The 57,510-nt window shown below is 44.3% G+C and carries 44 protein-coding genes; 21 read left to right on the top strand and 23 right to left on the bottom strand.

The window, feature by feature from the left end:
• Positions 1 to 790 precede the first annotated feature (790 nt).
• The 4 genes from QUB77_RS26550 to QUB77_RS26535 form a co-directional block, all read right to left on the bottom strand.
• Positions 791 to 3,265 carry a phosphoketolase family protein gene (locus QUB77_RS26550; protein ID WP_333178941.1) on the bottom strand — a complete coding sequence of 825 codons (2,475 nt, stop codon included), beginning with the start codon at positions 3,263 to 3,265 and terminating at the stop codon, positions 791 to 793.
• A gap of 466 nt (positions 3,266 to 3,731) precedes the next feature.
• Positions 3,732 to 4,166 (bottom strand): hypothetical protein, encoded by a 435-nt coding sequence (locus QUB77_RS26545; protein ID WP_333178943.1) that lies wholly within the window; start codon positions 4,164 to 4,166, stop codon positions 3,732 to 3,734.
• 7 nt (positions 4,167 to 4,173) lie between these two features.
• Positions 4,174 to 5,463, bottom strand: coding sequence for an AAA family ATPase (locus QUB77_RS26540; RefSeq protein WP_333178946.1), 1,290 nt, complete (start codon positions 5,461 to 5,463; stop codon positions 4,174 to 4,176).
• A 536-nt stretch (positions 5,464 to 5,999) separates the two neighbouring features.
• Positions 6,000 to 6,242 (bottom strand): hypothetical protein, encoded by a 243-nt coding sequence (locus tag QUB77_RS26535; protein ID WP_333041742.1) that lies wholly within the window; start codon positions 6,240 to 6,242, stop codon positions 6,000 to 6,002.
• Positions 6,243 to 6,671: 429 nt separating this feature from the next.
• Between QUB77_RS26535 and QUB77_RS26530 the strand changes: the two genes are divergently transcribed.
• On the top strand, positions 6,672 to 6,905 hold the full coding sequence (locus tag QUB77_RS26530) for a hypothetical protein (protein ID WP_333178949.1): 234 nt from the start codon (positions 6,672 to 6,674) through the stop codon (positions 6,903 to 6,905).
• 186 nt (positions 6,906 to 7,091) lie between these two features.
• Here the strand turns inward: QUB77_RS26530 and QUB77_RS26525 are convergent, their stop codons facing one another.
• The 3 genes from QUB77_RS26525 to QUB77_RS26515 form a co-directional block, all read right to left on the bottom strand.
• Positions 7,092 to 7,295: a hypothetical protein gene (locus QUB77_RS26525; protein ID WP_333178952.1), complete on the bottom strand. Its 204-nt coding sequence runs from the start codon at positions 7,293 to 7,295 to the stop codon at positions 7,092 to 7,094.
• A gap of 54 nt (positions 7,296 to 7,349) precedes the next feature.
• Entirely contained in the window at positions 7,350 to 7,760 is a 411-nt protein-coding gene (locus tag QUB77_RS26520; RefSeq protein WP_333178955.1) for a hypothetical protein, read from the bottom strand.
• Between the two features lie 331 nt (positions 7,761 to 8,091).
• Positions 8,092 to 8,409, bottom strand: coding sequence for a hypothetical protein (locus QUB77_RS26515; RefSeq protein WP_333178957.1), 318 nt, complete (start codon positions 8,407 to 8,409; stop codon positions 8,092 to 8,094).
• Between the two features lie 166 nt (positions 8,410 to 8,575).
• Here QUB77_RS26515 and QUB77_RS26510 point away from each other — a divergent pair, with 166 nt between their 5' ends.
• The 3 genes from QUB77_RS26510 to QUB77_RS26500 all read left to right on the top strand — a co-directional run bounded on the left by QUB77_RS26510 (position 8,576) and on the right by QUB77_RS26500 (position 9,709).
• Positions 8,576 to 8,935: a helix-turn-helix transcriptional regulator gene (locus QUB77_RS26510; RefSeq protein WP_333178958.1), complete on the top strand. Its 360-nt coding sequence runs from the start codon at positions 8,576 to 8,578 to the stop codon at positions 8,933 to 8,935.
• A 62-nt stretch (positions 8,936 to 8,997) separates the two neighbouring features.
• A complete protein-coding gene (locus QUB77_RS26505; RefSeq protein ID WP_333178960.1) occupies positions 8,998 to 9,357 on the top strand; it encodes a DUF433 domain-containing protein in 360 nt (119 codons plus the stop codon).
• A 4-nt stretch (positions 9,358 to 9,361) separates the two neighbouring features.
• Positions 9,362 to 9,709 carry a DUF5615 family PIN-like protein gene (locus QUB77_RS26500; RefSeq protein ID WP_333178963.1) on the top strand — a complete coding sequence of 116 codons (348 nt, stop codon included), beginning with the start codon at positions 9,362 to 9,364 and terminating at the stop codon, positions 9,707 to 9,709.
• Between the two features lie 171 nt (positions 9,710 to 9,880).
• Here the strand turns inward: QUB77_RS26500 and topA are convergent, their stop codons facing one another.
• On the bottom strand, positions 9,881 to 12,607 hold the full coding sequence (gene topA / locus QUB77_RS26495; protein ID WP_333178966.1) for a type I DNA topoisomerase: 2,727 nt from the start codon (positions 12,605 to 12,607) through the stop codon (positions 9,881 to 9,883).
• A gap of 483 nt (positions 12,608 to 13,090) precedes the next feature.
• Between topA and QUB77_RS26490 the strand changes: the two genes are divergently transcribed.
• From QUB77_RS26490 to QUB77_RS26475, 4 genes are all read left to right on the top strand, one after another.
• Positions 13,091 to 13,762 (top strand): VOC family protein, encoded by a 672-nt coding sequence (locus QUB77_RS26490; RefSeq protein WP_333178969.1) that lies wholly within the window; start codon positions 13,091 to 13,093, stop codon positions 13,760 to 13,762.
• Between the two features lie 170 nt (positions 13,763 to 13,932).
• Positions 13,933 to 20,742 carry an AAA family ATPase gene (locus QUB77_RS26485; RefSeq protein ID WP_333178972.1) on the top strand — a complete coding sequence of 2,270 codons (6,810 nt, stop codon included), beginning with the start codon at positions 13,933 to 13,935 and terminating at the stop codon, positions 20,740 to 20,742.
• The gene (locus QUB77_RS26480; RefSeq protein WP_333178974.1) at positions 20,739 to 22,115 is read left to right on the top strand and encodes a response regulator; all 1,377 of its coding nucleotides are present in this window, start codon (positions 20,739 to 20,741) and stop codon (positions 22,113 to 22,115) included. Before QUB77_RS26485 ends, QUB77_RS26480 begins: the two co-directional genes overlap by 4 nt.
• Positions 22,116 to 22,383: 268 nt before the next feature.
• Positions 22,384 to 23,397 carry a poly(ethylene terephthalate) hydrolase family protein gene (locus QUB77_RS26475; RefSeq protein WP_333178977.1) on the top strand — a complete coding sequence of 338 codons (1,014 nt, stop codon included), beginning with the start codon at positions 22,384 to 22,386 and terminating at the stop codon, positions 23,395 to 23,397.
• A 167-nt stretch (positions 23,398 to 23,564) separates the two neighbouring features.
• Here QUB77_RS26475 and QUB77_RS26470 read toward each other — a convergent pair whose 3' ends face one another.
• The 3 genes from QUB77_RS26470 to QUB77_RS26460 all read right to left on the bottom strand — a co-directional run bounded on the left by QUB77_RS26470 (position 23,565) and on the right by QUB77_RS26460 (position 26,906).
• Entirely contained in the window at positions 23,565 to 23,702 is a 138-nt protein-coding gene (locus QUB77_RS26470; RefSeq protein WP_333179049.1) for a helix-turn-helix domain-containing protein, read from the bottom strand.
• Between the two features lie 117 nt (positions 23,703 to 23,819).
• Positions 23,820 to 25,916, bottom strand: a complete 2,097-nt coding sequence (locus tag QUB77_RS26465) for a SpoIIE family protein phosphatase (RefSeq protein ID WP_333178979.1) — start codon at positions 25,914 to 25,916, stop codon at positions 23,820 to 23,822.
• Between the two features lie 9 nt (positions 25,917 to 25,925).
• Positions 25,926 to 26,906 (bottom strand): ABC transporter substrate-binding protein, encoded by a 981-nt coding sequence (locus QUB77_RS26460; RefSeq protein ID WP_333178982.1) that lies wholly within the window; start codon positions 26,904 to 26,906, stop codon positions 25,926 to 25,928.
• A gap of 479 nt (positions 26,907 to 27,385) precedes the next feature.
• On the opposite strand from QUB77_RS26460, the gene QUB77_RS26455 reads away from it, so the two are divergent.
• The 4 genes from QUB77_RS26455 to QUB77_RS26440 all read left to right on the top strand — a co-directional run bounded on the left by QUB77_RS26455 (position 27,386) and on the right by QUB77_RS26440 (position 31,875).
• Positions 27,386 to 28,957 carry an NAD(P)H-quinone oxidoreductase subunit N gene (locus QUB77_RS26455; RefSeq protein WP_333179051.1) on the top strand — a complete coding sequence of 524 codons (1,572 nt, stop codon included), beginning with the start codon at positions 27,386 to 27,388 and terminating at the stop codon, positions 28,955 to 28,957.
• A gap of 153 nt (positions 28,958 to 29,110) precedes the next feature.
• Complete coding sequence (locus QUB77_RS26450) at positions 29,111 to 29,707, top strand: Uma2 family endonuclease (RefSeq protein ID WP_333178985.1); 597 nt, start codon at positions 29,111 to 29,113, stop codon at positions 29,705 to 29,707.
• 139 nt (positions 29,708 to 29,846) lie between these two features.
• Positions 29,847 to 31,457 carry a cyclic peptide export ABC transporter gene (locus QUB77_RS26445; RefSeq protein ID WP_333178987.1) on the top strand — a complete coding sequence of 537 codons (1,611 nt, stop codon included), beginning with the start codon at positions 29,847 to 29,849 and terminating at the stop codon, positions 31,455 to 31,457.
• Positions 31,447 to 31,875 carry a GNAT family N-acetyltransferase gene (locus tag QUB77_RS26440; protein ID WP_333178989.1) on the top strand — a complete coding sequence of 143 codons (429 nt, stop codon included), beginning with the start codon at positions 31,447 to 31,449 and terminating at the stop codon, positions 31,873 to 31,875. The genes QUB77_RS26445 and QUB77_RS26440 overlap by 11 nt, the downstream gene beginning before the upstream one ends.
• Before the next feature lie 2 nt (positions 31,876 to 31,877).
• Here the strand turns inward: QUB77_RS26440 and QUB77_RS26435 are convergent, their stop codons facing one another.
• Positions 31,878 to 32,237 (bottom strand): Spx/MgsR family RNA polymerase-binding regulatory protein, encoded by a 360-nt coding sequence (locus tag QUB77_RS26435; protein ID WP_333178991.1) that lies wholly within the window; start codon positions 32,235 to 32,237, stop codon positions 31,878 to 31,880.
• A 29-nt stretch (positions 32,238 to 32,266) separates the two neighbouring features.
• Entirely contained in the window at positions 32,267 to 32,710 is a 444-nt protein-coding gene (locus QUB77_RS26430; RefSeq protein ID WP_333178993.1) for a DUF4332 domain-containing protein, read from the bottom strand.
• Positions 32,711 to 33,104: 394 nt separating this feature from the next.
• On the opposite strand from QUB77_RS26430, the gene QUB77_RS26425 reads away from it, so the two are divergent.
• The 5 genes from QUB77_RS26425 (at position 33,105) to QUB77_RS26405 (ending at position 40,349) form a co-directional block, all read left to right on the top strand.
• Positions 33,105 to 34,493 (top strand): aminopeptidase P family protein, encoded by a 1,389-nt coding sequence (locus QUB77_RS26425; protein WP_333178995.1) that lies wholly within the window; start codon positions 33,105 to 33,107, stop codon positions 34,491 to 34,493.
• Positions 34,494 to 34,677: 184 nt separating this feature from the next.
• Complete coding sequence (locus QUB77_RS26420) at positions 34,678 to 36,234, top strand: adenylate/guanylate cyclase domain-containing protein (RefSeq protein WP_333178997.1); 1,557 nt, start codon at positions 34,678 to 34,680, stop codon at positions 36,232 to 36,234.
• A gap of 216 nt (positions 36,235 to 36,450) precedes the next feature.
• Positions 36,451 to 37,434, top strand: coding sequence for a GntR family transcriptional regulator (locus QUB77_RS26415; RefSeq protein WP_333179000.1), 984 nt, complete (start codon positions 36,451 to 36,453; stop codon positions 37,432 to 37,434).
• Positions 37,435 to 37,625: 191 nt separating this feature from the next.
• Entirely contained in the window at positions 37,626 to 38,300 is a 675-nt protein-coding gene (locus QUB77_RS26410) for a nitroreductase family protein (RefSeq protein WP_333179003.1), read from the top strand.
• Between the two features lie 159 nt (positions 38,301 to 38,459).
• Entirely contained in the window at positions 38,460 to 40,349 is a 1,890-nt protein-coding gene (locus tag QUB77_RS26405; RefSeq protein ID WP_333179005.1) for a hypothetical protein, read from the top strand.
• 59 nt (positions 40,350 to 40,408) lie between these two features.
• On the opposite strand, the gene QUB77_RS26400 is transcribed toward QUB77_RS26405, so the two are convergent.
• On the bottom strand, positions 40,409 to 41,047 hold the full coding sequence (locus QUB77_RS26400; RefSeq protein WP_333179007.1) for a Uma2 family endonuclease: 639 nt from the start codon (positions 41,045 to 41,047) through the stop codon (positions 40,409 to 40,411).
• A gap of 278 nt (positions 41,048 to 41,325) precedes the next feature.
• Complete coding sequence (locus tag QUB77_RS26395; protein WP_333179010.1) at positions 41,326 to 42,105, bottom strand: ABC transporter permease; 780 nt, start codon at positions 42,103 to 42,105, stop codon at positions 41,326 to 41,328.
• Between the two features lie 127 nt (positions 42,106 to 42,232).
• Here QUB77_RS26395 and QUB77_RS26390 point away from each other — a divergent pair, with 127 nt between their 5' ends.
• The 4 genes from QUB77_RS26390 (at position 42,233) to QUB77_RS26375 (ending at position 47,134) form a co-directional block, all read left to right on the top strand.
• Positions 42,233 to 43,390 carry a DegT/DnrJ/EryC1/StrS family aminotransferase gene (locus QUB77_RS26390; protein WP_333179013.1) on the top strand — a complete coding sequence of 386 codons (1,158 nt, stop codon included), beginning with the start codon at positions 42,233 to 42,235 and terminating at the stop codon, positions 43,388 to 43,390.
• Positions 43,391 to 43,798: 408 nt separating this feature from the next.
• Positions 43,799 to 45,475 (top strand): AarF/ABC1/UbiB kinase family protein, encoded by a 1,677-nt coding sequence (locus QUB77_RS26385; protein ID WP_333179016.1) that lies wholly within the window; start codon positions 43,799 to 43,801, stop codon positions 45,473 to 45,475.
• A gap of 150 nt (positions 45,476 to 45,625) precedes the next feature.
• Positions 45,626 to 46,000 (top strand): hypothetical protein, encoded by a 375-nt coding sequence (locus QUB77_RS26380; protein ID WP_333041041.1) that lies wholly within the window; start codon positions 45,626 to 45,628, stop codon positions 45,998 to 46,000.
• A gap of 183 nt (positions 46,001 to 46,183) precedes the next feature.
• Positions 46,184 to 47,134, top strand: coding sequence for an NAD-dependent epimerase/dehydratase family protein (locus QUB77_RS26375; RefSeq protein ID WP_333179019.1), 951 nt, complete (start codon positions 46,184 to 46,186; stop codon positions 47,132 to 47,134).
• Positions 47,135 to 47,148: 14 nt separating this feature from the next.
• On the opposite strand, the gene QUB77_RS26370 is transcribed toward QUB77_RS26375, so the two are convergent.
• From QUB77_RS26370 to QUB77_RS26335, 8 genes are all read right to left on the bottom strand, one after another.
• Complete coding sequence (locus QUB77_RS26370; RefSeq protein WP_333179022.1) at positions 47,149 to 48,171, bottom strand: Npun_R2821/Npun_R2822 family protein; 1,023 nt, start codon at positions 48,169 to 48,171, stop codon at positions 47,149 to 47,151.
• Between the two features lie 226 nt (positions 48,172 to 48,397).
• Positions 48,398 to 49,270, bottom strand: a complete 873-nt coding sequence (locus tag QUB77_RS26365; protein WP_333179026.1) for an Npun_R2821/Npun_R2822 family protein — start codon at positions 49,268 to 49,270, stop codon at positions 48,398 to 48,400.
• Positions 49,267 to 50,241 carry an Npun_R2821/Npun_R2822 family protein gene (locus QUB77_RS26360; protein ID WP_333179029.1) on the bottom strand — a complete coding sequence of 325 codons (975 nt, stop codon included), beginning with the start codon at positions 50,239 to 50,241 and terminating at the stop codon, positions 49,267 to 49,269. The genes QUB77_RS26365 and QUB77_RS26360 overlap by 4 nt, the downstream gene beginning before the upstream one ends.
• A gap of 135 nt (positions 50,242 to 50,376) precedes the next feature.
• Positions 50,377 to 51,480, bottom strand: a complete 1,104-nt coding sequence (locus tag QUB77_RS26355) for a formylglycine-generating enzyme family protein (protein ID WP_333179032.1) — start codon at positions 51,478 to 51,480, stop codon at positions 50,377 to 50,379.
• Positions 51,481 to 51,491: 11 nt separating this feature from the next.
• Positions 51,492 to 52,442, bottom strand: coding sequence for a glycosyltransferase family 10 domain-containing protein (locus QUB77_RS26350; protein WP_333179034.1), 951 nt, complete (start codon positions 52,440 to 52,442; stop codon positions 51,492 to 51,494).
• Between the two features lie 118 nt (positions 52,443 to 52,560).
• Entirely contained in the window at positions 52,561 to 53,760 is a 1,200-nt protein-coding gene (locus QUB77_RS26345) for a glycosyltransferase family 4 protein (RefSeq protein ID WP_333179036.1), read from the bottom strand.
• A gap of 80 nt (positions 53,761 to 53,840) precedes the next feature.
• Complete coding sequence (locus QUB77_RS26340; RefSeq protein WP_333179038.1) at positions 53,841 to 55,844, bottom strand: ABC transporter ATP-binding protein; 2,004 nt, start codon at positions 55,842 to 55,844, stop codon at positions 53,841 to 53,843.
• 92 nt (positions 55,845 to 55,936) lie between these two features.
• Positions 55,937 to 57,088 carry a glycosyltransferase family 4 protein gene (locus QUB77_RS26335; RefSeq protein WP_333179041.1) on the bottom strand — a complete coding sequence of 384 codons (1,152 nt, stop codon included), beginning with the start codon at positions 57,086 to 57,088 and terminating at the stop codon, positions 55,937 to 55,939.
• Positions 57,089 to 57,510: the final 422 nt, after the last annotated feature.

Here is a 57,510-nt window from a genome sequence, read left to right as displayed (position 1 = left end):
TCAGCTCCGAGTTAACCATTTTTCTTCATTTTACATCATCTTGCATTTGTCTCACATTTATTTGAAATGACTATAATTCCATATCTTGTAGGGGCGGGTTCACCAGTATTCTCAAATTCAAAGCCAACAAATTCATAAACCCGCCCCGCCCATATCAACAGTAATCGACCGGACACGATATAACAGGGCAAGAACACCAATCTCAATCAATTAATTTAGGTAAAAATAATAGTTGAACGGGTTTAAAAAACCAGCACTGGGAAGCAGACCAAAAGAAAGTTTGAACGTTTCTGTGCTGAAGGGTCAGATTACAGGTAAGCTGTTAACTCCCGTAAGGAGATCGAGATGGAAAAGCCCTGCTAAGATGACTTGTTGACTGCGAGTGATGAGTGTACGTCCTTTGCAACAAAAAAGTGCCAGCACGAGAATTGTGCCAAATGGTAGCAAAAGGCTGAGCAAAAAAGAGTGAGTAATTCTTATTTCTTGATAATTAACGGTTAACCGCAAAGGCGGATGCAATAACAATTAGCCAGCCCAACCAATACCTCTTGTTATGTGATGTTGGCTGCTTTTCGACAGAATACGCCCACATAGCAGTTAGACTGTGACCCAGGAAAAAGACATTCTTATTCTCTATAAACGTTATGCCAGTTTAACGCCAGCATCCGATCGCGCATCCCCCTCACTTCACTGCGTCGCCCCACTAAGATGACCATTACGGCAGATTTATTCTAATACAAATGGAATCCCGTCGGGACACGGCATTGCCGTGTCCCTACCCAGAATATCGCTAGCCCGGTGCACCCGATCGCACGGTTTGATCGGGTGTCGCCGTCGGATCTTTCGTTTCCTGCGGCGCTTCCGGCGAAACCGGGCCCGCATACGGCCACTTCCAGTCGCGGACTTCCGGCATATCATCGCCGTGTTCGTTGATATAGTGCCTGTGTTCGATCAGCTTGTCACGGATAGCTTGTTTGCCGTAAGCTGCGACAGAACTCAGTTTTGGAACGCGATCGAGTACATCTCCAACCAAATGGAATCGATCGAGGTCATTAATCACCACCATATCAAACGGCGTCGTAGTCGTCCCCTCTTCCTTGTAACCCCGAACGTGAATATTCGGGTGATTTGTCCGGCGATAAGTCAAGCGGTGAATCAGCCAAGGATAGCCGTGAAAAGCAAAAATCACCGGCTTATCTTTCGTGAACAAAGTATCAAAATCCTTGTCAGACAAACCGTGGGGATGTTCGCTAGCAGGTTGCAGCGTCATCAAATCCACCACATTCACCACCCGCACTTTTAAATCAGGATAATCTCGGCGCAGAATATCAACAGCAGCCAAAGTTTCCAGCGTCGGAACATCACCCGCGCAAGCCATCACCACATCCGGTTCGCCACCTTTATCGTTGCTGGCCCACTCCCAAATGCCGATGCCGGCAGTACAGTGTTTAATCGCAGAATCCATATCCAAATACTGCAATGCCGGCTGCTTCCCTGCAATAATCACGTTGACATAGTGGCGGCTGCGGAGACAGTGATCCGTTACTGACAGCAAAGTGTTCGCATCCGGCGGCAAATAAATCCGCACCACTTCCGCTTTCTTGTTAATTACGTGGTCGATAAAACCCGGATCTTGGTGAGAAAAACCGTTGTGGTCTTGCCGCCAAACGTGAGAAGTTAGCAGGTAGTTGAGAGAGGCGATCGGTCGGCGCCAAGGAATATCGTTAGTAGTTTTCAACCACTTGGCGTGTTGGTTGAACATCGAATCGATGATGTGAATAAACGCCTCGTAACAAGAGAAAAAGCCGTGGCGTCCCGTCAGCAAATAGCCTTCCAGCCATCCCTGACATAGATGTTCGCTGAGGACTTCCATCACCCGGCCGTCTGGGGAGATGTGGTCGTCTTCGGGCAAAATTTCTCCCGCCCACACCCGGTTCGTCACTTCAAACACCGGATCGAGGCGGTTTGAGGCCGTCTCGTCGGGCCCGACAATGCGGAAATTGGCGTTTTCCTGATTCAGTTTCATCACGTCTCGCAGGAAGCGGCCGGCAACGCGGGTTGCTTCTGCCATTACAGTGCCCGGTTTTTGCACGTCAACGGCGTAGTCCTCAAATTTCGGCATTTTCAAGTCTCGCAGCAGCAGGCCGCCGTTAGCGTGGGGATTTGCCCCCATGCGTCGAGATCCCTTGGGTGCGAGTTCCGCCAATTCGGGAATTAACTTGCCGTTTTCGTCGAAGAGTTCTTCCGGCTTATAGCTTTTCATCCAATCTTCCAGGAGTTGGACGTGTCCCGGCTTAGAAGCCATTTCCGAAAGTGGGACTTGGTGCGATCGCCAATAATCCTCAGTTTTCTTACCGTCAACTTCCTTCGGGCCCGTCCAGCCTTTGGGAGTTTTCATCACAATCATCGGCCACTGGGGACGACCGGAATAGCCCTCTGTGCGGGCTTTTTCCTGAATCGCCTTAATTTCGCCGATCGCAGTATCGAGAGTTGCAGCCATCAACTGGTGCATGGTTTCCGGGTCTGAACCTTCCACCCAATAAGGTTTGTAGCCGTAACCGACCATCAAACTTTCCAATTCCTCTTGCGGAATGCGGGCCAACAGCGTTGGATTGGCAATTTTGTAGCCGTTCAAGTGCAAAATTGGCAACACGGCCCCGTCCCGAACCGGGTTGAGAAACTTGTTAGAATGCCAGCTAGCAGCCAGCGGGCCGCTTTCGGCTTCCCCGTCGCCGACAACGGCCGCCACAATCAAATCGGGATTGTCGAAGGCCGCCCCGTAAGCGTGGACGAGGGCGTAGCCGAGTTCGCCGCCTTCGTGAATCGAACCGGGGGTTTCCGGGGCGACGTGGCTGGGGATACCGCCGGGAAAGGAGAACTGTTTGAACAGCCGTTTGATACCCTCTTCATCTTGGGAAATGTTCGAGTAATATTCGCTGTAAGTGCCTTCGAGATAGGTGTTGGCGACCAAGCCCGGCCCGCCGTGTCCGGGGCCTGCGATGTAGATGGTGTTGAGGTCTTGGGCTTTGATGATGCGGTTGAGGTGAACGTAGATGAAGTTGAGGCCTGGAGTGGTGCCCCAATGTCCGAGGAGTCTCGGTTTGACGTGTTCGATTTTGAGGGGTTCTTTGAGTAGGGGGTTGTCGAGGAGATAGATTTGTCCGACGGATAGGTAGTTTGCCGCCCGCCAGTAGGCGTTCATTTTGTGTAGTTCTGAGTCGGAAAGCGGCTTTAATTGCGGGATCTCGGTTGTTCCTAGCATCATCAGCGATTGACTCCTAAGTTGTGCTTGTTTTGTAAAGTGCGATCGATAAGTGCGATCGATATTAATTTTTTATCTGTGACATTTTGTCTTTAAACTCCATGTCTTCCACACCAACTATTGAATTCTAGCTCGTTTATGTCTCCATAAAAGTTTAAATCAATGTTAATTTATGGCTAAACATCGCACAATTTCGAGGGAATAAAGGTGGAAAGTTTCGGGGATCAAGGAATTAAGCAATATAAAATAGGATTTCCACAAAACTTTTCGTAGAGTGTGCACTGTGCACCTGATGCGTATGTGCTGCGTGTGGGGGGATGTGTTGTGCAAGTCCCCAAAAAGATACTTCTCAAGGTAGAAGTGATAATGATTTATATGTGAATTAAATTTTATTTATGCATGCGAATTGTCCGCTGACTCCTTTTCTGCTAAAGTTTTGTATGTTCGTCATATCAAAATTCTCGTTAGTTTAGCTTATGGACGTACTTAAATCATACTCATCTTGAATATTCTTGATTCGGAAACTAGCATTAAATTTTTTCTTAAACTGACTTTGTAGCTGTTGTATACTTGTTGTTTGTTTTGGCACACGTGTAGACACGACAAAACATAGCTTCTTAATCTTTTGGGGATTTGCCGAAAGTAAATTAATAGTTGATTCTATTTGTTTAACCGCCTGTGCAATATCGCTTCCTTTCAACTCTACATATATTTCTACTGCATCAGAAGGAATGAGTGCGTAGTCGCAACGCAAAGTCTCATTGTCACTAATAACGCAGCCATCAACCTTAATTTTTAATATTTCGTCTTTATTCGGGTTGAGGAACGTTATTTTACTTTTGTTCTCCTGCAAGACAATCTTGGTGTCGGATCTACGTTCCTCACACTCGGAAAGACTTTTCATATACGATTTAAACTAAGTTGAGAAGTTGATCGAATTCAATAGCTAGTTCATCAGAAACAGAATCAATGACTCGCGCATCAATCAACCCAGTATCAGGACACACAATACTATTGCATTTTCCCTCGCTCAAAACATAGGCTGAGAGATCGTCAACATCTAATGATTTGTATCTAGATACAATCTTTTCTAGTTGATGTTGTATATCTTCACTGGACTCTTGATAAAGAAGCCCAGCCTGGAGTAGATTATTAAGTGCTGTCAGGACATAAGGACTATGGGTAGTTATAAAGAATTGAAGTTGCTTTTTGCGAGTATTAAAGACAGTAGCGATCAACTCGACAATATTACGCTGTGCGCTTGGAAATAAATGCGCTTCCGGCTCCTCAATATACACTGTATGACCGACTGGAGGGGAAGCTAGTAAAGGTAGTGCAGCTAGCATAATTGTCAGAGGCAATGTTTCCTGTTGACCGGAAGATGAGTTCGCAATACTAATACGTCTTCCATCTGCCACCTCCAGAAAATCTTTGCCTTTTTCCTGTATATGCTTACCACATAAAGACTGCTCTATTAGCCTGTTTATTTCCTCTAGTATATCTTTTGTATATTTAGGTTCAAGGTAAATATTATATTTTATACGCAATTTTTTTATCGTTTCGTAGGTTGAGCCAAACGATCTTAGAAATGGATCTAAGGTATTATTGCTTGAAAGAAAAGAAAAAATATTGCTCTGAAGATTAGCGAAAAATGAGCGGCCAGCAGGAATAAAAAGCTGATTGAAGGCTGCCTCTCGACCAATGGAGCTGCCTAAACTTTCTACTAAGTGATCTTTTAAAAATTTATGGCCAAACAATGAACTATTAATAATATTATTACTCAAAGTTATTTCAGAGCTTTCCTCTCTTGCTTTTTTGAGTAAATTGCGTAGGTCTGCCAATTGTTTCTTGAAAAAATCTGAATAGCTGAGGGAAACTCTACCTTTGGTATCCTGTTTTCTACTAACTTCTATAAAAACATTGGAAATTTCATACCTGATGAAAAAATCTTGTTTTCCCCAACAATCTGGAGGAAAATATTCCTCAAACGTCTTGGAATAGTTTGAATCTAGATTGCGTTTTGTCTGCTCATTATTTACAACCGATAAAATTTCCCATACGAAGTTCTTAAAATAAAAAAGGAGTTTAGCGCAAACACTTTTACCGCTGGCTTGAGGACCAATAAGTATATTTATTCGTTTGATTTCAATCTCCAAATTCTTGATGCCAGCAAAGTTTCTAACTATTAATTTTTCAGCCATAATTGAAATCAAGTATGCTAAGGGCTTGTGTCATCTTAACATACCAATTTAATTTTTATGGTTAAAGTTGTCTCTTTTGTGTTAATAAACCGAATTAGTCGCCCTAGGAAAAACCTCAAACAACTCTCATTAAATATCAAGATGGATTTATACCAGTTGTACCAACATACTTTTGAATTACCGCAGTTTTTTCGTGAAAGTCGATCGCCCATATCGCCTTTGTGGTCGCTGAGGAGATTTTAGACCCACGTGCGGTTATGGATAGGGGAAGGAATTACCGAAACCCTAAAATAATACCATTTTTACAAAGTTTGGGTAGAAAATAAGTGTTGGGTTTGTTTACATCGCCTCTCGATCGCACAGGTGCGGATCTGTGAAATTGTCGATATGCTGCGTTAGGGGTTGTTCATGGCGGCGCACCCTACGACTACTTAGCCGATGCCAAAAACTAAACTCAAGCAATCTCAATCCGAAAATCACTGCATCGGTTTGATTGCTGGCTAGATGCCATCGCCGATATTTCCCGCTAAAAAAACTTAGGAGGCGACTAAAACAGGACTCTCTGAAATCCGGCAAACATTGGACACAGTTGGCTGGTGGGCAACGACTCGCACTTCGTGAGGATAGCGGGGACGCGGGTCATTTTCTAACCAGATGGGCGGTACCATCATCACTTCATAGTAAGCGATCGTATGCAAAACCCCTGGCTGGGACTTCAACTCCACTGTTAAGCCCGCTCTGTACTCAAATGCTTCTTCCCAGTCTAGGTTTCCATTCATATCCATATTCATATCCATAGCGATCGCGTCTCTTAATCTTGTTTCTTTTGTCCATTGTAGAGCGCTACATAAAACATTGGGTACTTTCTGTTGCTTAGGATACAATTTGTAACCTTATATATACGTTTCCTGACAATTAAACAGAGAAGAGCAATTGTCAATAAGTAAATAGGATGATTTTGCTGGCGGGTGACAAGTAAGCCTAAAAGCTAGGCTTGAGAAGAGTTTGAGTTGAGATGTCTCAAAAACAATAGGGGCGATCGAACCCCGCAGACGCTGATGAGACAAAGGAAGAGAAGAGAATTTTAAGGACTGAAGTCATTACTACAAACCTATTTTTGCCATGTGGTGCAGTGTTTTATAAATAAAGAAACCCAGTTTTTTTGATAAACCGGGTTTCGGGATGAGTGAAAACTCAACTAATTTCAGTTGGTTTTCTTCTTAGTTGCTGTCGCCGTTTTTTTAGCAGTTGTTTTCTTCGTCACAGTCTTCTCAGTTGCAGTTTCCGGTTTTACCGCAGCAGTTTTAGTTGGCTTCTTCGACTTGCTGCTAGTTTTTCCCCCGCTGCTGCTGCTGGCGGGGTTATACGGGCAGTTTGTCGATCGCACATATCGCCTTTGTTGCGGCCCCGGAGATTTTAGACCAGCGCGAGGTCAGGGATAGGGTGGGTAGTGCGATCGATCGCGCAAATGATATCAAACTGACTAATTTAACTAAAATGAATACCCTCGTCAGTGCAAATTATGTAAAAAAGAGCGATCGCCCTTTCATCGAGATACTGAAAAAAGTGCGATCGCTCTTTTGTCGGGGATTGAAAAAAAGGCGATCGCTTTTTTATCCCTTCATTATCTACCAACGGCCTTCTGACTGTTGTTGGAACATACTTTTTGCAAGATCCAGTATATCCTGGTAGCTCATGTAGTCTTCTAAGCGTTCATGTAGATCTCTTCGCTCATCTTTAGTTAGGTTGAGTTTTTTAACCACTTGCTCTACTTTATCTTTTGCTGACGCACGATTCTCTGTGCGATCGTCTTTCATTGGCTTGTTTGACATTTTATCTCTCCATTTCTTAACAAAACTCAGAACAAATTACTGCACCATCCGAGCCTATAACTCCTCTTCGTCTTTAGACCCGCCAGAGCCAAACAACTGATCGGCTTCAAGGTTGGACTTGAAGTTTTTACAACGCTGTTTTATTAAATCTTCAAACGCTCCAAGCCTTCCCAGTTCTTTACCGCTACCAACTTTAACTGTAATCCCATTGAGTAAATCTTCCATTGTTATTTCTAACCGACCACAAAGACTAAAAGCCTCTCTTGTTTCAGGGTGATCTGAATTTATCATACTTCCGAAAATTCTGGCTCTCATAATGCCTTGTTTGCGGGCAATCGTTTCCTCTTCAGGTGTCAAAGTTATCTTGATATATGTTTCGTAGTAAGCTCCTCCCAAAGGTCCTTTTTTCTCTGTACGGTCAGCGGAAAACTTCATAATTAACTCCTGTAGAATAATATATTTCATGTTGTTAAACCAAAAATATTTGATAATAACAACTGTTTTCTACCTTTTCTGGCATAGAGTGAGATAAAACTGGACTTATCTCACACTGTACTCAATCAACAAAAATCGTTTAGATATAGTACCCCTTGCCCTTACACTTTTGGCAAACTGCCTCTCTAACAGCTTTTTCAGGCTTTATTTTTCCTGTGCCGCCACACGAAGGGCATTTTTTTCCATCTTTTGCTTCAAAAGCATTGGGGTCTCTTATATCAGGGGGTTTCTCATTTGCCATGATGTAGCTCCTGTAATTGTCGGCTGACTAATTGATAGAAAATAAAGCAGGTATCGAATCCTAATGATTCGTTTTACCGTGTCGTCCGCTATACTCGATACAAGTAGTACAAGCCATAGCTGTTTGAGAAGAATTATCCCAAACCCAACCGACAGGTCTACCGTTAGAAACTTCCGGTTCAGAAACATGATGAAAAGATACTTGTAGATTATCCTCTACGGCTACCATCCCTGAAGGAAGCGGGGCAAAGTCACCTGTTTCTGGATCGTGCATATGTGGCATGAACACACCTAAACCATATTCAGATAACTTCTTCAACATCTCTTGCACTTCGGGTGTAGCAATTGCCTGTTGAGCTTTTTCAACTATTTCGTTCATTTCACTTCTTCTCCACAAGGTTTCTGGTTTGTCCGCAAGTCTTCCGGCTCGCTAGAACTCATCGGAATCTTTAATTACACGATTATCGTATAACAATTGATTTATCGTATAGATGTTTCTTAAGGAAAAATATAGGATTTCATTGTTCTTTACATGATTTCCTGATATGGCGTTCTCCCTTGGCAAGCGCCTCAAGGCTACCCGCGAAGCACTCGGACTAACCCAAGAGCAAGTTATTGAGCAGTTAGAGCTGCGCTACGGGATAAGCCTGAGCCAACAAGCCATATCGTGTATCGAAAACGGCAAGCGCAAAGTAGACGCCGAGAGGGAGCTACCCGCCTTCGCTGCCGTGTACGGCAAACCTATCGATTATTTCTACGAAACTCTGGAATTGCCCGCCGCATCCCCAGCCGCACCCACACCCAAGCGCCGCTCAGCAGTCACCGTTGACATGGAAGCCCTTACTCACCGCGATAAGCTAGAACTAGCAGCAGAATTAATTCACAACGTTTTGCAAGAAACCTAACTAATAGGGATATCGCCCTACAATATTCAATACATACATAATTCATAAATCAAATAAGCTCTATGACAATCCCAGAATTAGAAGCGCAACTTCTTGCCTTAACGCCAGCAGAGAAAGCAGAGGCAATTCGCATCTTAACCCAGAGTCTCAAAAACAGCGGACGCTCTATTACAAAAACTCCCGGCGTGATGGGTGGCGATGCTTGTATTGACAATACTCGCATTCCCGTTTGGTTGCTCGCAAGCTATCGCAATGACGGCGCTACCGATGCTTTTATCCTAGATTGCTATCCCCATCTGAGTGCCGCTGATTTAGTAAATGTTTGGGCTTATGCTGAAGCTTACCCTGACGAAATTGAGGAAGCAATTAGACTGCAAGACGAGGCAGACGAGATTTTAGATACACCTGAAAATATCCAATAAACCTATGGCGCGTATCTATGCAGACGAACACTTTCCCCGGCAAGTCGTGCAAAATTTACGCTCTTTGGGGCATGATGTCTTGACTGTTCAACAAGCAGGAAACGCTGGACTGCCTGATGAGAATGTATTAGCATTTGCGATCGTTGAAAATCGGGCTGTTTTGACTGTCAATCGGCGCGATTTCTTTCAACTCCACAAGCTGCAACCTGACCACTGCGGTATTATTGCTTGCACGCGAGATGACGATATTGCTAGACTGACGGCTAATATTAATGATGCGATATCTATTGCTGAAACTCTGACGGGAAAAGTGATTCGAGTTTATCGATCGGGGCCGCCGTCTATATCTTAATTGAATTCAAGAAACTTTATGCCCTACTACACTCCAGCCGAATTTTAAGGACTGAAGTCCTTACTACAAAACTAAATTTGTGCAGTATTTTACCAACAAAAAAACCGGGCGGGCACGGGGCACCGCCCCTACACCGTCCGGGTTTCTCTATGGGTGAAAACTAAACTAAATTCAAGTTGTCTTCTTCTTAGTCGCAGTCGCAGTCCCAGCCTTCTTAGTCGTGGTTTTCTTCGCCGCAGTTGTCGTCTTCTTAGCAGTAGTTTTCTTCGCCACAGTTTTCTCAGTCGCAGTCTCCGACTTCGCCGCCGCAGTCTTAGTAGACTTCTTCGACTTGCTGCTAGATTTACCGCCTCCCGCTGCTTCCTTCGTTGCTAACAATTCCAGTGCTCTTTGTAAGGTGAAATTCTCCACAGATTCATCCTTGGACAAAGAAGCATTGATATCGCCGTGTTTCACGTAGGGGCCGTAGCGACCATCGTAAACATTGATCGGTTCTCCCGACTCTGGATGCGCGCCCAATTCCTTCAAAGGTGTCGCTGTTTTGCTGCGGCCGCGGGCGGCTTTCGGCTGCGATAATAACTCTAAAGCCCGATCGATCCCTATAGTCAAAACATCATCCGGCGGCTTGATCGATCGATAATCTTTCCCCACCTTACCCTGGTCATGCACCACATAAGGCCCGTACATCCCCAAATTAGCTTGCACCTTCGCCCCCGTCTCCGGGTGAGTGCCCAACAACCGGGGTAAAGTCAACAAACTCACAGCCATATCCAGCGTCACGCTATCCTTATCCGTCCCCTTCGGTAAAGAAGCCCGCTTCGGTTTCTTGTTCGTTTCCGAAACTTCCCCTAACTGAACGTATGGCCCGTAACTGCCAATCAGCACATAAATCGGTTCCCCAGTTTCCGGGTGAAGACCCAATTTTTCCGGGCCTTCGGTTTTTTGTTTTAACAGAAACTCCACTTGTTCCGGGTCTAAATCTGCCGGCGTCAAGTCTTGGGGAATCGATGCTTTTACCAAGCCTTCTTCGCTTTCAGATTCCAGGTAGGCGCCGAATTTGCCGATGCAAACTTTGGCTGGCAAATTCTCCAATACCACAGTTCGGGCCACTTTCGCATCAATGTGACTTTCCTGTTCCTTAACTTGGGTTGCGAGCCCGGTTTCCCCTGTATAAAACTTTTGCAAATACGGCAGCCATTTCGCCTCGCCGGTGGCAATTTCATCGAGGGTTTGTTCCATCCGGGAAGTAAAACCGGTGTCTACTAAATCGGGAAAATGTGTTTCCAATAAAGTAGTGACAGCGAAAGCGGTGAATGTCGGAATTAGGGCGTTAGCTATTAATTTCGCATATCCCCGATCGACAATTGTACCGATAATACTCGCATAGGTACTCGGACGGCCCACACCTTCGCTTTCCAGCATTTTGACCAGAGAAGCTTCCGTGTAGCGGGCGGGAGGTTGAGTTTCGTGCCCAACTGCCTCTAAATCCTTACAATTAGGTTTATCCCCCACCTTCAGCGCCGGCAAAATCACCTCTTGGTCTTCCAACGCCGCATTCGGATCGTCGGAACCTTCCACGTAGGCGCGCAAAAAGCCCGGAAAATCAATGCGTTTGCCGCTGGAACGGAAACCGGCATCTTCTACCTGAGTTAATACAGTGACGTGAGTTTGGCGGGAATCGGCCATTTGAGAAGCGACAGTCCGCTTCCAAATCAAATCGTACAGGCGGAAATCAATCCCATCCAATCCGGTTTGCTGCGGAGTCCGAAAAGTGCTGCCGGCAGGACGGATAGCTTCGTGGGCTTCCTGCGCGCCTTTGCTTTTCGTCGTATATTTGCGCGGTTGGGGGCTGAGGTATTCGCTGCCGTAAAGTTCTTGCACGCAACTGCGGGCCGCTTCTATTGCCTGTTCGGACAAATGCACCGAATCCGTCCGCATATAGGTGATAAAACCGCGTTCGTAGAGACCTTGGGCAATTCGCATAGTTTCCCGCGCACCCAGCCGCAGCTTGCGGTTAGCTTCCTGCTGCAAAGTCGAGGTCGTAAACGGCGGCGACGGTTTGCGGGTGACTGGCCGTTCTTCGATATTGCCGACAGTCCAGGGTTTGTTTTGAATGCGTGAAAGTAAAGCCCGCGCCTGTTCTTCATTCAGCAAAAGTACGCGGCGGCCGGAGATAATTTGCCCGGTATTTTCATCAAAATCGCTGCCGTTTGCAACTTTTACATTGCCGACAGTCACGAGTTTGGCATCAAAGGAAATCTTGCCCTTTTCCAAAAAAGCTTTTAAATCCCAGTAACTACCTTGGCGGAAAGCGCGGCGTTCCCGTTCCCGGCGCACCAAAAGCCTGACTGCGACTGACTGCACTCTACCTGCTGACAAACCCCAAGCGATTTTTTTCCACAGTAACGGGGAGAGTGTGTAACCGACGAGTCTGTCGAGAATTCGGCGAGTTTCTTGCGCTTGTACTACTCGATTGTCGATATCGCGGCAGTGAGTCAAAGCGTCGCGGATAGCTTCGCGGGTGATTTCGTGAAACACCATCCGCTTGATGGGCACTTTGGGTTTGAGGATTTGCAGCAAATGCCAGGAAATGCTTTCGCCTTCCCGGTCTTCGTCAGTGGCTAGTATAAGTTCTGTGGCGTCTTTGAGGGCGTCTTTTAGTTCTTTAACAATTTTCTTTTTATCTTTCGGGATGACGTAGAGGGGTTCAAAGTCTGCCTCCACGTTTACGCCCAGTTGCGCCCATTTTTCTCCTTTAACCGCTTCTGGTATTTCTTCGGCGGAGGATGGTAGGTCGCGGACATGGCCCATCGATGCCTCTACACGGTAGGTGGAGGGCAGGAAGTTGCGGATGGTGCGGGCTTTGGTCGGAGATTCGACGATGACTAAGGTTGACATGGCATCTTTTAAATGTGGATGGCAGCGCAGCTAGAGGGTCTAAGTTAGAGAGTTTAGGTCAGATGTCAAGGCTTCTTTCAACTTTGGGCGATTATTTTCAAACTACCTTAATTTTTAAGTTATTGCCGATCGGGTGGCAGGTGACAAGCTGATGGGATTTTACTGCTTTCGGGGCAGAGGCTGCGAATCGCCTCTCTACAAGATGCACTCCTTGGATGACCTGACTTTAGCAGAATTGTCGCTAACTGGATGTTGAGACTGCTGGATGCGGGCGGATGGTTCCTCAATCTGGTTGTAACTTGAAGGTTGGGGCGATCGATTTTAGATTTTAGATTTTAGATTTTAGATTGGGAAAGATTTACTGAGTATAGGTTTTGGACTTTGGTACAGTACGCTGTGCAGCATCAGCGTGGCGATCGGAAAAAAAGCAATCACAGAGGATTAAAATTACTTGAGCGATCGATCGATTCTCTGAACAATGCTATGACATTTGAATTTGACCATCTTTTCATCCTTACTGATATTGGTGGTTCGGAAGCTAATCGTTTATCATCCTTCGGTTTAGTTGAGGGTGGATCTCGCATTCATCACGGACAAGGTACAGCCAATCGCTGTTTCTTTTTCCATAACGCAATGTTGGAATTGTTATGGGTTCACGAGCCAGAAGAGGCGAAGTCTGAGCCAATTCATCAGACTCGTCTTTGGGAGCGATCGACAAATCGGAATAATGGTGCGTGTCCATTTGGCATCTGTTTGCGTCCAGCCAAAGGTTCTGAGGACACAGTTGCATTTTCAAGTTGGGCATATCGTCCACCTTATTTATCTGAAACGATGAGTATAAGGGTGGCAACAAATAGTGATGTTTTGACTGAGCCCATGCTTTTCCAAATTTCCTTTGGTCAACGTCCAGATCAATACTCTACCCCGAAGTCACAGCCTTTGGATCATGGTGTTGGTTTCCGGGAAATTACTCGTGTAGAATTAGTCAGTCCTGCTGCTAATAATCCGTCACCTGAACTTCAAGCAGTGCTTGAGACAAATCAATTAAAGTTGCGGATAGGAACCGAGTATTTTGTCGAGCTTGGTTTTGATGGAGAAGTGCAGGGACAACAGGTAGATTTCCGACCGGGATTGCCGCTTATTATCAGTTGGTAATCAAAACCTGTAAAACAATTAATAATATGGCTTCAGTATCCAACGAACTGCGAGCGTTCGTACAGAACGCCCACTGACAAGTGCAGGAACATTAGAGGCCATTGAGAATTTACCAAGTTTGCTGAGTAAACTAGAGATATAGTAACCCCGAATTTATTGAGGACTGGACAATGGAGACAATCACTGACGTACCGGGGTATCGCATAACAGAACAACTCTATGCAGGATCTCGCACTCTAGTCTATCGAGGTATTCGGGAGTGCGATCGCACTCCAGTCGTCATCAAACTGCTGCGAAACGAATACCCCAGCTTCAGCGAACTGGTGCAATTCCGCAACCAATACACCATTGCCCAAAATCTCAACCTCCCCAGTATTGTTAAACCCCTAGATTTAGTACCTTACAAAAGCGCCTATGCTTTGATAATGGAGGACTTTGGAGGAGTCTCTCTGTCTACTTATATCCAGACCGCAACTGATAAAAACCAACCAGCTCAATCTAGATCTTTAGAAAACTTTCTCGACCTAGGCAGGAAACTAGCAGATATTCTTCACTCTTTGTACGAAAATAAAGTTATTCATAAAGATATCACACCGGCTAATATCCTAATCAACCCCGATAGCAAACAAATTAAGCTCATTGACTTTAGTATCTCTTCCCTGCTGCCGAAACAAACCCAAGAAATCCAGAATCCAAACATTATCGAAGGAACATTAGCTTATCTCTCCCCAGAACAGACAGGAAGAATGAATCGAGGCATTGACTATCGGAGTGACTTTTATTCCCTGGGTGTGACCTTCTATGAATTGTTGACAACACAGTTACCTTTCGAGTCAGAAGACCCAATGGAGTTAGTACATTGTCATCTCGCCAAACAGCCGATTCCGGTACATCAAATCAAGCCAGAAATTCCCATAGTTTTATCCCAAATTGTTAGTAAACTGATGGCAAAGAATGCGGAAAATCGCTATCAAAGTGCATTAGGACTGAAACACGATTTAGAAATTTGTCTGGCTCAATTACAAAACACTGGTAACATTGAAACGTTTGCATTAGGGACGCGGGATATTACAGACCATTTCCTCATCCCCGAAAAACTTTACGGGAGAGAAACAGAAGTTGAAACCTTATTAGCAGCCTTTGAGCGAGTCAGCAGGGGCAGCACCGAAATGATGCTAGTATCCGGTTACTCTGGCATTGGAAAATCCGCCTTAGTACAAGAAGTTTATAAACCAATTACTAAAGCCAGAGGTTATTTTATTGCCGGAAAATTCGACCAATTTCAACGAAATATCCCTTACGCGGCCGTTGTCAAAGCCTTTCAATCATTAGTCAAGCAACTCTTAACAGAAAGCGAAAATCAACTCAATACCTGGAAACAAAAAATATTAGCGGCAGTTGGCGCTAATAGTCAAATCATTGTAGATGTCATTCCTGAAGTAGAATTAATCATTGGCAAACAGCATACGGTACAAGAATTAGGCGCTAGAGAAGCACAAAACCGCTTTAATTTAGTATTTCAAAAATTCATCCGCGTGTTTTGTTCAGTTGACTATCCCTTAGTCATCTTTCTCGACGATTTACAATGGGCTGATGCCGCTACATTGAAATTGCTACAAGTAATGATAGCAGATGAACAAACGAACTATCTGTTTCTAATTGGTGCTTATCGAGACAACGAAGTTAACCCATCTCATCCTTTAATGATGACTTTGGATGAGCTGCAAAATCAAGGTGCAAGAATCGAGCGAATTACTTTAGCTCCATTACACCTTCACCAAATAAGTAACTTAATTACTGACACCGTGCGTAAAGACCAAAAATCAGCGCTCCCCCTAGCCGAGTTAGTGCTCAGTAAAACTCAAGGTAATCCTTTTTTTGTCAATCAGTTTCTCAAAACTCTCTATCAAGAAAATCTGCTGCGATTCAATTTTCAAGAAAGAAACTGGGATTGGGATATTTCCGAAATTGAATCAGTAGGTATTACTGATAACGTCATTGAATTGATGCTGGGCAAAATGAAAAAATTGCCAGAATCCACTCAGAAAGTTTTGCGTTTGGCTGCTTGCGTGGGTAATAGTTTTGACTTAAACACTCTTTCAATTATTAATGAGAAATCGTGGCTAGCCACGTTTCAAGAACTATTGCCAGCCATCCAAGAGGGATTAATCTTAACTACTTCTGAGTTAGGTGCTACCGAATCAGAAATAATTAACTCAGACTTGGTAATTACTACTTATAAATTTTTGCACGACCGCGTGCAGCAGTCAGGTTACGCTTTGATTGACTCAAAACTGCAAACAGCAATTCACCTACAAATTGGTCGCCTGTTACTGGCAAATATTTCTCCTGAGCGACGAGCAGAAAGAATTTTTGAAATTGCCGATCATTTGAATTCGGGTCGGCATTTAATCATTGATGCTCACGAGCAAATTGAACTAGCTATTTTAAATTTAACAGCCGCTCGCAAAGCCAAAGATGCAACGGCTTATGCTGCTGCCAGAGATTACTTAAAATTCGGTCGAGAAATTTTACCGGGCGATATTTGGCAAGACTCCTACGAACTAGCTTTTACGTTTCATAAAGAGTTGGCAGAAGCCGAATATTTAAACGGCAATTTTGAAGAATCAGAAGCTTTAATAGAACTGGCATTTGCCCGGGCAAAATCTGATCTAGAAAAGGCAGAAATTTACAACATTTTGATCGTCCAGTACACTCTGCTGAGTAAATATGAAGCAGCAGTTCAATCTGGATTAAAAGCCCTTCACTTGCTAGGCATAGACTTGGCCGAATATAATTTAAGCGAGGCGGTTAATGCGGAAATGGCGGCAGCTCAAGCTAACTTGGCAAACCAAGAAATTGCTTCATTAATTAATGCAGACAAGATGAAAGACCCGGCTCAACTAATGGCCATGCAATTATTGGGCAACATGGGGCCGCTAACGTTCTTTTCATCTCAAGAACTGTGGAAGTTGACTGTGATCAAAGCGATTAACCTTTCTCTCAAGTACGGTTTTGTTGCGGGAGGGTCTTATTGCTATTCATGTTATGGAATTATCCTGAATTCAATTGTAGGGGATTACCAATCGGCTTATGAGTTTGGCAGACTCGCTCTTACTCTGAGCGAAAATTCAAATAACTTGTCTCAAAACTGCCAAGATAGTGTGATATTTGCTAATTACTTAAACTGTTGGGTGAGACCGCTCAAAAGTACGGCTGAAATTAATAACGAATGTTATAAAGTTGGCTTGCAATCGGGCAATTTGCAATGGACGGGTTATAACCGGATGTTTCAAACCATTACCTATTTCTTCCAAGGTATGAATTTAAATAATCTCTTGGAAGATATTGCCAAGTCGCTCCATTTTTGCGAGCAAACTAAAAATTTATGGGCAATTGATATAATTCTTGCTAATAAGTCAGCAATTTTAAATTTGATGGGGGAAGATGATGAAATTAGCGAGAAACAGCATTTAGAAAATTTTCATGACCGTAAAAGTATGGCAGCGCTGTGCGAGTTTTATGTTTTAAAAGCGCAGACTTTCTATCTTTACGAACAGTATAGTGAGGCGCTAGAAGCATCGGAACGCGCGGCAGAGCTGCTAGATTATTTGATGGGTCATATTTCTAGTGCTCACCATCATTTTTACCGTTGTCTGATTTTAACCGCTCTGTATTCAGAGGTTTCTGAATCGGAGCGAAAAGATTACTGGCAGCAATTAGAAGCTAATCAAAAACAAATCAAAATTTGGGCGGATAACTGCTCGGAAAGTTTTGCACATAAATTCTGGCTAGTGGCGGCAGAAATGGCGAGAATTTCAGGTCGAGATTTAGAGGCGATGGATTTGTACGATCGCGCTTATTCTCAGGCTAGAGAGGGTAATTTTATTCAGAATGAAGCGCTGGCGGCGGAACTTGCTGCTAAGTTCTGGTTGGGGAAAGATAAAGAAGAATTTGCCCAAATCTATTTGACTAAAGCTCACTATGGCTACCAATACTGGGGTGCTAAACGTAAAGTTGAGAGTCTGGAGGAAAAATATCCCCAATTAATAGCGAAAACTTCAGGGAAGACAACTACTCAAACAAAAGTTAACCGCACAACGACTGCGACTACTAGCAACAATTTGGGTGAGACGCTAGATTTAGCTACGGTGATGAAAGCTTCTCAAGCGATTTCGGGTGAAATAGTTTTGAGTAGGTTGCTGGAAAGATTGATGAAAATTGCGATCGAGAATGCGGGGGCGCAAAAAGGTTTTTTGATTTTAGAAAAAGCGGGACACTGGGCGCTAGAGGCGGAAGGTTCGGTGAACGAGGATGAAGTTAGCGTGCTGCAATCGCTTCCTCTCAATCCAACAACAGCTTCTGGGGGAACCCCTTTGCTTGCAAGTGCGATCGCCAATTATGTGATTCGCACTCAGGAAAATGTGGTGTTAAGTAATGCTGCAATAGAAGGACAATTTACTCGCGATCCTTATATTGCTGCCACTCAACCGAAATCTATTCTTTGCACTCCTTTGCTGCACCAAGGTAAGCTGACTGGTCTTCTTTATTTGGAAAATAATCTGACTGAAGGGGCTTTTACTACCGATCGCCTAGAATTGTTAAAACTTTTATCTTCCCAAATTGCTATTTCCATTGAAAATGCTCAACTTTACGAGCAATTAGGCGAATACTCGCGAACGCTGGAATGTAAGGTTATAGAAAGAACGCAAGAATTGCAACAGGAAATGGCTGTCAGAATGCAGACAGAAAGAGCCTTGGGCAAGTCTGAAGAAAAGTTTTCTAAAGCCTTTCGTTCCAGTCCTAACCCGATCGCGATCGCCAGATTTTCAGATGGACGCTACATCGAAGTGAACGACAGTTTCCTCAGCACTTTTAGTTACTCTCGCGAACAGGTAATTGGTTTTACAGCAATTGAGTTGAATTTTTGGGTTAATTTAGAAGAATGTGACAGATACAAGCAGCTCTTGCAAGAATCAGGAGTGCTTCGGAATCAGGAATTTGATTTTTGTACTTCATCAGGCGAGGTGAGGAAGATGCTGGTATCAGCAGATATTATTGAGCTGGGTGGAGAAGCGTGTATTCTCTTAGTCATTAACGACATTACCGATCGTCAAAGGGTAGAAGAAGCGCTCAAAGAAAGCGAGGCTAAATACCGTGACTTAGTTGAAACATCGCAGGATATGATTTGGTCAGTTGATGTTGAAGGGCGTTATACCTTCGTCAACGCTGCCGTCCAACAGATTTTTGGCTACAGCCCTGAAGAAATGATAGGGCGAAAATTCAGTGAGTTTCAGATCCCTGAACAACTTCCCAAAGATAACGAGATATTCCAACGTATGCTGAATGGAGAGTCCGTATTTCAGTATGAAACCATACAATTAGCTAAACATAGTAGACCTATCAATCTCCGGTTTAATTCACTTGTAGTGCGGGATTCCGAGGGAAATATTCTAGGAATAACTGGCACAGCAAGCGATATTACGGAAAGTAAAAAAGCAGAGGCGGCATTACAAAAAGCCAAAGAAGTTGCAGATGCGGCTAACAAGGCTAAAAGCGAATTTTTATCAAAAATGAGTCACGAATTACGAACTCCCCTCAATGCAATTCTCGGCTTTACCCAAGTGCTGGCGCGCGACTCATCCCTTTCTCACATACAGCAGGGACAGATCGGCATCATTAGCCGTTCTGGCGAGCATTTGCTGACGCTGATTAATGACGTGCTGGAAATGTCTAAAATCGAGGCAGGTCGGATTACCTTAAATCCTACTAGCTTTGACCTGTATCATTTGCTCCATTCTCTCGAAGAAATGCTCAAACTCAAAGCTGATTCTAAAGGTTTACAGCTCAGTTGGCACATTAACTCTAACATTCCTCAGTATGTAAAGACTGACGAAAATAAATTGCGTCAAGTCTTGATTAATCTGTTAGGAAATGCGATTAAGTTTACTACGAAGGGAAGTGTAACGCTTCGGGTTGCAGCAATTAGTGCGAAACAAAAGTCCTTCATGGACAACGAACCACGGACTATTACGTTTGAAGTGGAAGACACTGGTTACGGCATTGCTCCTACTGAGCTAGATTCTCTATTTAAGGCTTTTGTGCAAACTGACGCAGGTCGGAAATCTCAAGAAGGAACAGGCTTGGGTTTACCCATCAGCCGACAATTCGTACAACTGATGGGAGGAGACATTACCGTCAACAGTACCTTGAATCGAGGAACAATTTTTAGTTTTGATATCCAAATTAGCTCCCCTGAGATGGCTGAAGTTCAACCTCGACAATCAAGAAGGCGGGTAATTGGTTTACAACCCAACCAACCCTCATATCGCATCTTGGTGGTTGATGATAAATGGGAGAGCCGTTTGCTATTGGTTCATCTTCTCGAACCGCTTGGCTTGGAGGTGCGCGAAGCAGTAAATGGTCAAGAAGCTATTAGAATCTGGGAAACTTGGAAACCTCACCTAATTTGGATGGATATGCAAATGCCTGTGATTGACGGGTATGAGGCCACCAGACAAATTAAAGCCAAGATTCAAGATGAGGCTACCGCGATTGTTGCGTTGAGCGCTAGCGCTTTTGAGGAGGAGCGAGCCATTGTTTTATCATCAGGCTGTGACGATTTTGTGAGCAAGCCTTTCCAAGAAGAAGTTATTTTTGCCAAAATGGCTGAACATTTAGGGGTACAGTATATTTATGAAGATTTACCGAACTTTACATTATCTCAGCTTGAGGGTCAAGACTTGAGTGTAAAAGAAGGGGAAAAAACTGAATTCTTGAGGACGACTTTAGCGGCAATGCCTGCGGAGTGGGTGAGACAGTTACATCATGGAGCTATCGATGCTGATGCGTACCTGATTTCAAGTTTAGTCGCCACAATCCCTGAATCAGATACTTTGTCTGCGGAGATTCTCATCGATTGGATTCATAATTTTCGATTTGATAAAATTACTGACTTAACAGAAAAATTTATCCCATGAACAGCCAGCAATTAGAATGTCATGTTGCCAATATTTTAGTGGTTGACGATACCCCAGACAACCTGCGTCTTTTATCCACTATGCTGAGCGACAAAGGATATAAAGTTCGGGGCGTAATAAACGGGGAAATGGCATTAAAAGCAGCGCGTTCAACCCCGCCAGATTTGATTTTGCTGGACATCATGATGCCCCAGATGAATGGCTACGAAGTTTGCAAACATTTAAAAGCGGATGGCAGAACTTCGGGTATTCCAGTTATTTTCTTGAGTGCCCTAGATCGAGTGTTGGATAAAGTCACAGCATTTACTGTGGGAGGAGTTGACTACATCACAAAGCCATTTCATTTAGAAGAAGTTTTAGCTCGTGTGGAAAATCAACTAACTATTCAGCGTTTGCAAAAAAAATTGCAAGATCAAAATGCGCGATTGCGGGAGTCGGAAGCTAAAGAGCGGGAGAAATCTCACCAGCTAGAGTTGGCTCTACAACAGTTACAACATACGCAAGCTCAACTCATCCAAAGCGAGAAAATGTCAAGTTTGGGGAATGTGGTAGCGGGGGTAGCTCACGAAATTAACAATCCGATTAGCTTCATTAAAGGGAACCTCTGTCCCATCAAGGAGTACACGGAAGATTTGCTGAGGCTGGTGCAACTCTACACAGAAGATTTTCCCAATCCCACAGCCGCTATCCAGGAACAACTGGAAGCAATCGATTTCACTTTTCTCAGGAATGACTTGCCGAAGCTAATTGGTTCTATGAGGATAGGAGCTGACCGAATCGAAGAAATAGTGCAATCGCTGCGGAATTTTTCGCGACTCGATGAAGCTGAGTTGAAAGCGGTGGATATCCATGAAGGGCTTGAAAGTACGCTGATGATTTTGCAGCATCGGCTGAAAGATGAAGCAGATCAAACGATAATTAAAGTGGTAAAAGAGTATGAGGCTTTGCCAAAGATAGAATGCTACGCGGGGCAAATTAATCAGGTTTTTATGAATGTTCTGACTAATGCGATTGAAGCGTTGCAATCCCCAAAACGTTGGGCAAATGATGTAGATGAGAGCAGCCCAATTCCTACTATTACTATTTGCACGAAGTTACTCTCCGACTTTCAAGTGGGTATTTATATTACTGATAATGGGCCGGGCATAACCGAAGATATTCAACAACGCATATTTGAGCCATTTTTTACAACGAAGAAAGTGGGTACAGGAAAGGGTTTGGGGTTATCGATTAGCTATACTATTGTAGTGGACGACCACGGCGGGCAGCTCCGTTGTTTTTCGATACCGGATCACGGGGCGACATTAGCCATCGAAATTCCGATTCATCCCTCTAAAGAATGTTTTTCTGAAGAAGATTTAGTCGGGTTATAAGCCACACTAAAATAAAAGCAGTCAAAAAGGGTGTAAAATCGTGAATTTTGTTTATTTAGGAGTCATATCATGTCCGAGCGATTAACCATAATATCCCGGTGGGGGCGGGTTTTTGAGATTGTCAATTATTGGCAGGTATTGTTGGTGAACCCGCCCCTACTATTTGTCACAGAGTCGGAAACCTTTTCCGGTAACGCTCGTTAAATTACCAAGGGTTGCCGACTTGCTTTTTTTAGTAGCTTCTGCACGCACTCTTAAATCCACAATAATGATAAATTTCTACCCTCATTTTTTGTCAGTAAAAAACCTAGCAATTGTTTGTGCAATTGCTGCGTTTGTTGTCCTTGCTAGCAAAGTATTTGCCACAACAATCGATTATGCACCGCCATTTAAAGAAACCAGCTTTTACAGTACGATGATATCGGCTAATAACGATTTAGCTGACATTTATTATCCTAAACCATCGGATCTTAATTCGGGTAATTACTCTTTCCCCATTGTACTTTTATTGCAAGGTGCGCTTGTAGATAAATCATTTTATTCAGATTACGCTAGCCACGTGGCGCGGTACGGCTTTGTGGTAGTCGTTCCGAACCATTTGCGCCCTTCGCCCTTCAACCCCACTTTACCGCCTAATTTGGCGTCGGAAACTTCGGAAATTGCGGCGGTTTTGTCGCAAATGGCGATCGAAAACACAAACCCCACATCTCCGATCGCGTCTGTTATCGATACGCAGCGCCTTGGTTTATTGGGTCATTCTTTTGGCGGTGCAGTGGGGTTATCGGTGATTGCTAATAAATGCCTCCCAGAATTGTATTTGTGTCAAGAGCCATTTACGCGCCCGAAAGAACTATTAGCGGGTGCATTTTTTGGCGCTAACTTGCGGAATCCCATTGCTAATGAATTTGTAGCCATCGCTAATGATGGCATTGCAGTGGCGTTGATTCAAGGCGATATGGATGGTGTCGCCCTGCCCGATCGATCTCAAAGCACCTTTGACCAAATTCAAACACCACCCAAAGCTTTGATTACTGTTATGGGTGCAAATCACTTCGGCATTACCAATGTTAATAACCCCGCTGGTGCGAACCCCGATCGCAATACTGCTACCTTAGAGCGAGCCGTGGGTATTGAAACGATCGCCCGTTGGAGCGCGCTATTTTTGCGGGCCAATATGCTTAAAGATCGATCGGCATTTGATTATATTTACTCTCAAGGTGACGCCCTCGATCCGAATGTCCGTGTTACCACCGTTGCAGTTCCCCAACCATCTTCTAAGTAGCTCCACCTCAAAAAACGTCAGATAGATTAAAGCTAATAGATAGTGTGCCTACATTTTTATTATGAGGCATTACTTATCTGACAGACCGCGAGCACTATATTGTTTTAAGCTGTTACGCATTTAAATTGGAAATTTGGGACAGGCTAGAAGCCCGTCCCACAAGAGTTTTATTGATTTTTGACACACAGTTTAAACGTAGAACAGCTTAACCATCTATGTACAGTAATTCTATGTACACCTAAACGTTCAGCTACATCTGTAAGGCTTTGACTCGCTCCTGTTTTTAACCAATAAAGTGCCTGAATTTTTTGTTTATTAGGTAGAGTTCGCTAGTCGGACAAAATTATTTTTAACTCGTCTGCTGTTAAATCAATTCTTTATTGGTAGCTTACTTTCATAAAGAATTCCTCAAACTTTATTCTTCATTTTAGGATTTGATTTGGTATAATATTATTATTAACTAAATTTCCCTTTTCAGTAACGTCAGCCTGCCGCTTAAAGACTAGCAACGTAATATCATCAAACACTTTCTGCTTACCTATATGTTGCCGCACATCTAGAATCACCGCATCCTTAACTCCTGCGGCAGACTTGTGCCAATTTTGACTAATTACTTGACACAATTGCTTCAGTCCATACTGCTTTTTGCCGATGTTATATGCTTCTGGAATGCCATCAGTATAAAGCACCACCCCATCTCCAGGTTCTAGCTCAATCAGGACGTGACTGATGAAGTCTGCGATATCATCATCTAAAGCGATCGGGAAGCCTAACTCCATCGTATCGATGCGCTCAACCTCTCCATTTTTTCGCACCACTAGCGTTTCTTCATGCTGACCGCTGATGCTGATCCGTCCTTCGGAGTAGTTCAAAATCGCCAGCGTCAGACTTTTCTCAGAATTCATGCGCTGCACGTTTTTGTAGAGGGTACGGTTGAGTACATCCAGGAATCGAACTGGATCTAGTCCACGAATCTCTTGCAGGGTGCGAACTGAGGTTTGCGCCATCAGCATCAGAATGCCACTTTCCAGGCCATGTCCGGTGACATCACCGATCGCCAGTGTGACAACACCATCGATCTGTAGCACGTCGTAGTAGTCCCCTCCTACTTCATCGGCGGGTTCCATGTATCCGGCGATATCTAGTCCGTCAATTTCCAGTTCATGAGGGTTAGGCAAAATCATTTGCTGGATCTGACGCGCCACATTCACTTCTGCACCTAAACGGAGGTTGTCTACTTTGAGTTTTTCGTTGAGGGTAATGATTTCCTGATTAGCATTAGCGAGTTCTGCTGTTCGTTCTTTAACTTTGTCTTCGAGGGTTTCAAAGGATTCTTGGATTTGCCTCGCCATGCTGTTGAAAGATCGTGCCAGCAGACCGATTTCGTCTCGCGATCGCATCTTCACACGCATATCTAAGTGACCCGCCGTAAACTGGGCAACTGCTTGGGTGAGGTAAATCAGAGGCTTGGTTAATAGTTGTGCGATCGCCAAAGCGATGATAGTTACAATTGTGGCGATGATTGCTAATAAAAGAAGTGCATCCTGTATTTGTTTTTCTACAGGTGCTAGGGCAACGGCAATGGGTTGTGCGAAAAGAACTGACCAAGGTTTATATTTCAGGCGGGCGATCGCTAAGAGGCTCAACTCATTATTACCCGTAGCTGACAATCGTGTGGTTAGATAGGGCTGCTTAGTGTCTAATACTTGCTTGAGGTCGGGCAAATTGATTGCAAGTTCTTTCGTTAAAGTCTTGGGCAAACGCCCTTCGCGTTGCAGTTTCGCTACAACATTGGGTGACAAAGGCACAATTGATTTGAAAAGAAGTTCATGTGTAGTGCTATGTGCCAGATGGATATAGTTCTCATCTAAAAGAACGGCTAACGATTTCGCACCTGCACGCTCAGTTTCCCGACTCACCAACTGCTGGACAGATGTGGCATTGTATGTCACCCGCAATACACCCAATATATTTCCCTTCGCATCGCGAACAGGACTGCTAAAGAAGAGCGTAACGAGGTTGGGAATTGTCGGCGATTGCCTAATGCTAGAAACAAAAGATAGTTGAGTTTTGAGCGGTTCTTGGAAGTAATCTTGACCGGATTCATCTCGTCCCACATCCGGTGTATTCGTATCGAGTACATTCCGTCCATTTAAGTTGAGCAAGGCATAGGAGATAATATTAAGCATATCTTTGCGACTGAGCCTGGTTAAGGTTTCAGTCGCTAACATCTCTTGGGGACTACCATTTCGCCGTTCTGGAGGTAGGCCCAGATAGGCTGCCAAACCTGGTAAAAGCGCTTCTACGCGCACGGCATTGAGATTCCCATCGATAAACCCATCTATTCTGTAAGCGGTTTCGTTAGCCGCCGCAGATAGGGCTTGTTGTGCGTTGTCGGTCAATGCCTTTTCAGTTGTCTGCTTGTTGATAAATGCTAACAACAGCAACGGAATCAGAGCAACGACGAGAAACGACACGATTAACTTTGTACGAATGCTGGTGAAAAACAATCGCTTCATGGTTTAAGACTAGGAGGGGGGGGTTAAGAAAGAAGAATTGAACAAGGTTTCTAGATTGGGAAGGCGCGTCACATTGCCAGCGCGAATAAAAAAGTCCGCATATTTTTTGGCGGTTTTATAGATATAATGAGGACTGTCTGATTGAAAAAGCTTTTGATTTTCTGCAAGGTCAGTGAGGTCTATTCCCTCAAAATAAATTGTATTGATGGGAATATTCAACGCTTTGCTCACGATCTCGTTTGCTTCGGGAATATTTGTTTCCCAATATGACAAGCCTTGAAGCCAGCCTCGCACAAAGGCGCGAATATCTTCGGGGCGATCGCGTATCACCTCGCCCCGAAACGCTACCAAATCCAAAATTAAGCCTGGGGTTTGTTTGCTTGTAAACAGGACATGCGCCCCTAATTTTAATGCTTCAGAAAGATACGGTTCCCAAGTGTGTCCTGCTTGGATAGCATTGTTTTGTAAGCGATTGGGAACTTCAAAAGCCTCGACTTTAACCAGTCTAACATCATCGCTTGTCAGCTTAGAGGTTTTCAACATCTCAGTAACGAAAAACTCGCTAAAGTCGCCTAGATTTGCACCAAGCTTTTTTCCTTTCAAGTTAGGGATTGTTTTAATCTCTGATTGGGCGACTACCACATCTGCCCCTGTCGATTCATCCACAACCATCACAGCTTGCATATCAGGATCTGTGGCACTCAAAATCACAAAATCGCCCAAGGTCAATGCGATCGCATCATACTTCCCTGCACTGAAATCCGCGAAAAGCAATTGTGAGTCCTCTATATAGCTGAGTTCCACGTCTACCCCTTGCGTTTTGAAGAATCCTTTCTCTTGAGCAATGATGAGAGGTGTATAGCCAACAAAAGGAACACAAGATACTTTTAGGGGAGGACGTTTTACTTTTAAAGGTTGCGAAGACTGACAAGCAAACAGCAGCCAGCAGGTAATAATAAATATACAGATGTAATTGAGTAGTTTATACATACTAGCTATAGCATTCCTGGTCTAGAAAAGGCGACTCATATTTTCTTGGGCCCGATCGACCTAAGTGCATCTTCGGCAATAGCCACTAAACCTGTTCCGGTAGCTATATGTAGAACTTGCGGGCCCGATCGCACTGTTGCCAATTCTACTAACCGAGTTGCAGCTTGTTTGTGAAATTCATTATCCTAGTCGGGGCACTTAGCGAGTCAGTCATGCCACATTACTGGTTTAACTTTCTACATTGTGCCAGTTAAGGTCGATCGCGACTCTCGTCCCAGGTGACATCAGGGGGCAATCTCTCAAATGCCCGCAAATGTGTGCAAAACCGCTACCGAGTATCAACTCACCGGCAACAAACAGCCGCCCAACTGGGATCGCGAAGCTGTAATCCGCTACAATCTGTGTTTGGTAAAGAATTTTTACAAGTTCACAGCCCATTACAGCCTTTGCGGCTTGTACTACCCAACCTGCCTGAAAATATGGATTTTGCTACTCTTGCTGCCCAGCTAAATGCTGGAACTATCTTGCCAGAGGGAATTGTCATCATCACCCTCTTGGTGGTTCTCGTCGGCGATTTAATCGTAGGCCGCAGTTCCTCGGGTTGGACTCCCTACGCTGCCGTTGCGGGTTTGCTGGCCGCCGTCGCTGCTTTGTGTTTGCAGTGGGATAACACGGATACCATTTCGTTTCTGGGCGGTTTTAACAGCGATGCCTTGAGTTTAGTGTTTCGCGGAATTATCGCTTTGAGTGCGGCTGTCACTATTTTGATATCCGTCCGCTATGTACTGCAAACTGGTACTGCTTTGGCGGAATTTATCGGCATTTTGCTTAGCGCTACTTTGGGGGGAATGTTCCTCAGCGGCGCTGATGAATTGGTGATGATTTTTATTTCGCTGGAAACTCTGAGTATCTCGTCTTATTTGCTGACGGGTTACACAAAACGCGACCCGCGTTCCAATGAAGCTGCTTTGAAATATTTGTTAATTGGGGCTTCTTCTTCGGCGGTGTTTCTCTACGGGATTTCGCTGCTGTACGGGTTGTCGGGCGGCGAAACTAAGTTAAGTGCGATCGCGGCTAACCTTTCTACTGTGGATGAAGGTCAATCTCTCGGTTTGGTAATTGCTTTGGTTTTTGCGATCGCCGGCATCGCCTTCAAAATCTCTGCAGTTCCCTTCCACCAGTGGACTCCTGACGTTTACGAAGGTTCTCCTACACCCGTTGTTGCCTTTCTTTCTGTCGGTTCCAAAGCAGCAGGTTTTGCCCTAGCAATCCGCTTGTTAACAACTGCTTTCCCCGCACTTACCGAACAGTGGCACTTCGTGTTCACGGCCTTAGCCATTCTCAGCATGGTGTTAGGAAATGTGGTTGCCCTCGCCCAGACTAGCATGAAGCGGCTTTTGGCTTATTCGTCGATCGCCCAAGCCGGTTTTGTGATGCTGGGTTTGATTGCAGGAACAGAAGCCGGTTACTCCAGCATGGTATTTTATCTGTTGGTTTACCTGTTTATGAACTTGGGTGCTTTCGCCTGCATCATCCTGTTCTCGCTGCGGACTGGAACCGACCAAATTAGCGAATACTCAGGTTTGTACCAAAAAGACCCGCTGTTAACTTTAGCCTTAAGTATTTGCCTGCTTTCTCTCGGTGGAATTCCGCCCCTGGCTGGATTTTTCGGCAAAATCTATCTGTTCTGGGCCGGCTGGCAAGCAGGACTTTACGGTTTAGTTATTCTGGGATTAATTACCAGCGTTGTTTCGATTTACTACTACATCCGCGTTGTCAAGATGATGGTAGTAAAAGAACCTCAAGAAATGTCAGACGCGGTAAAAAATTATCCCGAAGTTCGCTGGAACCTTCAGGGAATGCGGCCTTTGCAAGTCAGCGTTGTACTCACCTTAGTTGCGACAACATTGGCGGGAATTTTGTCAAACCCGTTGTTTAATTTGGCTAATGATGCTATTACCAAAACACCCATGTTTCAGTCGGCATTGAGTCATGTGCAACCTGTTGTGGGTGCGAAAATAGAATCGAATTTGGTGTCTAGTCGGGATTAATTTGTCCTGGTTTTGAAATAGTGGAAAACGCCTGACTCCTTGAAGTTGGGCGTTTCTTTTTTGTTGTGATATACTGTTAATTATGATTTTTAACCGCAGATGTAGGCAGATGTAGGCAGATTAACGCAGATAAAAGTTAGTACAGAGGCCACAATGTTAGTACAAAGTAAGGCAAAGTTTTATACTCCAGATGAGTACCGGGAGTTAGAGGAAAATGCTGAGTTTAGAAATGAATACCGCGATGGAGAAATTGTACAAATGACTGGTTGTAGTATTAATCACAGCCGGATTATCCGAAATTTGAGTAGAGTCTTGGGAAATTTGCTTGAGGGGCAGCCCTATGAGCTTTTTCACAACGATTTGCGGTTGTGGATTCCTCGGTACCGACGGGGAACTTACCCGGATGTGATGGTGATTGAAGGGGAGCCAGTTTTTACCGAGGGACGCAGTGATGAGATCCTCAATCCGATGCTCATCGTGGAAGTGCTTTCTAAGTCTACCAAAGATTTTGATCGAGAGGATAAGTTTCGGTTTTATCGATCTATCCCTGAATTCTGTGAATATGTGTTAGTCAATCAATCTGAGTTTTTAGTCGCACAATATATTAAAACAGAACCAAATGAATGGTTATTTCGGGAATATGAGGGAGAGACAGCAACAGTTTCTTTTGCTTCCTTGGGAGTGCAAATGTCGATGAGCGAGATTTATGCAAAAGTGGTATTTGAAACCTCTGAAACAGAAGGAAAATAATCAAATTAATTGGTTGGTTTCTGCAAATCCCAGACTGCTGAATAAAATTCATGGGCGAGCGAGATTGTAATAACCACGAATTAGGGTATTTACTTGGTTTATTCCCGAGTTTCACAAGTTAAATTCCGAGTAAAATTAGATGAATGTAATTTGGTTACTGTTAAAAGCTTCTTGGTTAAATGTTTCCATCGCCATACTCACAGGCTTAATCAGCGGCGGTTGCAGCGCTATGTTAATTTCCCTAATTAACCGGGCAATCAGCGACAATTCCAATGGTAATTTAGTCTGGTATTTTGCCGGGTTAGCAGTTTTGGCTCTCGTCGCCGGAGTCATATCGCAATTTTTGTTAATCTACCTTTCTCAAGAAGCGGTTTACAATCTGCGGCTGAGTTTGAGTCGCGGGATTTTGTCTACTCCTTTGCGGAATTTGGAAGAGTTGGGCGCTAACCGCTTGCTGGCAACTCTCACAGAGGATGTGGGAACGCTTTCTAATACTATATTTTTGATTCCTTTTCTCTGTGTTGATATCGCCGTTGTTATCGGCTGCTTAACTTATTTAAGCACGATTTCTGGTACTGTTTTTGTTGTTGTATTTTGTTTTATGGGGCTGACAATTGGCACGGTGCAGTTGTTGCTCAATAAAATGCGTAAATTCTTCGATTTAGCCCGACAAGAACAAGATATATTGTTTAAGCATTTTCGCAGTATTACTGATGGAATTAAGGAACTTAAACTGCATTCCCTGCGCCGCCAAGAGTTTTTTACGGAAGAATTGCAGGGGAGTGCTGATGCTTCCCGCGATTATAACGTGACTGCTTTGAATACTGGTGCAGTTGCGATGGGAGTTGGGCAGTTGCTGTTTTTTATGCTGATGGGTTTGTTGTTATTTGTTTTACCCAAATTTGTGCCGATTTCTACTCCGGTTTTGTCAGCTTACATTCTGACAAGTACCTATTTAATGTCTCCGTTTAACAATATTTTGCAAAGGTTGCCGGCGCTTTTTCGTGCTAATACTTCTGTTGAGAAGATAGAGAGAATGGGATTGGCTTTGGCGAGTCAAGCTGAGATAAATTCAACGGTTAAACTGCCTGACACGGCTGAGTGGGAGACGCTGGAGTTAAATCGAGTAATTCACAGCTATCCAGGAGAAAAAGAAGACAGCAATTTTAGTTTGGGCGAGCTAAATTTGAAGTTTCATCCGGGTCAATTGGTGTTTATAATTGGCGGGAATGGCAGCGGTAAGTCTACTTTAGCTAAGTTAATCACTGGCTTGTATATTCCTGAATCAGGAAAAATTCTCCTAGATGGCCAGCCAATTACTGAGGAAAATCGAGAGTGGTACAGGCAGCATTTTTCTGCGATTTATTCGGATTTCTATCTGTTTGAAAGGCTTTTGGGGATGACTAATCACGATTTGGACAAGCAGGCGACTGAATATTTGCGAGAGTTTCATTTGGAAAATAAAGTTCAGGTGAAAGAGGGAGTTTTGTCAACTACGGCTTTGTCTCAGGGACAGCGAAAGCGGCTGGCTTTGCTGACTGCGTATTTGGAAGATAGACCGATTTATTTGTTTGATGAATGGGCTTCGGATCAAGACCCGTTTTTTCGGGATATTTTTTACAAGCAGTTGCTACCGGAGTTGAAGCAGCGGGGGAAAACGGTGTTTGTGATTAGTCACGACGATCGCTATTTTGATATTGCCGATCGCGCAATTAAACTAGATTACGGTAAAGTAGAGTATGACCGATAACATGGATAACTACCGAATTGTCGAAACTTTGACCGAAAGCCAGGTTTCCGACTTGATGGATTTGTACAAAAACGAGTTTTGGAGCGACAAGCGGACGCGGGAGGATGTTGTGAAAATGCTGGCGGCGACTGATGTTATCATTGGTTTTGTCGATGAGAGCGATCGGCTAATTGGCATTACCCGCGTCATTACCGATTTCGTATACAGAGCCATGATTTTTGATGTGATTATCAAGCCGACACACAGAAAGATGGGACTGGGTGCGAAGTTGATGGATGCAGTTTTAACTCATCCCCAACTGCAAGCTGTCGAGCATTTTTATCTTAATTGTTTGCCGAACATGATGCCGTTTTACGAGCGTTGGGGTTTCTCGGATGATGTGGGCGAACTTAAGTTTTTGCGGCGAACAACAGGCTAAACTCAGTCCCTTGAAAGCTCCAATTTTTCTCTAATTACGTCTTCTTTAAAACCTACTAAAACAGCCGTTCCATCTTTAACGAAAAGAGGACGTTTCAGCAGCATCACATCCTTAGCAAAAGCCTCCACCCACTGTTCGCTCGTCCAATTTTTCTTGTCATCGCCCAAAGCGCGGTAAGATTGACCGGAAGTATTTCGCATGGGTTGAAAACCCAAAGCAGCTACCCAGCTTTGAATTGTTTCGCGAGTCGGTGGCTGTTCTTTGGTGTTAATGAACTCGTAATTAACCTCGCTATCTTTGAGCCACTGGAAAGCTTTTTTGCAGGTTCCGCAGTTCGGGATTCCGTAAACTTGAATTGACATAATAATGACTACTAACTAATGACTAATGACTAATGACTACTGACTAATCTAGCTTGTTGAACCCATTTTTGCACGCGATCGACTGAAGGAGTCAAGTCATTGCGCTGCATTGTCGCTACGTGCAGCCTTAAAACTTGTTGGTGCAATCTCTCCACGGGCATTTGAGCCAATTGAGCCGGCGAAGCAACGCCCGCGTGCAGTAACAGCCCGCAATACTGACAGCCTACACTGGGAATTCGAGCCAAATTTGCCATCGCTACCCATTTATTAACATATTGAATGTTAATCTGTAATTGATTGGCTAACAACACTTTCGCCGCCTGCGTTTTCGTCAGGCGAATTAGTTGTCCGGTTGTGGTGATGCTGCACTCTGCCAGTTGAGATTGGTTTTCCTTGCTCAATCCCGGTAAGTGTGCGATCGGCCAATCGCGTACTTGCACAGAAGTTTGAGGAGCTTTGTGAGAAATTTTCATGTTTTTGCAGTTAATTTTACTTATACTTTAAAGTCTAAAAGATCAAACCGTCAATATAGGCGATCGCTCATGTCACCCAATCAACAAAAACCAGACTAAGGAATTTGACTGATGGCGGGTGTTGTGACCTGTCTGCTAATTGCCTGCAAAGTAGCACTTTCAGCCTGTTTTTCCGGCCTGTGGATCAGGCTTACGGCTTAACCCAATCATCCCCGCGATGACGACAAAGACTATAAAAAATACAGCCTATAAATGCTAGCACAAAAGAAGTTCCCGATGAGAATTTTAGCCAAAATGGCGGCTATTGACAGTCAGAATTTTAGTGCTTTAATGCTGAGAATGCAAAAACTTGTGGCTGACTGCAAACCCAACTCAAAATTCTAGGTTTTTACCCATGACAATTACACAAGGTAATGATTTGTTAACTAATACTCTACACCAACGGCGGCAAAAACTGGCTCGTTTAATTAATTTTCCGGTAATTTTATGGTCGGGGCGCAGTATTCCTCGCAATTATCCGGCACTTACTTATCCCTTTCGTGCCAGCAGTCACTTTCTATATTTTGCTGGTTTGCCCTTAGAAAATGCTGCCATTCGCTTAGAATCGGGCAAATTAGAATTGTTCTTAGATGACGCACCTGCTAGCAGCACTCTTTGGCACGGAGAAATGCCGAAAAGAGCAGAAATTGCCGAACTAATTGGTGCTGATGCTGCTTTTCCAATGGCCGAATTGAAATCGCGATCTACAAATGCAGCAACGATCGCCGTTCAGGATTCTTGGACTCAGTTGCAACAGTCTCAAATTCTCGATCGCCCTCTGGCACCGCCCAACTCGCCAACCGGAATCGACCTAGAATTAACTCAGGCGATCGTATCTTTGCGGCTGAGCCACGATGCAGCCAGTTTGGCCGAATTGCGTCAAGCTGCTGCTGTTACTGTAGAAGCTCACAAAGCGGGAATGGCGGCAACTCGAAATGCTCAAATTGAAGCAGGGGTGCGCGCTGCAATGGAAAGTGTCATCATCTCCAAAAATATGACCTCTGCCTATCCTAGTATCGTTACAGTACATGGAGAAGTTCTGCACAGCGAACATTATCACAATTCCCTACAAACCGGAGATTTGTTGTTAGCAGATGTCGGTGCGGAAACATCAACAGGATGGGCGGCTGATGTGACTCGCACTTGGCCTGTTTCTGGCAAGTTTTCTCCGACTCAAAGAGCGATTTATGATGTTGTTTTGGCAGCCCACGATGCTTGTATTGATAAAATTTGTCCGGGGGTGGAATATCAAGACATTCATCTGTTAGCTGCTCGGATTATGGCGAAAGGGTTGGTTGATTTGGGTATCTTGCAGGGCCATGTTGAAGATTTGGTAGAAATGGATGCTCACGCGCTATTTTTTGTACACGGTATCGGACATCTAATTGGTTTGGATGTTCACGATATGGAAGATTTAGGAGATTTGGCTGGCTATGAAGCCGGAAGAACGAGAAGCAGTCGGTTTGGCTTGGGATTTTTGCGACTGAATCGAGTTTTGCGATCGGGAATGCTGGTATCGATCGAACCGGGATTTTATCAAGTGCCGGCAATCTTAAATAACCCAGAAAACCGCGCCAAATATAAAAATTTTGTTAAGTGGGAGGAGTTGGAAAAATTTGCCGATGTGCGGGGGATACGCATAGAAGATGATATACTTGTCAGCGATGAGGGTAGAGAAGTATTGACTGGGAAATTGCCCACAAAAGCTCTGCAGATTGAGGAGTTAGTTGCGGTAAATACGTAAGTAGAGCCGAGATCGATCGCACATACGCAGTTCCATCAGGGGTGAAAAAAAATAAATAAAGATGAATAAAGGTTGGCAAACAAGTCTTTTGATATCAGTTAAAAAAGTGTTCTCGCAAGTCAGAAAACTCGCAGCACTAATACTTCCACGCATTGTTCGTAAACCTGTATCCTCGCCGCCGCGCATGCAAGCTGCACCTTTGCCCAGCAACGAAGAAGAGAGGCTAGAAGCACTTCATCGCTACGACATTCTAGATACAGAGGCAGAAGCAGCTTTTGACGATCTAACAGCTTTAGCCTCCTATATTTGCGGCACTCCTATTGCTTTAGTAAGCTTAATAGATTCTAACAGACAGTGGTTTAAATCAAAAGTCGGTCTGGAAGCGCCAGAAACTCCGAGAGAGTTAGCTTTTTGCGCCCACGCTATTTTAAATCCCAACGAATTGCTAGTTGTACCCAATGCTTTAGATGACAATCGCTTTGCCGCCAATCCGCTAGTAACTTCCAATCCTAATATTCGGTTTTATGCTGGCGCGCCGCTAGTAACTCCTGACGGTTATCCGATAGGCACTTTGTGCGCGATAGATACAATCCCTCGTAATCTCACCCCAGAACAGCTAGAAGCGCTGCGGACTTTAGGACGGCAAATTATCAACCACATGGAGTTGCGAATCAATCTGACTAAATTAAAGCGGGCACAGCTTAGGAACAAACAAGTAGAAGAAAAACTCCGTTCTACCGACGAGCAAATTGTCAATTTTTTAGAAGGAATGAGCGATGCTTTTTTTGCTTTCGACACCCAGTGGCGATTTACTTACGTCAATTACAAAGGATCGCAATTTTTGAAGCGCTCGCAGGAAGAACTTTATGGTAAAAATTTTTGGGAAGAGTTTCCCGAATTCAGGAATTCTGAGTTTTATAAAGAGTATCATGAAGCTGTAGCCAAACAAATTGGAGTGGCTTTTGAAAAATATTATCGTCCCTTAAAAGTGTGGCTGGAAGTCCGGGTTTTTCCTTCTCACGACGGCATTTCTGTATTTTTTCATGATATCACCAAGCGCAGGCAGATGGAATCTGCACTCAGGAAAGAACAGAAAAAAACTGAAAGTTTACTGCTAAATATTTTGCCAGAACCGATCGCCCACAGGTTGAAGTATAAACCGGGGGTAATTGCAGACAAGTTTGAAAAAGCAACAATTCTTTTTGCTGACTTGGTGAATTTTACCCAAATTTCTACTACCATGTCCGCCACTAAATTAGTATACTTACTGAATGAAATTTTCTCAGCTTTTGACCAACTGAGTGAGAAGCACGGCTTAGAAAAAATTAAGACGATCGGGGATGCTTACATGGTAGCAGCCGGTATTCCCATTGAACGTCCAGACCACGCAGAGGCGATCGCCGAAATGGCGCTGGATATGCTAGCAGCAATTAAGGAATTAAATGTGAAGCTAGACGCGAAATTTGACCTTCGCATCGGGATTAATAGCGGGCCAGTGGTAGCGGGGGTAATCGGCACTAAAAAATTCATTTACGACTTGTGGGGAAATGCGGTGAATACAGCCAGCCGCATGGAATCTCACGGCATAACAGGCCGCATTCAAGTCAGCCACTATACTTATAATTTGCTGCACGATAAATATGAATTTGAAGATCGCGGCGAGATCGAGATTAAAGGTAAAGGGGAAATGCGGACTTATTTGCTGACGGGCAGGAAAACAGCAAGCGATCTCAAAATCTGAGAGTAAATAAAACTAAGACTTGAAAGTAACTGATTGTTGAGGGAAACTCAGGAGGCGGCGATTAATCGCCAATAAGGCGCTATCGTCCGCTCCGCAGAACGGCTGCTGCAGATCAACCAAATAAGATTATGCTATAGACAGAGATATCGGAGCAATCCTAGGCGCGGTACTCGACGTTATAAAAATACTAAGTTGAAGTCGTCGGAGCCTTTAATAATGGTTCAATTTCATATTCAAACAGATAGCGATATTCCAGCATCCACCCAACTATTCAATCAAATCAGGTTTGCGATCGCCTCGCGACAATTTCCGCCCGGACACCGCTTGCCCAGCACCAGACAGCTAGCCATGCAGACTGGTTTGCACCGCAACACCATCAGCAAAGTATACCGCCAGCTCGAAAATACCGGACTCGTAGAAGCCCAAGCAGGATCGGGCATTTACGTCCGCGCTCAAGGCAACGAAGGCGGCAACAAACTCAAATCTCCGATCCTCGAAGAATATCCCCTTGCCAACAAAATAGTGCAAGGAAGTATAGATCAACTGCTGGGACAGGGCTGTACGCTCAACCAAGCGAGGGAATTATTTTTGGCCGAAATTGACTGGCGGCTCAGGTGCAGCGCCCGCGTCGTCGTCACAGCCCCCACAGAAGACATCGGCGTGGGTGAACTGATGGCGAAAGAACTCGAACAAGCTCTCCGTATTCCCATACAGTTAGTGCCGATGGAACAGCTAGGTACTTTTTTGGATCAAATTTCTTCGGGAACTGTGATCACGAGTCGATATTTTATCGGAGAAGCAGAATCGATTTCGGCACCGCGTTCTGTGCGAGTTATTCCCGTAGACATCTACGACTACAGCCAGGAAATCCAGCTAGTCGGGAGTTTGCCCAAAGACAGTTATTTGGGTCTCGTCAGCCTGAGTCCGGGAATGCTACGATCGACCGAAGTCATCATCCACAGCATCCGGGGAGAGGATTTGCTGGTGATGACGGCCTTGGTGTCAGACGAGTACAAGATTAACTCGATCGTGCGATCGGCCAGAACAATTTTTTGCGACCAACCGAGTTTTGCTACAGTAAAAGCTGCCATCAATGCGGCTAGAGAAGATATTATTCGTCCCCCGCAACTGATATGCTCCGAAAATTACATCGGCTCTAAGTCGATTAATTTGCTCAAGCGCGAGTTGGGCTTGGGATAACGAAGGAAGAAGGAAGAAGGAAGAAGGAAGAAGGAAGAATGCAGAGGGAAGAAGGAAGAAGGAAGAAAAACAATTCAACTTTTTTAAGTTACCAATCCCAATGCCCAATGCCCAATGCCCCAATGCCCAATGCCCAATGCCCAATGCCCAATGCCCAATTACCGATTACCAATTACCCATTAGAATTATCCATGACAATTGAAATCCAACCTTCAATTAATGTTAAAACGGCGATCGAAAGCCGACGGGCCGCCCGCAGTTTCAAACCAGATCCGATTCCCCCAGCAATATTGGCAGAGATTTTGCGATTGGGAGTGCGATCGCCCTCTGGTTACAACTTGCAGCCTTGGCGGTTTATCGTACTTCAAAACCAAGCTAGCAAAGAAAAATTAAAAGCTTGCGCCTTCGATCAGCGCCAAGTGGTAGAAGCCCCAACAGTATTAATCTGTTGTGGCGATCGACGCGCCGCCGGGCCCAAAAACACCGAAGCCGTCATCGAATTGGGCAAAGCCACAGGGGCAATGAATGACAATTTAGCCGGTTATATGCGACAAGCAATCCCGCAATTGTTCGAGAACCGTCCCTGCTTCGACTCCCTAGAAGCTTGGACAAACAGACATACAATGCTCGCAGTAGCCCACTTAATGATTGCAGCTAAAAGTTTTGGGGTAGACAGTTGTCCGATGGAAGGTTTTGTGAGCGCTAAGGTGAAAGAAGCCTTTCAAATTCCCGAAGAAGTAGATGTTTGCTGTTTGCTGCCACTTGGTTATGCAGCAGAACCTTTCAAACAATATGGCGGACGTTTTGACGTGACTCAAGTTTATTACAGCGAAAGTTATGGACAGCCCATGTCGGTTGAGATTTGAGAGTTAAGAGTTTGTGGAAAATTGAATTTTTAGAGTTAAGATTGGGAAGAAATCGGTGCCAAAGTTCAAAGCAATCAAAAACCCAGACAGTTCTGCAATCTAAAATCAAAAATTCACAATCTAAAATCGAAAGTGGTGAGATCGGACAGAGGAGAAAATATGACAGTAGCAACGATCCAAAGCAACGCACAAATTCTAGAAGTAAAATTGCAGCAACACTTGCAAGCAGCCGGATTTAAAAATTTACCGCTTTATATTAGTTGCGATTTTCGAGATGAATCATTAACAGTTGTGGGAGAACACCCGCGCAGTTTAGTTCTCAAAGCCAAACCGACTTTTGCGGTGCTAGAAGCAGCAATTCTCGAAATAGAACCAGAATCTATTCAACAGATTGGACTTTGCCTAAAAATTACCGGGCAAAAACAGCCTTATGCTTTCCATTCTTTTACCATGCACAACCCTGTTTTGTCAAGACCAAAAACAGTGCAGTTGTTCAAAAAAACCGAGAATACCCCCGCAGAAGAAACCGGGATAGTCTTAACAGAAAATACGGCCCAGACGGCGGATGTAAAGGAGGAGATACCGTTAGAAACAGAGGGTAAAGATGCGTGGGATGAAGAATATTTCCCCAATTTGTCGGAGAGTTCCAGCAATTCCGATCCGATCGCCTTTAGGGTAGCTGCAATCCCGACAGATATTGGAGACAATCCCTTCAATCCGCTGGATATGGAAGCGGTAACAGTTGCCCAAAAACCCAAGCATTCACCGTTTGCGATGCTGGCTGCTGCTGGAATCATCAGTGTCGCCGCGCTAGTTTTGGCAGGCGGTTATTATATGCTGAGCCGCCCCTGCGTCATCGGAGGATGTAGTGCTTTAGCTAATGCCAAACAGTTGAGCGAGAATTCTACGAAGACGCTGAAAACGTCAAAAGTTGCCAACAGCCCCCAAGAAGCGCAGCGACAGTTAAAACAGGCGATCGCCCTTTTGGAACCGATTCCCTCTTGGTCAATTCATCGCGGTGAAGCTCAAAGCGCCCTGGAAAACTACCGGAAGCAAAATCAGAATTTAAACTCTGCGATCGATGCAGCGCGCCTCGCACAGTCAGCAACCCAGAAAACCCAAAATCCGCCTTATTCTGCGGAGGACGGACAGGAAGCGCAAGCTCTGTGGCAAAGTGCGATCGGCGAACTCGGAGAAATCCCCACAGACAGTCCAGTTTATGCTTTTGCTCAGAGAAAGGCAAAAGAATACCGGAAGAATGTAGCAACAGGAAATCGGCAGTTAAGCACAGAGAAAAAAGCCGAAAAAACGCTGCTCGCCGCCAAAAATACAGCCCAAATAGCAGAAGCTCGCGAAGCAGTAGCTCAGACAGCCGAGACTTGGGCTCAAGTACAATCAGGTTGGGAAGAATCCCTCGACATCCTATCCGAAATTCCCACGGGCACGACATCTTACCAACAAGCTAAACTGTTAGTTCCCAAATACGAAACCAAACTTTCAGAAGCTCGCGAGCGCAAAAATGTCGAAGGAATTTCGGAAAATGCGTATACTCAAGCTGTGACTTTAGCAGCGGAAGCTCAAATTTTTGAGGGCAAAAACGCCTGGTTTAAAGCATCTGAATCCTGGCGAAGAGCTTTGAGTTACGCGGAGCAAGTGCCGGCGGCAACTTCCTATTCTCAAAAAGCCCAACCGCTGATCGCTTCCTACAAAACTTCCTTGCAGCAAGCAGAAGTAAGGTTGCAGGAAGAAAGAAACCTGCAAAAAGCCCGCACCGATTTAGATAAAACTTGCAAAGGCAACCCCAAGATTTGCGACTATACTGTTAGCAAAGATTTGATTGCGGTGCAGATGACTCCAGGTTACGTGCAGAAACTGCAACAAACCTTCATCCAAGCAAACAACAACAATGCTGTGAAGACTCGTCAAGCTGTAGAAAAGCACGTTCAAACATTGCAAAAAGCTTTGGAGGCGATCGCCGAAAACGCCAAAATTCCGATGCAGGTGTACGATGGCGAAGGCAAGCGGATTGGGAGTCACGAACCGAAGTAGTTGTAGTTGTAGGGTGCGTGAGGGTCAAAAATCTGTCAGATTTTTCGCAATTTGTACACTCACGCACCGCCCGCAATTTCATCCGCAGTCATTCCAGCTTGAAAAACTTGTTGCGCCGTCAAATTCAACTCTGGGAAAATTGCGGACTTGATGTTGTCATCTCCCCGAAACAAACTCACCTCATACTCGCCGTCAAGCAACCGATAAATCGAAATAGTCGGTTGCTTAGGATTCCCGATAAACCTGCGGCCGCCCAAACCGAGATAATCCACAATCCAGTATTCAGGAATCCCGATTAGTTCGTATTCGCCCACCTTCCTGATGTAGTCATTTTGCCAATTCGTGCTAACGACTTCAACAACAAGCGGAATTGATGCGCCTTGAGTCACAGTTGAGAACTTTTTCCATAGAGGTTCTGATGCTAAATTTGGGCGACTTAAGATTAGAATATCGGGCGAATAGGCTGATTCGTGTTCCGGCGGCTTAACTAATGCTTGTTTGGGGATTAGGTACGGAAGGTTTAGTCTGACAAATTCAAGAGTTAATTTCGAGGCTAAGAAACCGATAACTTCTTCATGTTTTCCCGGTGGCTGGGCTATTTCAATAATCTCTCCATTGTGCAGTTCATAACGTGCATTTTCGGGCTTCCATTCCGCAAATTCTTCAAAGGTTACTGGTTGATTTGGAGTTTTAATCATGGTAAATTATCCCGATATCTTGTCCTATAAATCAATCATAATTATTGTAGGGGCGGGTTCACCGACAATCTTTAATGTCAGTCCTAGATTCCCTAAACCCGCCCCGACTAGATATTTATGTACAGATTATATGAGTTGTCAGTTATCAGTCATTGGGGCGGGGCGGGTTTATGAGATTTATCATTTTTATCGGAGATGTTGGTGAACCCGCCCCTACGATAATTCTGGTTAATTTATATTCTATCTGGTGTTCCCAATTACCAATGCCCAATGCCCAATTACCATTTGATCAATTGTGCATCTTGATTGAAAAACTTCCGGGACAATCCCTCAGTCAACAGCAGAGTGGCGATTACAGTTGCCAGCGCTAACACAAACATAATTAAAATCTGGTAAGATGCTGCATCGAGAGGACTGACACCGCTCAGCATTTGACCTGTCATCATTCCGGGTAAAGTCACGATTCCTACCACTGTCATTGTATTTAAGAGCGGGATTAATCCCGCTTTGATGGCATCTTTGCGGTACTGTTTTACTGCTTGCTGGGGAGTGGAACCTAAACTTAAATGGGTTTCTATTTCTAACTGGCTGCTATTAACTGTACTGACAAGTCTTTCGCCGGCGATCGCCCCGGAGTTCATGGCATTGCCCAAAATCATACCCGCTAAGGGAATCAGGTATTGCGGTTCGTACCAAGGGTCAGGCTGCAAAATTAGCAAGTTTGTATAGGCGAGAGTCAAGGCCGTACTTATCAAAATTGAACCCCAAACTAAGGGCAGTAAGTTCTTGATTTTTTTGCTGATGCGGTTGCTGGCAACCATGCTAGCGGTTGTCAGCATGATTGCTAAAACTGCTAAAACCAGCCAAGGATTTTTCCCCTGCGGGTCAAATATGACTGCGAGCACGTACCCGACTAAGATTAACTGGATCAGGGTGCGCCCCGCGGCGAGCGCGATCGCCCCCTCCAATCCCAGTCCCTGCCACGCCGAAAGCCCGATCGCGATCGCCACCATCCCCAAAGCCCAACCCAAATCTGTAAAATCTAGCAGAATTAACACCGGCCCACCCTTTCGATAATGTGATTGTTTGCCTGTCCAAATATAAGATATTGCAATAAAGGTTTCTGGAAAACAGTTTTGCTGCAAGAATTTGCTTTGATAATGGTTGAAATTTATGGTGTAAAGAGTGAATAATGTTCCCCCCCTCGACTTAACCCGCCAATACGCCCAGATTGGCGACGAGATAACCGCTGCGGTGCAAAAAGTGCTTGCCTCTGGCGGCTACGTAGGCGGCCCAGCCGTGAAGAGTTTTGAACGAGAGTTCGCCGACTACACGGGAGTTTCCGAGTGCGTTGGCTGTAACTCCGGCACGGATGCCTTGATTTTGGCTTTGCGTGCTCTCAAAATTGGCCCCGGCGATGAAGTGATTACCACTCCTTTTACCTTTTTTGCTTCGGCTGAGACAATTAGCGCCGTCGGCGCGACTCCAGTATTTGTCGATATTGACAGCGATACTTTTAATCTGGATGTCGAGCTCCTCGAAGCGGCAATTACCGACAAAACCAAGGCAATTATGCCAGTGCACATCTTCGGCCAACCGGTAGACATGACTCGGTTGATGGAAATTGCGACTCGACACAATTTAGCCGTAATTGAAGATTGCGCCCAGTCTGTCGGGGCCCAGTGGCAGTCTCGAAAAGTCGGCAGCATCGGCCATGTCGGCTGCTTTAGTTTTTATCCGACCAAAAATTTAGGCGCTTGCGGTGACGGTGGCGCGGTGACGACAAACGATCCAGCCCTGGCAGCTTCGATGCGAATGCTCAAAGAACACGGACAGTCTTCTAGATATTTCTACGAAGAAATCGGTTACAACAGCCGTTTAGATGCCCTGCAAGCGGTGATTCTCAGCATTAAATTGCGGTATCTCGACAGTTGGAACGCGCAGCGGCAGGAGAAAGCGGCACTTTACAGCGAATTTCTCTCCCGCGTGCCCGGAGTTGCCGTCCCCAAAGAGTTGCCGGAAGCAAAAGGAGTTTGGAATCAATACACGATCCGGCTGACAAGTCCAGAAGAGGCGCAAAATTCCTCTGGCGATTTTCGAGATTGGATGCGGGCTCAGTTGCAGGAAGCTGGCATCGGTTCGATGGTTTACTATCCGTTACCTTTGCACCTGCAACCTGTTTACAAATCTTTGGGTTATCAAGCAGGTCAGTTGCCAAAGGCTGAGCAAGTTTGTCGCGAAGTCTTGTCTTTGCCGATGTTTCCAGAACTGTCGAGGGATCAACAAGAGCGGACGATTTACGGTCTGAAAGATTGCTTGGCAAAGGCCGATCGCATCCGGTAGCTTTGGCGCGATGGCTTAAGCGAGGGAAATGCAGGATGAGAAAAGAATTGCAGGGTTGCAGTGCTGTGAGAATGTGCAGGGTTCAGGGAGAGCCGTTAAGTATTTTGACCGATCACTTGTACTTTTATGTACTATATTTAATGAAAAGAAACAAATTTAGGCTAGCAATCCGCCTCGAACGGGTGCATTTTCCGCTCGCCTAAACCTTGCAATGCGATCGGTCAATGATGAAGAAGGAAGTTCGGCAACGGATTCTGTAACGGATGTAACGGATGTAACGGATGTAAAGGATAGAAGGAAGAAGGAAGAATGTTTTAACTTTTGACTTCCAATGCCCGATGCCCGATGGCCGATGCCCAATTCTCAATTTAACCTGTAATTTTCATAAGATAAGAGGAAAATAAACGAGTGCCTCAGTATCAATTCACTCAGGCTAGACGCTACGATCCACAAGCGATCGCTCAGTATTACCGCAACCGTCCTTGGAAAGCAATTTGGCGCGCAATTACCGTTATTTGGTCTTTTGCAGGCTTCGTTCTGGGGATGCTGTGGGACAGTTGGCAGCACGAAGTCGCAGCACACCAGCCGGAACGGGCCGCCCACCTGCGACAAATACTCACTCGCTTGGGCCCCACTTTCATTAAAGTCGGCCAAGCCCTTTCTACCAGACCGGATTTGATCCGCAAAGACTTTCTCGAAGAATTGATCAAACTTCAGGATCAATTGCCGCCGTTTGACTCGGTGCGCGCTTTCGAGATTATTGAAGCAGAACTCGATCGCAAAATTAGCGAAACCTACAGCGAAATCTCTCCCGAACCTGTCGCCGCGGCAAGTCTCGGTCAAGTCTACCGAGCTCGCCTCCTCACCGGGGAAGCAGTAGCAGTCAAGGTTCAGCGACCGAATTTGCTGCCAGTTTTGAGCCTGGATCTTTATTTAATGCGCTGGGCCGCTGGATGGTTGGGCCCTTTGTTGCCGCTGAATCTCGGTCACGACCTTTGTTTGATCGTGGATGAATTCGGTATCAAATTGTTCGAGGAAATTGATTATCTCAATGAAGGACGCAACGCCGAGAAATTTGCTACAAATTTTGCCGACGACCCGACAGTAAAAGTTCCGAGCATTTACTGGCGCTATACTTCAAACTGCGTTCTCACTCTCGAATGGATTGACGGCATCAAGCTGACAGATATAGCAAGTGTTAAAGCCGCAGGTTTGGATACCGATAGTTTAATTGAAGTCGGAGTCCGCAGCGGTTTGCGGCAGTTGCTGGAACACGGATTTTTTCACGCTGACCCCCATCCGGGAAATCTGTTTGCCTTAGCGGACGGCCGTATGGCTTACATTGATTTTGGGATGATGGATCAGATGGAAGAAACAACTAAAGAAACTTTGGTTGATTCTGTCGTTCATTTGATCAACAAAGATTACTTACAATTAGCCAAAGATTTTGTCAAACTTGGCTTTTTGACACCAGATACAGATATTATGCCGATCGTCCCGGCGCTGGAATCTGTACTCGGCGATATCGTCGGCGAAAAGGTGTCAGATTTTAACTTCAAGACGATTACAGACCAGTTTTCGGAGTTGATGTACGATTATCCTTTCCGGGTGCCGGCGAAATTTGCCTTAATTATTCGCTCTCTGGTGACAGAAGAAGGTTTGGCCCTGACGCTGAATCCCGATTTCAAGATAGTCGAGGTGGCGTATCCTTATGTAGCGCGCCGTTTGTTGAACGGAGAATCTCCGGCACTGCGGCGGCGACTGATTGAGGTATTATTCAAGGATGGCAAATTCCAGTGGAACAGGTTAGAGGACATGATCGCGATCGCCCGATCCGATCGCAGTTTCGACCTGCTACCCACAGCACAACTAGGCTTGCAATTTTTGCTGTCAGAGGAAGGGTCGTTTTTGAGACGCCAGCTAATGTTAGCTTTGATTGAGGACGATCGCCTCCACACCGAAGAAGTTCGCAGCCTGTGGAACTTAGTCAAGGAAGATTTGCAGCCCGGTCGCCTGTTCAACGTTGCTCTAGGCGCTTTGACGGAGTTTTCCACAGCAGGAGCAGCGGCGCTAACTCGGTTTTAATTAGAAGGAAGAAGGAAGAGGGAAGAAGGAAGAAGGAAGAGGGAAGAAGAAAGAAAAATAATTCTACTTTTGCCGATTCCTAATTCCCAATTCTCAATTACCTACTCCCAATTCCCAATTACCCAAATTACCCAAATTAAGGAATTATTCGTGTATTATTTTCCAGAACCTCCCTATTTTTTAATGTCGGCTGGACTGCTAGCAGGGATGGCCTCCGGTGTAGCATTTGAAGCAACTCTCAAACAATCCGTACAACAGTGGTCTAAAAATCGTTCTACTCGCACCTTGGCTAACCTGCCAAGGCTGCAATTGGTCATACCTTTTCTGGGAATGGCTGGCGGTATTTGCGTATTTTTAGCTTCTGGAATGGAGATTTTTGGCTTCCCAAAACTACTTTCTTATGCCCTAGCTTTGCCACTGACGGTACTCACAGGTTGGCTAGTTTGGACTCAGTTGGGTAAGCTTTTAATCGAGTTAGAACGCGGAGGTTCCCAAGCGCTGGATTTAGATTCTTTTGAACAATGAAAGTTAACTATCAACCTCTTTTTATCAGAAAGAAGGGGGTTGATAGTTCTCTAAGATTATCCTATTTGATGTTTTTTGAAACGCAGAGAACGCAGAGGAAGAGAAAGAGAAAGAAGAATATGAAAACTTATGCAATAATTTCTGTAAAATTTTTAAAATCTAAAATCTAAAATCTAAAATCTAATGAGTATTGTTATTGTTACGGGTGCGGCGGGATTTATTGGCTCTAACTTAGTAGAAACTCTTTTAAATAGAGGGGACACGGTTATTGGTGTTGATGAGTTCAACGATTATTACGACCCGGCTCTCAAGCGCAAGAATATTGCACGATTTGAAAAGTATCCGGGTTTTGAATTGGTGGAAGGCGATATTTTGTCTCAAAATTGGCGAAGTCTTTTATCCGATGCTAAGGTGATTTTTCATCAGGCGGCGCAAGCAGGAGTTCGTGCTAGCTGGGGTGACGGTTTTCGCAGTTATACGGAACGCAATATTAACAGCACCCAAGTATTGTTAGAAGCGGCAAAAGATGCGCCAAAATTGCAAAAGTTTGTCTATGCTTCTTCTTCTTCAATTTACGGCAATGCTGAATCTTTTCCCACGAATGAAAACGCTTGTCCGCAGCCGGTTTCTCCCTACGGAATTACGAAGTTAGCCGGTGAACGTTTGTGCGGACTTTATTACCAGAATTTTGGTCTTCCGACTACTTCGCTGCGCTATTTTACGGTTTACGGGCCGAGACAGCGCCCCGATATGGCTTTTCACAAGTTTTTTAAGTCGATTTTGTTTGATGAGGCGATTTCTATTTTTGGCGACGGATTGCAAACGCGGGATTTTACGTTTATCAGCGATTGCGTTGAGGCGAATTTAGCGGCCGCTGAGGTTCCAGAAGCTGCGGGAGAAGTTTTTAATATTGGTGGGGGAAGTCGGGTAGTTTTGAGAGAAGTTATTGATACAATAGAGAGGATAGTCGATCGACCTATTCGGATAGATTTTACTGAAGCTGCGAGGGGAGACGCGCGACACACTAGCGCGGATGTGTCTAAAGCCAAGAAAATCTTAGGTTATCAGCCGCAGGTTGCTTTAGAAGAAGGCTTAAGGCGCGAATGGGAGTGGATTCAGTCTTTGTACAGTTAGAGTACAGTTAGATGCTATCTATCCCAGAAATTCCGCAGCTTAAATTGAACATTGTTAACTTTTTGACTTCCCCAAGTTTTGAGATTTCTCCCCAAGCGAACCAACAAATTTGGAGGCGCGAGTTTTGGCTGTGTTTCCGGCGAATTCAAATAGCGATAGTGCAGAAATACGTCTCGGTAAGGAATCTCAACATCTTCGCCAGCACACAATCGAGTAAACTTTGCAGCCGAAATACTCATGTAGTGCAAGTAAGTCAACCGTCGTCCTTTGTCATATAGAACATAATCTATCACCTCAAATTGAGAAGACCAATGATTTCCCGTTACCTGTTCGGGTTCAGCATATGCAAAGTTGTAAAAAGAGATATTGCTGCGGGCGACTAAATAGTTAAGTAAAGATTGGTCAGCGCCCCGTAAAGACATAATTTCCGCTTCTCCTGATGTTAATTTTTCTAATAATTGATAGCAATTGTTTCGATTAAAAACCCCGGCTTTTGACGCATACCAACCCGCACAAAAAGTATGAGATTGCAGTTCGTCAATATTTAAAATTTGAGGTAATTTGGGGGAGGACAAATCAAATATATAATTGAGGTCTGATTTGTATTGAAAATCGTTTGCTACCCAATCAAAATCATCAAGCTTTTGATAAATATAATCTAGAGAACCCATTAACAGAGTGTCTGCGTCAAAATAGATAAATTTATCAAAAGGGCCGTCGAAACAACATAATTTTCGGTGCATTTCCAAACATTGAACAGGTTTCAAACCTTGAGATTGCCAAACTTTTTGAGCTTTTGCATGAGTTTTCCAAACTTGAGTCGCAAAGTCTTCCCAGAACTGGATAGAATCGGTATTTTCAAACAGGGTGACATTGTGTAGGCGGGAAATGTGCGATCGCACTTTTTTCAAGTTATCATCATAGGGAATGATGCAAACTGGAATATCTTTTGCCCCATTGACTTCGAGACTGTTTAATAAAGCCACGAATTGGTCGAAAACAACATCGTTTGCTAGTATATAAATGCCATCAACCATAGTTTTTTAGTTAATAAGTAATCCAGCGTATATATATTGTTTTTTAGGTGCGGGCAAGATGCCCACACCACAAGAAATAAAATTTATTGATTGTGGTGGGGGCATCTTGCCTGTTCTTCAAAGCTGGTTGAGTGTCAAAAACCGAACAATATTTATGAATCGTGGAACAGGCATCTTGCCGGTTCTTCAAAGCTTGTTGACAATGATAGAACATATGATTTTATCCTCACCTACTGAAAGCCCGAAATATTTTTTGCACTAAATTTGGTTGTTCCTCATTGAGATAGCGATAATGTTTCCAAAGTTTCCAATAAGGGCTGCCCGATTTAATCGGGATTCCAGCCCAGTGAATATATTTTAACCTTTTGCCTTTGTCATAAAGAACATAATTTATTTCCTGAAAATGCTTGGAACCAGCCCAGCTTCCCGGTTCGGTTGCTGAATCTTTAACAAGATTGCAGCGCTTGGGAATCAGTTTAAGAATGATATAATTTAGTATAGGTTGGTCTGTGACATTTTGAGTAAAGTCAAAATATTCTCGATGCTGCGAACATTCTCGCAAAATTTTATACATTTGCGATTCTGTAATAGTTCCTTTTCTGGAAGCCCAAAAACCGCTGTTAAATACATCTTGAAGCTGTGAGTCTGTAAAGATATTTTGTTCTTTTACAGTAGGTGAAAATACATTTCGCAGTTTTTCGCTGAGGTGGTGGTAATCGCAGCAAAAAAAGTCTACTTCTGATAGTTTGTTAAGGTTGGCTGCCATGTCTTCAAAGACGATGATATCGGTATCGATATACAGAAATTCGTCTAGGGGGCCAAACCAGGCGGCGAGTTTTCGCATTTTGTTGGGGAGGGCTAAAAAGTTGCGATCGAACATTTGGCCAATTTCTCTGGTAAACTGTTCCACAAACTCCAGATTTGGGAACAATCGCACGTCGTGGAGAAGGCTGAGTGCGGCTGCGACTTGCTGATAATTGTCGTCGAAGGGAATCAGAAAAACAGGTACTTGACAATTGTACAGACGTATGCTGTTTAAAAGGGCGATCGCACTTTCGATCACCTTATCATTCGCAACAATATAAATACCGCGATTCATAAATTTATCCTCAACCTTCTCAATGCCCTTTTTAACAAATTCGCCCCAGAAACCTCAGTATAAGACTTTAGCGGTTGGGCAAAAATCGGACGCTTGGACGGTTGGCGGAGGTAGCGGTAATGCAGGAACAAATCGCGATAGGGAAACTCAATATTTTCGCCCGCACAAACTCTCCGAATTAAATCCGGCGGCACACCAATATAATGAATGTAAGTAAGTCGGTTTCCCTTGTCGTACAAAATCTGATCTTGCTCTTCAAAATGTTGGGAAGTGACGCTGCACCCGGTTTTTTCGCCCTCCGGGAGACTGTAAGCAAAATTATAGCTATTCATCCCCGTTTTCATCACCATATAATTGAGCAACGGCTGTTCTCCCGCACCTTCATAGAGAATTTCCGCCTCGCCAGATTGCAGTTGAGCTAACAGCCATTCCCTAGTATTTTGCTCAAACAATCCTTGCTTGCTGGCGTAAAACCCCGAACAAAATATTTCCGAGTCTATCCGATTTTGCTCAAAAACTTCGAGGAGTTTTGGTGACTGAATATTGTATACTTTAGTTGGGGATAGAAATTGAAAATCATAAACCACAAAATCCGATCCCTCTAACTTCTGAAAAACCGCATCTAGGGAATTCATCACCAAAGTATCCGCATCCATATAGATAAACTTTTCAAACGGGCCGTCGAAAGCGCAAAAGCGTCGGTGTGCGCCGTAAAGCCGGAATTTTTTGCGGTTCAAACGCTCGGGTGCGGCTGCTTCCATGAATTTGTCCCATCGCTGAATTGATGCGCTATCTTCATAAATAAAGACGTTGGGACGGTTAACAATTTCAGCTTTGATTTCCTCTATTTGGTCGTCGAAAGGATAAATACAGACGGGAATATTTGAGCCTAAGATAACTTCAATACTGTTGAGCAAGGCAATTAGTTGATCGTAAACTGTATCGTTGGCTAGCGTGCAAATTCCATTCATATATAGTCGCTCAATTATATCGTGTCCCCTCGATTAATCACGATTTAAAGTTTTGAAAAAAAAGTCTATCGAACTCCGGCAAAAATGACAAGACATAAAAATCATCGCCGAATACTACAAACCAAAAACCCGAGACTACGCTAAAACACAAGCCACGCGAAAACCAACGTCTATAGCCCGGAAGCTAGCCGAATATCTAAGACGAGTGGCACTGCGGCAATATACCGCAGAATATTCCCAGGAACCGCCACGCTGCATACGTTTATCATTTGTGCCAGTTTCCCAAGAACTTCCGTCAGTTGGTGCGCCGTTATAGTTTTCGTGCCAGGTATCGCTGCACCACTCCCAAACATTGCCGTGCATATCGTACAGTCCAAAGGCATTGGGGGTAAAACTCCCGACATCCGTTATTTCTCTTCGCCTGCAATAGTAAGAGTCTGTGGGGGGAGCGTTTGCGTAGGCAGGGTATTTGTGATGGTTGACTAATTCTCTAGTAATGGTTTCCCCAAAATGAAATGGCCCTGTTGTACCCCCACGACAGGCGTATTCCCATTCTGCTTCACTCAGGAGGCGATATTTTTTCCCGGTTTTTTCTGAGAGTTTGTCGCAGAATTTGACGGCATCTTGCCACGACACACCTATTACAGGACGTTTTTCACCTTGGACAACCGATGGATTTTTTTCCATCACTGCTCGCCACTGTGCTTCGGTGATGGGATACTTACCTGCAAAAAAAGCGGCTACTTTTACTTGATGCTGCGGACTTTCCCTATCTTTTCTACCTTCTTCTGTTTCTGGCGAACCCATCATAAATACCCCATCGGGAATCGATACCATTTCGAGCACAACTGAGTTCCCTAAGTCTTCCGGGAAGAAGCGAGCAAAGAACTGACTGCGGCTGTTTTCCTTTCCTGTAGCATCGACTGCGATAACATCAAATTCAAAAGAGCTACGTAAATGTTGTTGAATCTTCTCCTCATCTCTATTCCTCAGCAGCGAATAGGCGGCCAACTTCACCGCCATTGATTCATCTTGCAGTGCCCCAATTATCAAATCTAAACCTGCATCTCCATATTTCAGCGCTTCAGACTGTGCAGCAATTTTCACCTCGACAATCGGTGAAGCTAAACGACTCTTAACACCGGGAATCCCGCCTAAGACAGCAGCACCGAGGGGGGGTGGATTTTGACCGCCGAGTACGGCATCGTATTCTCTGGGTTGATTTTGGTTTTCTGTCATTGCGCTATTTCCTAAGATGCAAAGTTAGACAGCCAATTGAGCAAGTTTAATTCATGGAGAATGATTTGTCTGGCTTCAGCAATTTTTTCCCTCGCTTCATGCCAATAATCTGGCGTAGCCACAACCTCTTTAATAAATTCTACTCCTTTCTCATCCAAACTCGGCAGCCGCAGAAAACTCCCCGCAGGCAACAATTTATCCGCCGCCGAACCGCCGTAATAAATTGGCAAACACCAAGCTAACAAAGCATCCCAAAGCTTCTCGCTGACATACCAATCGTTTTCTGCATAATTTTCAATAGCTAAGTTGTAATAGTATGGCGCGACGGCGTGCCATTTATTGTTCATAGTGCCGTTCCCGCGCGCCCAAGTTGGCAAGTTTCGCCCGTAAAGGTCAAAATCCAATTCTTGCGATCGCAACAATTTGATAAAGTCTAATCTGTGGCGGTGATTGGCGGTGCGGCTAACACCTGAAGTAATCCAAGAACAGGATTTAGTTTTCGGCGGCGCAGGCATTTCATCGAGTTCTCGAAACGAGTTAGAGTGATACCAAATCGCGGGCATATAATTGGGGTTTGGTGCGAAATCGTCTGGCCCGGAAACGTAACCGCAATAAAGTTTCGCTTGTTCGTAGTTGGCTTTGGTAATTTCAATAACTTCTGGCAATGGCGGTTCGCGGATTAGGTAAATTATACGTTCCTTGGGGACACCGCGCAATTTTTCTCGAACGTCATTTTCTGGGTGTTGATGCCTGTAGCGACGTATTTTATCGAGCCACGATTGCTTTTTGGAAGGTTTGGGAAAGTCGAATTGATACATCAGTAAAAAGTCTGGTTCTGGGTGGTTGGCGAGCATTTGAATGTTTCCCCATTTGCCGAAGTTGTGGGGGGTTTGTTGCCACAGCCAGTCGCTTTGACTCATCCCTGGGTAGGTGGTGATTGTGCCGATGATTTTTTGGTTCATATCTAATAATAAATCGGGTTTTTGCGTGTGGGCGGGGCGGGTTTATGAGATTATTAATTTTAGGCGATGATTGTTGGTAAAACCCGCCCCGGAGGATTTTAAAATTATCGGATGAGGATTAATGAATGATTTGCGATCGCACTTGGTCATCCACATAACTCAAAATTCTCTCTATCCTATTTTCCCACGAAAACTGCTTGACAAAATCCATTGTTTCTGCATAACCTTCGATTTTCCTCGGATATTTAGTTAAACAATCTCGAATGCTTTGCGCGAACTGGTGCGGGTTATCCGGTTCGCACCAAGTTGCTGCTATATTTCCCGATTTAAATTCCATTAAAGATGCAATCTCCGTCGCTACAATCGGAGTTCCCGATGCCATATAATCAAAGAACTTTAAAGGAGATGTGAACGTCGCGGCTTCTGTCAAACAGTGAGGGTGAGTCAAAACATCGGCTGCTTGCAGCAAGCTAGCCAGTTGATTTTGAGGGAGGTAGCCGAGAAATTTAATGTTGTTAACTTGCTTGGATTTTGCTAACTGCTGGTAGCCTGTTACTTGGGATGAATCACCACCGGCGATCGCAAATTGAACCAGTGGCAATTCCTTAGCCACATCCACCAACATATCAACACCTTTAAACGGGTAAAGTCCGCCTGCATAAACTGCTAAATACTGTCTTTCATCTTCTATTAATTGCTGTCGCCACTTCAGGGCAGCTTCTGTTTGTCTCGCGAGAAACAAATGGTTAAAACCGTTGTGCAGCGTAATTACTTTTTCCGGCGGCATCCCATTCAAAATCATGCTGTCTCGCACTGTATCGGCAACAGTTACGGAAATCTGAAACAGAGGATTGCGGACAATTTCTGATTCAAATTGCTTGTTTTCATGGTGGTGCTGTTCGTAGATAGCGGGAATTCCGTTTTTAACTGCTGCTTTGACAAAGTTCCAGTCGCGGGTGTGGACAATTTTAGTGGATTTAAGCAGGTGAATCGGTAAGTAGTATTTTGATATTATTGTACTAGAACTCGTCCACTTGCTGTCCAAAAGATCGATCGGCCACGGGACGGGCAAATCTGCGACTTTTAATTGTTCCTGAAGATTGTAAGTTTTGGCAAGTTGGTCATCCGGTTTCCTCGGTTGAAAAGGACGAAGTAAATCAACGGGATTCCAAGCATTCCATCCTTTGCGGAGGTATACCAAAACTGCTGGATAACCGAGATTTGCTGCGGCATTTGCAGAGTGGGCAACTTGAACTAAGCTCGCTACATTGGATTGTGGCAAGACATTTCTGGTAAAAAATACATAATATTTAGACATGGTAATTGGGAATTGGGAATTGGTAATTTAGAATTGGTAACAGGGAAAATAACAACTGGCAACTGCCAACTGACTACTGACTACTTTTTAACAGCCTGACGCTTAATAGTCTTTTCTATAAATTCTAAAGTAGTGAAAATATTAGCAGCAGAGTGAAATGATTCTCTGATTAACTCGTCTCTTTCTTCGGGAGAGTCTACCATTTCATCTACTAGCATTTTGAGGTAAGCTATCATGGGAGTCAGACGAGTGCGAATTTCGTAAGAACCTCTAATTAGAGCTTCATCACGAGCGGTTTCTTCGGCAAATTGCACTGAATACAAGCGAGTGTAGTAACCTCCTTTTGCTAGCAATTCTTCGTGGGAGCCCATTTCTACTACTTGTCCGCGATCGATCACGGCGATTTTGTTGGCTTTTTGGACTGTGGAGAGGCGGTGGGCGATTACCAACGTTGTGCGATCGCAACTCAATTTCTCGATCGCCGCTTGCACGTACCTTTCCGAAACCGTATCCAGCGAACTCGTTGCCTCATCTAAAATTAAGATTTCCGGGTTTTGCAGCAGGGCTCTAGCAATTGAAATTCTCTGACGCTGCCCTCCCGATAGGATCACGCCCCGATCCCCAATTTGAGTCTCCAACCCATCCGGCAATAGTTGAATAAACTCGTAAGCATTCGCTCCCTTCGCCGCTTCCACAATTTCTTCCTCCGTCGCTTGGGGTCTAGCATAAGCAATATTTTCGCGCACTGAAGCATTAAATAAAAACGTATCTTGGCTAACAATACCCATCGCTTGTCTGAGACTTTTTAGATCAAATTCGCGCAAATCCGTGCCATCGATCGAGATATGACCTTCAGTAGGATCGTAAAATCTCGGCAGTAAATCTGCCAAAGTTGACTTGCCAGAACCCGAAGTTCCTACCAAAGCCAAAGTAGTGCCGTGAGGTAGAAATAAATCAATTCCTTGCAAAACTAAATTTTTGTGGTTAGGATAACTAAAAGATATTTTATTAAAATGAATTCCCGATCGCAAATGAGTGTAAGGCACAGAACCGTTCAGCATAAATGGCTTGTCCTCGCAGCTCAAAAAATCATTAACCACCTCTACACTAGCCGACGTATTTGCAAATTGACTGCGCCCGCTATTCAACTGTGAAATTAAAGGAATTAACCTAAAAAGTACCAATAAGTAGGTTAATAAAATTGTAGAAATAGACTCTATCTCATTAGCAAATATTGTGCGACCTATAAATACAATCAAAATTACAACTATTAAATTAACAACTTCGTTAATTGGGGCGATCGCCGCATAGTTTACCTGAGCCTGAAAATCCGCTTGTTCTCGCCTTTGAATTAAATGCTTGATCCGCTGATACTCTCTTTCCTCGTTCCCCGTTGACTTAACCAGCCGAATCCCAGTAATCGTTTCCAGCACCCTAACCGAATAATCTTTCGACATTTCAGAAAGCAGGTGACCAAAATGCTTGGAACGGTTAATAATATATTGATTTGTCCAAGCAACTAACGCCAGTAAAACTGTAGCTGTCAGCGTCAGTTTCCACGAGATCGAAAGTAGCAGACCCACAAACACCAAAACAGTGATTGAGGTAGTAAACATTCCGATGGCCGTACCAACTGCACTAGCAGTCCGACCAATCTCTCCGCCCAATCTATTAATTAAATCCCCGACTTTAGTTTTAGAGTAAAAATCTAAATCTACTTCTAACAACAACCGCAAACCTGCTTCTCGCAAATCAAAAGTCAGAGAGCGCGTCAGAGAAGTAGCTACTAAAGTATTGATATAACTCGCAACATTTTTTAAAAAAATTGCCAGCACAACCGCCCCGGTCATCAACATTAAACGCTGATTTTCGGGCATTCCCTCAAAGGGATACATCAAAGTTTTAATTAGAGGTGGAGCACCACGCAGCTCGATCGCTTCCTCTAAAAAACTTAAAAGCACTGGTACAATCAGAGTCGTGCTGATACCGTTGAATAAAGCGCCAGAAAAGCCCAGCATCACAGTTAAGAAAATCCTGCCGGGATATCGTCTGGCAAATTTTAGGAGTAGCTTATTGGCAGACATGAAGCATTCCCAGCTAAACAGTACGGCATCTCAAAATATTCTTTAATAACAGACAGTTTTTCTTCCTCCCGTGAGTAGTTTTAAAATAACATTTACATACCTGCGATTATATCTGAAAGTATCGGTTTCATTGCTGGAATACTATATTTTTTCACACATCTTTCCCGCCCTTTCATTCCTTGTAAATTAGCCGCTGTCCAATTTTGAAATATCCATTGAATCTTTTGTGAAATTTGAGCGGGAGAACTCGGATCGACTAAATAACCCGTTCCCCCTAAAATTGCTGGAATATCCCCCACTCGCGTAGACAAAACAGGCTTAGCCATTGCCATGCCATCTGTCAGCTTGAGCGGAAACTGAGCCACGGCTGTGAGAGTTTCTCGCTGAGGAACAACGACAACATGAGCCGCCGCTACAACGGACGGCATCGTCTCGACTGGAAACCTTGGCAGTTTAATAATCCAACGCCCCCATTGTTTCACAAGTTTATCATCATAATCATCATAAGGACTCCCGCCGACGATCGCTAATTTTAAATCGGGCTCATTTAACTGTTCGAGGGCCATCAAAACATCCTCTACGCCTTTATGAGGTCGCGGTGCCCCCGGAAACATCAGAACTCTATACCCCGACAAGCCGTAACGCTGTCTGCTCAATTCAGGGTTGTATTTAGCAGGGTCGAACATTGCAGTATCCTTACCATTAGGCAAATATACACCACCAAAACGCTGTTGTAAAAACTCAGTATCAACGGTGACTGCATCAGCACGGTGAATGAGACTTTCCATCCACTTGAGATAGAGCGGATTATCTGGTTCTCTCAATTGACCGTTGTGTTTAAAAATATCTCGATAAAGTTGTTTGAAAGATGGACGGTATTTCCATTCATCTCCGCCGTACCAGCTCAGTTCCCAGTCGTCTATATCTAAAATTATAAAGTGGCGAGTAGCCAGTTTTTTCAACAGTGATAACCCAAAACTTGTAGGTTTAGGTTTGACTGCATAAATAATATCCCCATCAATTTTTTTCCAAAGTTTTTGAGCATCCATTAAAAACCCCGGATAATTTTGACCCGGTATCGCACATACCGGGATATCTCTGGGAGGAGTAGCATACAATTCCGTGCCCAACTGAAATCCAACAACTTCTACATCACATTTAAGCTCTATCAAGACTTGAGCTAATAAAAAAGCACGAATTGCACCTCCTCCTGACAAATCGCTCACTACTAATGAAACTTTCACTGAGTATTTTGTTTAAAACATTTATTTAATTTTCCTGCTTAACCGAGATTTTGTCAAGGCTATGGTGACTCAGGCACTCTTGACGAAAGCAACCGGCTTTTTAACCAGGGAAAAGGGCAGCAAAGAAGTATTTTGGTAAAAAAAACACAGTAATGAACCCCAGACTGTTATTCAAGCCCGCAATAATTCTTCTAGGTAAATTTTCGGATATGTTGAGGCTAATTTTTTTATTTTGCGCTGAATTTTGTTGCTTTTGATGCAGTTTGCCAACAAACTTTAATTATTTTAAACGCCAGGGATTGTTAAGTTGATTTGGTAAAAATATTTGAGCCGTGCGATCGACTATTCTAGTAAAGAGCGATCGCGTTACGTTCTTGGCGTACTGAGGGCGGTAAGGATAAGTGCAGTGCATTACTTTAATC

Origin of the sequence: Microcoleus sp. AT9b-C3 (assembly GCF_036705485.1) — a bacterium.
Taxonomy (GTDB): Bacteria; Cyanobacteriota; Cyanobacteriia; order Cyanobacteriales; family Microcoleaceae; genus Microcoleus.
Note: the sequence above shows the minus strand (reverse complement) of the source record. Positions and strands in the feature narration are given on the sequence as shown.

Coding starts and splice junctions, on each gene's coding strand:
- QUB77_RS26445 (WP_333178987.1), top strand. CDS start 29,847: ATGAATGTAATTTGGTTACTGTTAAAAGCTTCTTGGTTAAATGTTTCC.
- topA (WP_333178966.1), bottom strand. CDS start 12,607: ATGTCAACCTTAGTCATCGTCGAATCTCCGACCAAAGCCCGCACCATC.
- QUB77_RS26515 (WP_333178957.1), bottom strand. CDS start 8,409: ATGAACGAAATAGTTGAAAAAGCTCAACAGGCAATTGCTACACCCGAA.
- QUB77_RS26440 (WP_333178989.1), top strand. CDS start 31,447: ATGACCGATAACATGGATAACTACCGAATTGTCGAAACTTTGACCGAA.
- QUB77_RS26480 (WP_333178974.1), top strand. CDS start 20,739: ATGAACAGCCAGCAATTAGAATGTCATGTTGCCAATATTTTAGTGGTT.
- QUB77_RS26455 (WP_333179051.1), top strand. CDS start 27,386: ATGGATTTTGCTACTCTTGCTGCCCAGCTAAATGCTGGAACTATCTTG.
- QUB77_RS26345 (WP_333179036.1), bottom strand. CDS start 53,760: ATGTCTAAATATTATGTATTTTTTACCAGAAATGTCTTGCCACAATCC.
- QUB77_RS26460 (WP_333178982.1), bottom strand. CDS start 26,906: ATGTATAAACTACTCAATTACATCTGTATATTTATTATTACCTGCTGG.
- QUB77_RS26540 (WP_333178946.1), bottom strand. CDS start 5,463: ATGGCTGAAAAATTAATAGTTAGAAACTTTGCTGGCATCAAGAATTTG.
- QUB77_RS26405 (WP_333179005.1), top strand. CDS start 38,460: ATGACAGTAGCAACGATCCAAAGCAACGCACAAATTCTAGAAGTAAAA.
- QUB77_RS26490 (WP_333178969.1), top strand. CDS start 13,091: ATGACATTTGAATTTGACCATCTTTTCATCCTTACTGATATTGGTGGT.
- QUB77_RS26375 (WP_333179019.1), top strand. CDS start 46,184: ATGAGTATTGTTATTGTTACGGGTGCGGCGGGATTTATTGGCTCTAAC.
- QUB77_RS26525 (WP_333178952.1), bottom strand. CDS start 7,295: ATGTCAAACAAGCCAATGAAAGACGATCGCACAGAGAATCGTGCGTCA.
- QUB77_RS26425 (WP_333178995.1), top strand. CDS start 33,105: ATGACAATTACACAAGGTAATGATTTGTTAACTAATACTCTACACCAA.
- QUB77_RS26535 (WP_333041742.1), bottom strand. CDS start 6,242: ATGAATGGAAACCTAGACTGGGAAGAAGCATTTGAGTACAGAGCGGGC.
- QUB77_RS26505 (WP_333178960.1), top strand. CDS start 8,998: ATGACAATCCCAGAATTAGAAGCGCAACTTCTTGCCTTAACGCCAGCA.
- QUB77_RS26420 (WP_333178997.1), top strand. CDS start 34,678: ATGCAAGCTGCACCTTTGCCCAGCAACGAAGAAGAGAGGCTAGAAGCA.
- QUB77_RS26550 (WP_333178941.1), bottom strand. CDS start 3,265: ATGATGCTAGGAACAACCGAGATCCCGCAATTAAAGCCGCTTTCCGAC.
- QUB77_RS26500 (WP_333178963.1), top strand. CDS start 9,362: ATGGCGCGTATCTATGCAGACGAACACTTTCCCCGGCAAGTCGTGCAA.
- QUB77_RS26350 (WP_333179034.1), bottom strand. CDS start 52,442: ATGAACCAAAAAATCATCGGCACAATCACCACCTACCCAGGGATGAGT.
- QUB77_RS26360 (WP_333179029.1), bottom strand. CDS start 50,241: ATGAATGGAATTTGCACGCTAGCCAACGATACAGTTTACGATCAACTA.
- QUB77_RS26370 (WP_333179022.1), bottom strand. CDS start 48,171: ATGGTTGATGGCATTTATATACTAGCAAACGATGTTGTTTTCGACCAA.
- QUB77_RS26400 (WP_333179007.1), bottom strand. CDS start 41,047: ATGATTAAAACTCCAAATCAACCAGTAACCTTTGAAGAATTTGCGGAA.
- QUB77_RS26435 (WP_333178991.1), bottom strand. CDS start 32,237: ATGTCAATTCAAGTTTACGGAATCCCGAACTGCGGAACCTGCAAAAAA.
- QUB77_RS26485 (WP_333178972.1), top strand. CDS start 13,933: ATGGAGACAATCACTGACGTACCGGGGTATCGCATAACAGAACAACTC.
- QUB77_RS26520 (WP_333178955.1), bottom strand. CDS start 7,760: ATGAAATATATTATTCTACAGGAGTTAATTATGAAGTTTTCCGCTGAC.
- QUB77_RS26355 (WP_333179032.1), bottom strand. CDS start 51,480: ATGACAGAAAACCAAAATCAACCCAGAGAATACGATGCCGTACTCGGC.
- QUB77_RS26410 (WP_333179003.1), top strand. CDS start 37,626: ATGACAATTGAAATCCAACCTTCAATTAATGTTAAAACGGCGATCGAA.
- QUB77_RS26510 (WP_333178958.1), top strand. CDS start 8,576: ATGGCGTTCTCCCTTGGCAAGCGCCTCAAGGCTACCCGCGAAGCACTC.
- QUB77_RS26545 (WP_333178943.1), bottom strand. CDS start 4,166: ATGAAAAGTCTTTCCGAGTGTGAGGAACGTAGATCCGACACCAAGATT.
- QUB77_RS26475 (WP_333178977.1), top strand. CDS start 22,384: ATGATAAATTTCTACCCTCATTTTTTGTCAGTAAAAAACCTAGCAATT.
- QUB77_RS26450 (WP_333178985.1), top strand. CDS start 29,111: ATGTTAGTACAAAGTAAGGCAAAGTTTTATACTCCAGATGAGTACCGG.
- QUB77_RS26365 (WP_333179026.1), bottom strand. CDS start 49,270: ATGAATCGCGGTATTTATATTGTTGCGAATGATAAGGTGATCGAAAGT.
- QUB77_RS26465 (WP_333178979.1), bottom strand. CDS start 25,916: ATGAAGCGATTGTTTTTCACCAGCATTCGTACAAAGTTAATCGTGTCG.
- QUB77_RS26340 (WP_333179038.1), bottom strand. CDS start 55,844: ATGTCTGCCAATAAGCTACTCCTAAAATTTGCCAGACGATATCCCGGC.
- QUB77_RS26415 (WP_333179000.1), top strand. CDS start 36,451: ATGGTTCAATTTCATATTCAAACAGATAGCGATATTCCAGCATCCACC.
- QUB77_RS26430 (WP_333178993.1), bottom strand. CDS start 32,710: ATGAAAATTTCTCACAAAGCTCCTCAAACTTCTGTGCAAGTACGCGAT.